This window comes from Micromonospora sp. DT48 (assembly GCF_049844495.1).
GTDB lineage: Bacteria > Actinomycetota > Actinomycetes > Mycobacteriales > Micromonosporaceae > Micromonospora.
On sequence record NZ_JBNCLE010000028.1, the window covers coordinates 1 to 51310 of the forward strand.

Annotated in this window: 38 protein-coding genes and 1 pseudogene; 18 read left to right on the plus strand and 21 right to left on the minus strand. The window is 66.6% G+C overall.

From position 1 onward, the window contains the following. Positions 1 to 406: 406 nt before the first annotated feature. The 3 genes from ACLQ2S_RS24905 (at position 407) to ACLQ2S_RS24915 (ending at position 2587) form a co-directional block, all read left to right on the plus strand. Positions 407 to 1284 (plus strand): IS5 family transposase gene (locus ACLQ2S_RS24905; protein WP_425703332.1). Its coding sequence is split into 2 segments (ribosomal slippage): positions 407 to 796 and positions 799 to 1284, totalling 876 coding nucleotides; the frame shifts between segments, so codons are not numbered across the junction. Positions 1285 to 1420: 136 nt separating this feature from the next. Next, complete coding sequence (locus ACLQ2S_RS24910; RefSeq protein ID WP_425703334.1) at positions 1421 to 2149, plus strand: HNH/endonuclease VII fold putative polymorphic toxin; 729 nt, start codon at positions 1421 to 1423, stop codon at positions 2147 to 2149. Between the two features lie 9 nt (positions 2150 to 2158). Beyond that, a complete protein-coding gene (locus ACLQ2S_RS24915) occupies positions 2159 to 2587 on the plus strand; it encodes an Imm50 family immunity protein (protein WP_425703336.1) in 429 nt (142 codons plus the stop codon). A 1858-nt stretch (positions 2588 to 4445) separates the two neighbouring features. Here the strand turns inward: ACLQ2S_RS24915 and ACLQ2S_RS24920 are convergent. Continuing rightward, the gene (locus ACLQ2S_RS24920; RefSeq protein WP_425703268.1) at positions 4446 to 5642 is read right to left on the minus strand and encodes a helix-turn-helix domain-containing protein; all 1197 of its coding nucleotides are present in this window, start codon (positions 5640 to 5642) and stop codon (positions 4446 to 4448) included. Positions 5643 to 5817: 175 nt separating this feature from the next. On the opposite strand from ACLQ2S_RS24920, the gene ACLQ2S_RS24925 reads away from it, so the two are divergent. Continuing rightward, a complete protein-coding gene (locus ACLQ2S_RS24925) occupies positions 5818 to 6081 on the plus strand; it encodes a flavin reductase (RefSeq protein WP_169598789.1) in 264 nt (87 codons plus the stop codon). A 31-nt stretch (positions 6082 to 6112) separates the two neighbouring features. Here the strand turns inward: ACLQ2S_RS24925 and ACLQ2S_RS24930 are convergent, their stop codons facing one another. The 5 genes and pseudogenes from ACLQ2S_RS24930 to ACLQ2S_RS24950 form a co-directional block, all read right to left on the minus strand. Next, positions 6113 to 7381: a tyrosine-type recombinase/integrase gene (locus tag ACLQ2S_RS24930; RefSeq protein ID WP_425703271.1), complete on the minus strand. Its 1269-nt coding sequence runs from the start codon at positions 7379 to 7381 to the stop codon at positions 6113 to 6115. After that, a complete protein-coding gene (locus tag ACLQ2S_RS24935; RefSeq protein ID WP_016814356.1) occupies positions 7371 to 7562 on the minus strand; it encodes a helix-turn-helix domain-containing protein in 192 nt (63 codons plus the stop codon). Before ACLQ2S_RS24935 ends, ACLQ2S_RS24930 begins: the two co-directional genes overlap by 11 nt. After that, positions 7559 to 8861: pseudogene (locus tag ACLQ2S_RS24940) on the minus strand (replication initiator). The gene ACLQ2S_RS24935 and the pseudogene ACLQ2S_RS24940 overlap by 4 nt, the downstream one beginning before the upstream one ends. After that, positions 8858 to 10321, minus strand: a complete 1464-nt coding sequence (locus ACLQ2S_RS24945; protein WP_425703273.1) for an FtsK/SpoIIIE domain-containing protein — start codon at positions 10319 to 10321, stop codon at positions 8858 to 8860. The pseudogene ACLQ2S_RS24940 and the gene ACLQ2S_RS24945 overlap by 4 nt, the downstream one beginning before the upstream one ends. After that, positions 10318 to 10641, minus strand: a complete 324-nt coding sequence (locus tag ACLQ2S_RS24950; protein ID WP_425703275.1) for a hypothetical protein — start codon at positions 10639 to 10641, stop codon at positions 10318 to 10320. The genes ACLQ2S_RS24945 and ACLQ2S_RS24950 overlap by 4 nt, the downstream gene beginning before the upstream one ends. Positions 10642 to 10796: 155 nt before the next feature. Here ACLQ2S_RS24950 and ACLQ2S_RS24955 point away from each other — a divergent pair, with 155 nt between their 5' ends. Next, positions 10797 to 11405, plus strand: coding sequence for a GntR family transcriptional regulator (locus tag ACLQ2S_RS24955; RefSeq protein WP_425703277.1), 609 nt, complete (start codon positions 10797 to 10799; stop codon positions 11403 to 11405). A 423-nt stretch (positions 11406 to 11828) separates the two neighbouring features. Here ACLQ2S_RS24955 and ACLQ2S_RS24960 read toward each other — a convergent pair whose 3' ends face one another. Both ACLQ2S_RS24960 and ACLQ2S_RS24965 read right to left on the minus strand, forming a co-directional pair. Then, on the minus strand, positions 11829 to 12287 hold the full coding sequence (locus ACLQ2S_RS24960) for a DUF4240 domain-containing protein (protein ID WP_425703279.1): 459 nt from the start codon (positions 12285 to 12287) through the stop codon (positions 11829 to 11831). A gap of 10 nt (positions 12288 to 12297) precedes the next feature. After that, the gene (locus tag ACLQ2S_RS24965; protein WP_425703281.1) at positions 12298 to 17337 is read right to left on the minus strand and encodes a polymorphic toxin-type HINT domain-containing protein; all 5040 of its coding nucleotides are present in this window, start codon (positions 17335 to 17337) and stop codon (positions 12298 to 12300) included. A gap of 979 nt (positions 17338 to 18316) precedes the next feature. Between ACLQ2S_RS24965 and ACLQ2S_RS24970 the strand changes: the two genes are divergently transcribed. Together ACLQ2S_RS24970 and ACLQ2S_RS24975 are read left to right on the plus strand one after the other, a co-directional pair. Then, on the plus strand, positions 18317 to 18682 hold the full coding sequence (locus ACLQ2S_RS24970) for a hypothetical protein (RefSeq protein ID WP_425703283.1): 366 nt from the start codon (positions 18317 to 18319) through the stop codon (positions 18680 to 18682). 772 nt (positions 18683 to 19454) lie between these two features. Next, positions 19455 to 19925 carry a hypothetical protein gene (locus ACLQ2S_RS24975; protein ID WP_425703285.1) on the plus strand — a complete coding sequence of 157 codons (471 nt, stop codon included), beginning with the start codon at positions 19455 to 19457 and terminating at the stop codon, positions 19923 to 19925. Here ACLQ2S_RS24975 and ACLQ2S_RS24980 read toward each other — a convergent pair. Both ACLQ2S_RS24980 and ACLQ2S_RS24985 read right to left on the minus strand, forming a co-directional pair. Then, positions 19922 to 20524, minus strand: coding sequence for a hypothetical protein (locus ACLQ2S_RS24980; protein WP_425703287.1), 603 nt, complete (start codon positions 20522 to 20524; stop codon positions 19922 to 19924). The genes ACLQ2S_RS24975 and ACLQ2S_RS24980 overlap by 4 nt on opposite strands. Before the next feature lie 52 nt (positions 20525 to 20576). Then, positions 20577 to 22121, minus strand: a complete 1545-nt coding sequence (locus tag ACLQ2S_RS24985) for an ISL3 family transposase (protein WP_425703289.1) — start codon at positions 22119 to 22121, stop codon at positions 20577 to 20579. A 236-nt stretch (positions 22122 to 22357) separates the two neighbouring features. Between ACLQ2S_RS24985 and ACLQ2S_RS24990 the strand changes: the two genes are divergently transcribed. Then, complete coding sequence (locus ACLQ2S_RS24990) at positions 22358 to 25132, plus strand: hypothetical protein (RefSeq protein WP_425703291.1); 2775 nt, start codon at positions 22358 to 22360, stop codon at positions 25130 to 25132. A 681-nt stretch (positions 25133 to 25813) separates the two neighbouring features. On the opposite strand, the gene ACLQ2S_RS24995 is transcribed toward ACLQ2S_RS24990, so the two are convergent. Further along, positions 25814 to 26119, minus strand: coding sequence for a hypothetical protein (locus tag ACLQ2S_RS24995; RefSeq protein WP_425703293.1), 306 nt, complete (start codon positions 26117 to 26119; stop codon positions 25814 to 25816). A 706-nt stretch (positions 26120 to 26825) separates the two neighbouring features. Between ACLQ2S_RS24995 and ACLQ2S_RS25000 the strand changes: the two genes are divergently transcribed. Further along, positions 26826 to 27758, plus strand: a complete 933-nt coding sequence (locus ACLQ2S_RS25000; protein WP_425703295.1) for a hypothetical protein — start codon at positions 26826 to 26828, stop codon at positions 27756 to 27758. Beyond that, positions 27755 to 29161: a hypothetical protein gene (locus tag ACLQ2S_RS25005; protein WP_425703297.1), complete on the plus strand. Its 1407-nt coding sequence runs from the start codon at positions 27755 to 27757 to the stop codon at positions 29159 to 29161. The genes ACLQ2S_RS25000 and ACLQ2S_RS25005 overlap by 4 nt, the downstream gene beginning before the upstream one ends. Before the next feature lie 366 nt (positions 29162 to 29527). On the opposite strand, the gene ACLQ2S_RS25010 is transcribed toward ACLQ2S_RS25005, so the two are convergent. The 3 genes from ACLQ2S_RS25010 to ACLQ2S_RS25020 all read right to left on the minus strand — a co-directional run bounded on the left by ACLQ2S_RS25010 (position 29528) and on the right by ACLQ2S_RS25020 (position 34630). Continuing rightward, positions 29528 to 30748 (minus strand): hypothetical protein, encoded by a 1221-nt coding sequence (locus ACLQ2S_RS25010; protein WP_425703299.1) that lies wholly within the window; start codon positions 30746 to 30748, stop codon positions 29528 to 29530. An 814-nt stretch (positions 30749 to 31562) separates the two neighbouring features. Continuing rightward, positions 31563 to 33032, minus strand: a complete 1470-nt coding sequence (locus ACLQ2S_RS25015; RefSeq protein WP_425703301.1) for a DUF4303 domain-containing protein — start codon at positions 33030 to 33032, stop codon at positions 31563 to 31565. A 134-nt stretch (positions 33033 to 33166) separates the two neighbouring features. After that, positions 33167 to 34630 carry a hypothetical protein gene (locus ACLQ2S_RS25020; protein WP_425703303.1) on the minus strand — a complete coding sequence of 488 codons (1464 nt, stop codon included), beginning with the start codon at positions 34628 to 34630 and terminating at the stop codon, positions 33167 to 33169. A gap of 434 nt (positions 34631 to 35064) precedes the next feature. Between ACLQ2S_RS25020 and ACLQ2S_RS25025 the strand changes: the two genes are divergently transcribed. Next, entirely contained in the window at positions 35065 to 35475 is a 411-nt protein-coding gene (locus tag ACLQ2S_RS25025) for a hypothetical protein (protein ID WP_425703305.1), read from the plus strand. Positions 35476 to 35575: 100 nt separating this feature from the next. Next, positions 35576 to 37099, plus strand: a complete 1524-nt coding sequence (locus tag ACLQ2S_RS25030; protein WP_425703306.1) for a hypothetical protein — start codon at positions 35576 to 35578, stop codon at positions 37097 to 37099. A gap of 4 nt (positions 37100 to 37103) precedes the next feature. Here ACLQ2S_RS25030 and ACLQ2S_RS25035 read toward each other — a convergent pair whose 3' ends face one another. Beyond that, positions 37104 to 37427, minus strand: coding sequence for a hypothetical protein (locus tag ACLQ2S_RS25035; RefSeq protein WP_425703308.1), 324 nt, complete (start codon positions 37425 to 37427; stop codon positions 37104 to 37106). Between the two features lie 84 nt (positions 37428 to 37511). Between ACLQ2S_RS25035 and ACLQ2S_RS25040 the strand changes: the two genes are divergently transcribed. After that, positions 37512 to 37898, plus strand: a complete 387-nt coding sequence (locus ACLQ2S_RS25040) for a hypothetical protein (RefSeq protein ID WP_425703310.1) — start codon at positions 37512 to 37514, stop codon at positions 37896 to 37898. A gap of 227 nt (positions 37899 to 38125) precedes the next feature. On the opposite strand, the gene ACLQ2S_RS25045 is transcribed toward ACLQ2S_RS25040, so the two are convergent. Both ACLQ2S_RS25045 and ACLQ2S_RS25050 read right to left on the minus strand, forming a co-directional pair. Further along, a complete protein-coding gene (locus ACLQ2S_RS25045; protein ID WP_425703312.1) occupies positions 38126 to 38326 on the minus strand; it encodes a hypothetical protein in 201 nt (66 codons plus the stop codon). Between the two features lie 159 nt (positions 38327 to 38485). After that, positions 38486 to 39391 (minus strand): hypothetical protein, encoded by a 906-nt coding sequence (locus ACLQ2S_RS25050; RefSeq protein ID WP_425703314.1) that lies wholly within the window; start codon positions 39389 to 39391, stop codon positions 38486 to 38488. A gap of 432 nt (positions 39392 to 39823) precedes the next feature. Between ACLQ2S_RS25050 and ACLQ2S_RS25055 the strand changes: the two genes are divergently transcribed. After that, the gene (locus ACLQ2S_RS25055; RefSeq protein ID WP_425703316.1) at positions 39824 to 40678 is read left to right on the plus strand and encodes a hypothetical protein; all 855 of its coding nucleotides are present in this window, start codon (positions 39824 to 39826) and stop codon (positions 40676 to 40678) included. Positions 40679 to 41110: 432 nt separating this feature from the next. Here ACLQ2S_RS25055 and ACLQ2S_RS25060 read toward each other — a convergent pair whose 3' ends face one another. The 4 genes from ACLQ2S_RS25060 to ACLQ2S_RS25075 all read right to left on the minus strand — a co-directional run bounded on the left by ACLQ2S_RS25060 (position 41111) and on the right by ACLQ2S_RS25075 (position 48298). Then, entirely contained in the window at positions 41111 to 44197 is a 3087-nt protein-coding gene (locus ACLQ2S_RS25060) for a helicase-related protein (protein ID WP_425703318.1), read from the minus strand. Beyond that, positions 44194 to 45948: a hypothetical protein gene (locus ACLQ2S_RS25065; protein ID WP_425703320.1), complete on the minus strand. Its 1755-nt coding sequence runs from the start codon at positions 45946 to 45948 to the stop codon at positions 44194 to 44196. The genes ACLQ2S_RS25060 and ACLQ2S_RS25065 overlap by 4 nt, the downstream gene beginning before the upstream one ends. Further along, positions 45932 to 47206: a DUF6361 family protein gene (locus ACLQ2S_RS25070; protein WP_387281625.1), complete on the minus strand. Its 1275-nt coding sequence runs from the start codon at positions 47204 to 47206 to the stop codon at positions 45932 to 45934. The genes ACLQ2S_RS25065 and ACLQ2S_RS25070 overlap by 17 nt, the downstream gene beginning before the upstream one ends. A 153-nt stretch (positions 47207 to 47359) precedes the next feature. Then, positions 47360 to 48298 (minus strand): PIN domain-containing protein, encoded by a 939-nt coding sequence (locus tag ACLQ2S_RS25075; RefSeq protein WP_425703322.1) that lies wholly within the window; start codon positions 48296 to 48298, stop codon positions 47360 to 47362. A 552-nt stretch (positions 48299 to 48850) separates the two neighbouring features. Between ACLQ2S_RS25075 and ACLQ2S_RS25080 the strand changes: the two genes are divergently transcribed. The 4 genes from ACLQ2S_RS25080 (at position 48851) to ACLQ2S_RS25095 (ending at position 51187) form a co-directional block, all read left to right on the plus strand. Beyond that, positions 48851 to 49414 (plus strand): aspartyl/asparaginyl beta-hydroxylase domain-containing protein, encoded by a 564-nt coding sequence (locus ACLQ2S_RS25080; protein WP_425703324.1) that lies wholly within the window; start codon positions 48851 to 48853, stop codon positions 49412 to 49414. Between the two features lie 617 nt (positions 49415 to 50031). Beyond that, on the plus strand, positions 50032 to 50445 hold the full coding sequence (locus ACLQ2S_RS25085; protein WP_425703326.1) for a hypothetical protein: 414 nt from the start codon (positions 50032 to 50034) through the stop codon (positions 50443 to 50445). Positions 50446 to 50558: 113 nt separating this feature from the next. Beyond that, entirely contained in the window at positions 50559 to 50792 is a 234-nt protein-coding gene (locus ACLQ2S_RS25090; protein ID WP_425703328.1) for a hypothetical protein, read from the plus strand. Then, a complete protein-coding gene (locus ACLQ2S_RS25095; RefSeq protein ID WP_425703330.1) occupies positions 50789 to 51187 on the plus strand; it encodes a GIY-YIG nuclease family protein in 399 nt (132 codons plus the stop codon). The genes ACLQ2S_RS25090 and ACLQ2S_RS25095 overlap by 4 nt, the downstream gene beginning before the upstream one ends. Positions 51188 to 51310 lie beyond the last annotated feature (123 nt).

A 51310-nucleotide genomic window follows, 5' to 3' on the forward strand; every position in this document is an offset into this window, starting at 1 on the left:
TACCGGCCCGTCCGCACACAACACCGCATCAGCCAACTCGAACAACGCATCAGCCCTGGCAGTCAGACACCGATGCAACTCCGTACGGAACATCCCGAGGTCCCCCACCGCGCCTGCGCGCCCGACGTCATGCACACTGATCATCCCGCAGCCCTTGGCCCTGACCTTCTTCCCTCGACAAGAAGAATGATCAACCAAGGGCTGCGGCCATGATCAGCCAGGGTCGATACAAGCCGACCACAGGTTAAAGATCAAGCTAGGGCCTGTGTCGAAGTCGGTGCCAGGGCTTGAGCTGCCGGTTTGAGGATCTTCGCGTGTCGGTGTTCGAGATGTAGCGAGGTCTCCGGTATCTGGTTCAGCGACCAAGCAGAACCCGAACACCGGAGACCTCGTGGACACCCTAGCGGTGGCGAGGCGGCACGACCTGACCGACGCACAGTGGGTGGCGCTGGAGCCGTTGCTGCCTGTGGGGCGTAGGCCAGGTCGGCCGTCGACATGGACGAAACGGCAGCTCATTGATGGGATCCGGTGGCGGACACGGGCCGGCGCCCCGTGGCGGGACGTCCCGGAGTGCTACGGATCCTGGGCCGCGGTGTACGCGCTGTTTCGGCGTTGGCAGCGGGATGGGACCTGGGCGAAGATCCTGACCGCGTTGCAGGCGGTGGCTGACAGAGCCGGACGCGTCGTCTGGGATGTGTCGGTGGACTCGACTGTTGCCCGGGCTCATCAGCACGCCGCCGGGGCGCGTAAAAGGGGGATCTGCAGGCCGAGCCGCCGGGCGGCGTCGTGGTCGAGCCGACCGATCACGCGCTCGGCCGGTCGCGGGGCGGGCTGACCACGAAGGTGCACCTGGCGTGTGAGCAGGGGCAGAAGCCGTTGTCGATCGTGTTGACCGCCGGGCAGCGCGGGGACAGTCCCCAGTTCGTCGCGGTGCTCGACGGCATTCGGGTGCCTCGCCTGGGTGCCGGTCGGCCGCGCACCTGCCCGGACCGGGTCCTCGCTGACAAGGCGTACACGTCGAAGGCCAACCGTGCCTACCTGCGCCGACGCGGGATCGCCGCGACGATCCCTTCGAAGGCCGACCAAGACGCCAACCGGCGTAAGAAGGGGTCGAAGGGCGGCCGGCCACCGGCCTTCGACCCGCAGCTGTACAAGCAGCGTCACGCCGTGGAATGCGGCATCAACCGCCTCAAACGCCACCGCGCCGTGGCTACCCGATTCGACAAACTCGCCGTCCGCTACGAAGCCACCGTGCACATCGCCGCGATCAACGACTGGCTGTGACCGACTTCGACACAGGCCCTAGCCGAGGGAAACATCGAGGCAGCCGTAGCTTCCGGCACGGAAGCAGGAATCGGCGCAGGAGGCATCGCCGCCGGCGCTCGCTTCGGAATCAAGGGCTAACGGCACCACCAAAGCCATCGCCGACGTCAAAGTCGGAGACCTCGTCCTCGCCACCGACCCCGAAACCGGAAACGACGAAGCCAAACCCGTAACCCAAACCCACACCAACCAAGACACCGACCTCACCGACCTCGACGTACGCCTAAGCGACGACTCCAGCACCACCCTCGAAACCACCCAACACCACCCCTTCTGGAGCCAGACCCGGGCGGAATGGATCAACGCGGCCGAACTCCGCTCCGGCGAACAACTCGCGACCACCGACGGGACCGAAGTCACGGTCGAAGCCGTCCGCAACCACCGTGGCGACGAACAAATGCACGACCTGACCGTCGCCGACATCCACACATACTATGTGATCGCTGGCAATACTCCTGTCTTGGTGCACAACTGTGGCGGTAGTGTTCCGAGCCATAAGACCTTGCCAAGTAGGAATGCTGCCTTCCGTGAAGCCAAGCGAGACCTTGGTATACCAATGAGCCAACAGCCCACGGATATCCGCTCTGTGCCGATGACTGACCGTAGTGGCGCGCAGATAATGAACGAACGCGGTCGGCCGGTCATGACTCGGGAGTACATTTTCGAGCGAGGAGGCGGGGACCGAGTCGTCATCCAGGACCATTCCTTCGGGCATCAATTCGGAGAGGGGGGCGTCGGTGACCAAGGCCGACACCTCAACGTGCGGCCGTGGGCCAACACTCGGACTGGTAAGGTGCCTGGCACTGCTCAGCACTACGAGTATTAGTAGGTGAACATGGGTTGGCTCGACCTCGTAACGAATCCTCAAGGACTTAGGGAGATTTTTGGAGCGGAGACTCCGCCCTTGGTGGGGGTCGGTTTGCATGGGGTCGAAATTGACCGTGAGGGGCCAACGCTTCGACTCAGGCTGGACCTTCCGACTTATCCCTCCAATCCTCCCGTTAAGTGGCGTCGCAATGGTTATAACGTTGTTCAAGTCGAGCTACTCCTAGGTGGAGTAAGTGACATATCGATACGCGGTGTTTCTGTCAATATGTTGGTCGATGTCGACATAAAATCCGATGGTAGGTTGGCTCTCAAAATCAGCTCGCCGACATTGAATATGATTGCCATGGCGACCTCGGTCACCGTCTCAAAAATAGACGCATACCTGGATGGTGGGCGCGACTTGTGGCCCGTCAAAGATTCTGGCGGTGGGAATTAATTGCTCGTGATGGCGCGCGTCGCGTAATGCTTAAAGCTGCTGCATTCCGGCAAGCGTGACGGCGTAACCTACGCCCTATGTTACTCCGGGAGATTTGGGCGGAGTGGCTTGAAAAGTGGAAGGTTAACGTCTTCGTGGAGGAGGCTTCGGTCTGCCGAGGAGTGTGTGTTCGTGATTCAGGCGTGGAAGCTTCCTGCGCCTTACCGATGTCTTCCTTTGATTCGGTAAATGGCAATCGTTTTGGTCATGTGGTCGTCGCACAACTCATTAAGGGACGTCTCGTGATTCGGTGGTTAATCCATGGTGGATCATGTTGGGGTGCAGGTCAGGGCTATTGCGTTGTCGGGTACAGATCTTGAATGGCCAGGTTTGTCCACTGTGGTTCGGCGTGTCGGCGTGATCTTCGCTGGTGATCGTTGTAGGCCGGGGTGATGAGGTATCCCGATGGAGGTGGGTTGTCCGCGCGGGGGCGCGCTAACCTACGCCTTCGACCAAGATCCAACTGGCTCAAATCTGCTCTACAGGATCAAGAATGGCCCCGGCCGAAGCCGGGGACCGGGCGCACGCGCTACAGGCTGTCAACGCCGGTTTTCAGGCGGAGCCGACACAGGCCTACGACCCCCCGCGCACGTCCACCGATGCCAAGCCGTCAACAGACAGTCGAGCCTCGATTCCCGCTCAACAGCTCCAGGGAAAGGAATCAGGAGTAAGACGCGACGAAATCTTGCATCTATTTCTAGAACTGCTCACCGCAGGCTCAGGAGAACGAGCAAGGATAGGCTCCAAGGCCTCCGATGACGGAAGTCAGGCTACACGGAGGCGACCGAAGGAATACATTCCCCTGATGGCGCCTCACTCAGCACACCTTACGGAAGTGACCGATGCACGGTTAGGTATGGACGAAGCTGGCCCGGATAGGCTGACTCGGGTATCAAGATCGATTCTTTTCCAATTGCGGTGCTCACGACGGACATGAGGCGCTTAACTCCTTGCACGTCCTGAATTGTTCGAAATTCTCCCACCCCGCACTGAAGGCTCATCATAGCTGGATCATGCAGGGATGCCGTCCAGACTTGATCACCTACACGAATGCGCAACACGTACGGCGAATCCTCACCGTGCATAAACACCGCAGGATCCATAGAAACAGGCGAGGAATCATTCGAATCGAAGATTTGGACGTCAAATCCCGCCTCAGACAGCGCCGTCATCGCACTTATCCAGTCGCTGGCCGTCGTCCCGAGAACCACCAGCTCGACGAGTCCACCCAAGTCAGCCTGGATTCTTCGCAAGACGTCCATCTCATCAGCAGGGAATCTCGTCACGGCCTGCCCTTTCGAATATCCGGAACTTCTCGAAATCCGACGAACTTTCCATCTTGGGTCCAGCGAGCTCCGATATCAGGGAGCCAGATGTCGATTACATCGACTCCTTCGTCGGTAGTGAAGGATTGCCGAGCGGCCTTCGGATTGGTCAGCAGGTCCGCCACGAGGTACTCAGATAAATCTGCTCGGTCACGCCCCGAGCTTTCGGGGAACAATGAAGTGTTCGAGCGATTCATGTGCTTGGCATAGGACCGAGCAGCCGCCGATGAACCCCGCCCATTCGTCGCGCTTTCATACATGCTTTGAGTACTCGAACCACAGTTGTGGACGAGGACCGGTGTGTCACCGACGATCACATAGTACGTGTGGCGTTGTTACGGCGGCTGCGGCGACGTCATGGCGTCGATCTTGGCAGAGAGCTGGGCTTTCGCTCAACGATCCGCCGACCGCTCATCGACTGGTGGCGATTTTGACCGCAGCCGTGACAGCAACGTGGGCGTACGCCGGGCTGAGCGAGCCGTCAGCCGGGGCGTCTACTCGGTAGGTCGTCTGGTGCTGTTGGTGGGTTTCTTCTTCTTTGTGCGGCGGTCGATGAGGCGATCCACGGCGGCGATGCGGCGGTGGAGGCGTGTGGAGCCGGCGTCGATGGCGGTGGTGTCGATGCGGGCGAGCACGGCGCGGGCGGCGTCGAGGTCGCCTGCTCTGGCGTGGCCTTCGGCGAGCCAGGTTTGGTAGAGGGCGACTTCGCGGGCGTGGTCGTGGTTGTAGCCGGCGAGTGCTCGGGTGAGGAGGGGTTCGGCTGCGGCGGGGGTGCCGAGTTCGATGAGGCAGCGGGCGGCCATGACGTCGATCTCGGGCCGGTTGAGCCAGTAGACCCATTCGGGTTCGGCGATGCCGTCGGTGCGTTGGTCGTAGGCGTCGTTGACGGCGTCGAGGGTGCGGCGGGTGGTGTCGGTGTCGCGTAGGCGGGCTGCGGCCCAGGCGAGGCGTTCCAACAGCAGCGCCCGGACGAGTGGACTGGCATGGGGTGCGCCGGTGACGGCGGAGCGGGCGATGAGCAGCGCGTCTTCGCGTTTGCCGATGTTGGTGATCTGGTAGGCGAGGCTGGAGAGAAGTTGCGCGCCCAGTACCCGGTCTCCTGCCGATTCGGCGGCGGTGACGCCGGACAGGTAGAGCCGTTGGGCGTCCTGGTAGCGGCCGGCGTCGCTGGCGACCCAGCCAGCGAGTTGGGCCAGTTCACCGATCACGGTGTACAGCCGCTTGCCGAGTACGTCGGTGTAGGAGGCGGTGCGGGCGAGGTGTTCGGCCTGGTCGAGTTCGGTGCGGATGACGGGAAGCAGGGTACGGCTGCCGACGGTGTCGTCCAGGTGCCGAAGTTCGATCAGCCGGGATTCCAGCGATGCGACGAGCCCGGTGCCGATACGACGACCGGCACGTAGCTGCCGAGGGACAGGTGGGCCGCCGATGAGCCATTCATGGGTAAGCCGGACCGGGTCTGCTGGGGTACCGATCGGCACGCCGAGTACCTGTTCGTAGCGTTCGACGACGTCGGGGGTGGCAGGGCGGCGGCCGGTTTCGACGAGGCCGAGGTAGGGCTTACTGAAGTGCGTGAGCGCGGCCATGCCGGCGAGGCTGTGCCCGGCGGCCTCGCGGGCGGCCCGCAGCTTCGCGCCGCAGTCGGCGGTGTCGGGTGTAGACGGGGGAAGACCCTCGCCTGCTTCCATGGTCATCTCTCTCCCCTGATCCTGGTGGCAGGCCCAGCGGGGACGTGCATCGAGTCCGGACCTGGCTGGTGCTGTTCCGGGAGGGCCGGGACCGGTTACGAAGATCGGCATTCTTCATACCCGGGTGCGTGCCCGGCCCTCCCACCGTAGACCACCGACGTGCCCGGAGGGTTGAGCAGCGATGTCGATGCACCTGCCGGTTCGCCCGGCCTGGACCTGCGCCGGGTGTGGGCAGGCGTGGCCCTGCCTCACCCGCAAACGTCAACTGCTGGCCGAGTTCGCCGGGGCGCGGGTGTCGCTGATGCTCTACCTGTCCCGGTTCTTCGTCGAAGCGTGCGTGGACATGCCCGCCACCACGTCAGGATCGTTGTACCGGCGGTTCTTCACCTGGCCCTACGAGCCGACCGACGGCAGCCGGCATGAGAGCGCCCCGCCGGGACGGTGATCCCAGCGGGGCGCTCTGTCGGTGGTCGGGTTCAGTCGCCGGAGGTGGTGTCGTCGTCGGGCTGGTCGGGTTGCAGCGCCTGGTCCATGGATTCGATGGCGTGGCGTTGCAGGCGGAGCCGGACGTGGGAGTAGATGTCGGCGGTGGTGTGGATCTGTGCGTGGCCGAGCAGGTCCTTGATCGTCACCAGGTCCACGCCCTGTTCGAGTAGCAGCGTGGCACAGGTGTGCCGGAGATCGTGGAAGCGGATGTAGCGGACGTCGGCGAGTTCGCAGATGGCCTGGTGGTGGCGGTGGACCGCGGCCGGGTCCATCGGCCCGCCGGTGCTGGTGGTGAACACGAGCCCTGTTTCGGTCCACCCGTCGGCGGCCTCACGTCGGTCGATGTCCTGCCGGGTGTGGTAGCGCTTGAGTGCGGTGACGCAGTCGCGGGGAAGGACGATGCGTCGTGCGGAGCGGTGGGTCTTGACTGGTTGAAAGGTGGGGCCGCCTCGGGTGCGGGCGAGGGTGCGTCGCACGTACAGGTGACCGGTGTCGAGGTCGATGTCGTCCCAGCGCAGGCCGAGCAGTTCACCTCGCCGTAGCCCGGTGCGTAGGGCGAGTTCGAACAGTGGCCCGTGGCGGTGGTAGGCGGCGGCGAGGAGGTAGCGGCGGGCCTCGCCGGCGGTGAAGGGTTGGAAGTCGCTGCGCGGGGTGGGCAGCCGTACCGAGCTGGCGACGTTACGGCCGAGGAGGTCTTCGCGTACGCCGTCTGCGAGGGCGGCCGAGAGGACTGCCCGGATGTAGCGGACTGTCGCCGGGCGGATGTGCTTGCGGCAGCAGTTGCCGATCGCGCAGCAGCGCGGCCGGCGTGCCTTGACCAGATGGTTCGGGTCCCGTTTGGCGTCCCAGCCCTGCGCGCAGCACTGGCACACGCTCGGAAGGCGGTCGAGAAACGTCCGCACGTCCCGGACCGTCAGCGTGCCGAGTTTCCGGGCGCCGAGGCCGGGGATCAGGAACCGGCGGACCAGGGATTCATACGTGACGTACGTGGTCGCGCGGAGCCGGTGCCGGGCGACGCCGGTCAGCCACGCGGTCAGGTAATCGCCGACGGTGAGATTCGGGTCGGCGGCCACGACCAGGCCCCGGTTCGAGTCGGCCAGCTTCTCGGCGAGCTTGTCGGCCGCCTGGCGGCGGGTGGCGCCGTAGACGTAGATGCGCTTGCGGGTGCCGTCGGCGGTGAGGACGTAGCCGGCGCCGCACCAGCGGCCGTCGGCGCGCTGGTAGATGGTGCCTTCGCCGTTGGCCTTTCTACCGGCCATGATCGGTCTCCTTGGTCAGTGAGTCGAGGTAGCCGGCCAGGGACCGGGCGGGGATGCGGCGGCAGCGGCCGATGCGGACGGAGTGCAGCCGGCGGGAGCGGATGAGGTCGTAGACGGTGTGCCGGCCGACTTGTAGCCGGGCCATCACGTCGGTGACGGTCAACAGGTCGGGGCTGCTCATTGGCACTCCCCGAGTTGGCCGGTGTAGCGCCAGTCCCCGACGGTGAGCAGGTCGGTGGTCGGGTCGACACCGACAGCCTCGGCGTGGCGGGTCAGCCGCCACCGGCGCCGCTCACCGCGCAGCGCGGCGAAGGTGGTCGAGTAGGCCAGTGACTTGCTGGTGACGTGGCCCCGGTAGCCGAGCTGGTGCGCCCACCGGCGCAGCCGCAGCCCTCGCAGGTCGGGCAGTCCGCCGAGCCGCCAGCAGGTCTCCACCAACATGCGGCCGTGCGCGGGTAGCCGGTCGAGGCTGACGCCGGGACGGCGGCCGGTGCCCGAGCAGACCCGGCACCAGCGCCGCGCGTCGTCGCCGGGGCGCAGGCCGTCGCCTCGGCACGCGCGGCAGAACAGCGGTGGCACGTCGACGCCGACGGCCTCGGCGGTCTTCGTGGCGTACTTCGCCACGTACCGGGCCACCACCACATCCCCTGCGGGAAGCGGCTGGATGTCGACCTGCCGCCCCCACCGCAACACACGCCCGCCAACGACCGCTGGCGTGGCGACGGCGACGACGGGGACCGCCCGGCGGATCGCGGTTTCCAGCACGTGGAGTGTTGCCCAGGTCGGCGGCGGGGTGGGCAGGCCGTCCGGTCCGTCGAGCCTGACGATCGCGTGGAAGTGGACCACGCCCCGGGCCTGGAACTCGGCGACCTTCGCGAAGGCCATCCGCACCTGCCTGGCAGCCTCACGCCGGGACAATCCCGCCACAGCCGCGAGGGTGCGGCGTGTCTCGGTGGTGAACCGCGCCCACAGCAGCCCGGCGTGGGCGTTGAACAGCACCTGCCCCGGATAGTCATAGACGTCCGGTTCGAGGGGGGGTACCGATCAGCGGATCGCCCGGCAGATGCCACCGAACGCAGCCAGCCCCGGCGCGGTGGCAAGGACGAAGGACGCCGCCCCGGGCGGGGCCGAGGTGCACCGGCCCGAACGACGGCGCGGTCACCGTCACGAACACCCGCGGCCGGGCCACGGTGGTGGGCTCGTCGCGCAGCCCGGCGGCGATCAGGTGGAAGGCGTCGAGCTTGTACAACGTCGAACACGCCGGACACCTGGCGGCACGCCGGTTACGGCACCGCACCGTGATCGTCTGCCGGTCGCCGGTGTCGGCGAGGACACGGCCGGTACCGGCCTCGACCAGCAGACCACGCCCGGTCAACCGGATCGGATGCCGGCACACACCAACCCGTCCCTCCACCTCGTGAGCGGCGGCGATGCGGAGCAGAGCGTCGAAGTCGACACCGTGAGGGGTGGATGGCATCATCGGCGCAGCTCCTCTCCACCTATGGGAGGGCTGCTTGCGGGGAGAGCGGCGGAGTGTTCTTGGCGGAATGAGCCGCCGCCCTCCCTGTCCTGGCCACCCGGACGGTCCGCCCTGGCAGCATCGGCGAGCAGCCGCAGCGGGTCACGCACCAGTCCGGCGGTATCCGCCGCGATTCGGTCAGCGGCGGCGTCACTGACGTACGGAGTGCGGACCAGCGTGAACCCGGGCCGGCCCTCAGCCACCATCGACGCGACCCCGATGTAGGCGGGGTCCTGCAACCGACGCGGATGCTCATCCGGGAAGCCGGTAATGTCCGAACCGAGCACCGCCGTGGCCGCCTCGCTGGTGCGCTGTGCGAAACTGACCGCTACCTGGCAGTTGTCCCGGATCTTCGTCGGAATCGCATCCCCGGTCGCCTTCTGCGTCGCCAGGACCACCTGGACACCGACGTTGCGGCCCTTACGCACCAACTCCTCCACCAGCCGTGCCGTCTGCCGTGCCAGCGCATCGCGCTTCTTCGACTCGACGTCGGTGCCCTTGGACTCGTTGAAGAACGTGTGCGCCTCGTCGATCACCACCACGACCAGCGGCCACGAGGCGGACGGGCCGAGATGCCACACGTTCTTCACCCCGAGCACCGCCCGGATACACCGCTGACGACATGTCATCAGCTCATGCACCCGCACCAGATGATCACGGACCTGCTCCGGGTCGTCCTTTGCCGACAGCCACGCCCGGCGGAACAGGCCGTCGTAGTCCGGGCCGCCCTTGCCGTCGATCAACACGAACTGCACCGCCGGACTCGGCGCGAGTTGACAGAACCGGGCGTTCAACAGCGAGGTCTTGCCGAAGCCGGCCAGCCCCGCGACCACCACCCCCGACACCCCGGACGAGCGGATAGTGACCGGCTGACTATCAGCGTCGACACCCGCCGACCATGTCCGCACGTGGTCGGCGGTGGTGGTCTGCCCGTCCCAGGCGGTCGGTTGGGTGAGCGGGTCGACCAGCAGCGCCCGCAGCCGGACCAGACCGGGACGGACCTGCGCTACCCGTACCTGCGGGACGCGCCATGAGTCGGCGAGATGCCCGGCGGCGTTCTGGAACTCGACCAGGCCGAGCCGACCGACCGTGGAGGCGTCTACCTCGACACCCCACCGCCGCGCCCGCACCCGGACCGACGGCACCAGGTCTCGCCGCACCACCACCGTCTGCGGCCGAGACGACCACCACGGCGGACGGACGCGTTCGGCCTGCACCAGGCCCACCCGCACGGCGGTACGCCGCCACGAGTACCGGATCCGCCAGGCGACACGCAGCGCCGGCCGGATCTCCGCGTCTGTCAGCAGATACCGCAGCAGATGCGCGGCCAACCAGGCGACCACCACGACGGCCGCCGCGCCCAGCAGCACGGCGGGAACCATGGTGAGCAGCCTCAGATGAGGCAAATCGATCGTCGTCATCCAGGCTTCACCGCCGTCAACGCCGACGCGCGGAAGATCTGCCACGGCCGGCCGTTCTTCTCCCCCGCCACCATCGTCAGCCCAGTCGCCTTCACCCACTGGCCGACCGCGAGGTCCTTCGGCACCGACGGCTGCGGCACCGACACCCGCAACACCTGCGGGGTCCCACCGTCGGCCGTCAACGCCAGGGGCACCTCCACCAACGGCGCACCCGTGGCGCGGTCCGTGGCGGCAACCCTGTTCTCCTTGTCCTTGAACTGCGGTGTCGCCCCAGCGAGCACCAGCAGCCCCTTACCACCGTCAATCGGCAGTACCAACACGAGCGTTCTCCTTCGTTCGCCCACCACACCCCAACGGCGCGGTTACTAGGCTTCCTAAGCTTCACGTGACAATCGTGATCTAGTCAAGAGGTTTGACCCAGGAATCTTGGGTAGCCCGTGTAGCTCAATCAGGACAACACGACTACGATCAGCACATGCCGCACGACGCCGACGACCGACGCGCCCTGTTCCAACGGGTCGTCGACGACATCGTCGACCAGATCCGCACCGGCAAACTCACCCCCGGCGACGTGCTCCCCACCGCCCGACGCATGGCAGACACCTACAGCGTCGCCTCCATGACCGCCCAACGCGCCCTACGCGAGCTGCAACACCGCGGCCTCACCTACGCCGTCGTCGGCAAAGGCACCTTCGTCCACCCCCAGGCACCCCAACGCATCGGCACCGACGCCGCCGGCCGGCCCATCGCCGCGACCACCCAGACCTCGGTCATCAGCGACAACCCGGCACTCAACCGGCGCCTCGCCCTCTACCTGCTCGAACGCGACCGCATCAGCGGCAAGATCGTCGACGCCTTCATGAACAAGGACACCGCCGCAGCCTGGCAAGCCACCGAAGAACTCGCCACCCTCCAACAAGCACACACCGACCTCGCCGACGACCTCGCCGCCTACGAAGCCAACCTCGGACGAGCCGCCGCAAGCGAAGCGCCCGAGCCCGCCGAGCCGCCGGCACCGAAGAAGGCACGCCGCAACGCCAAGGCAGAGCCCAGCAGCCCGCCACCGACGGAGCCACTGGGCTAAGAATTGCTTTACCTAATCAAGACGGCCCGGCTCAGGCCGTGCCGCGCGCACGCGCTACAGCCGTTCCGGCCCCGCGCGCACACGCCGCAACCGCACCGACGATCGCGGCATCAGTTAACATGCCAGCCTCCACCAGGCCGCGACGATCGCTTCACACCTCGATCTCCGCTCCAGAGTCCGGCGATCGCCGCCACGCCGCTACGCGTCGTGCCACCGAGCACACCACGCACCGAGTCAGTGCAAGTTCCGGCGACCGAGCCGTCGCGCTCTGCAGCAAGCCGGCAAGACATCGAAATATAGGCATGCATACCAAGTTCTTGACAGCAGTCGTGACAGCAACAGGGGCGACCTTCAGCGCATTCCGACGCACAACGTGGTGGCGCCGACACCGAAAGGAGTCGACGCCACCGCGACAAGGATCAGCTATTTGTCGGGCCAGCCCTGCGGATTTGACATCCAGTCGAGAGCAAACTCGCTCCTGGGCTTTAGCTTGCGCCCGGTGCGCAACTCATACTTTTCCCGCCCTACATACAGAAGACTCTCGGCCGATTGCAGCTCCGGCTTCACGTATCTGTCGAAACCGGAGCCGGTTCGAAGGACTGCACCGAACTCGACCTCCCCAGCGAGAATACAGGCGCACCGCGCGTATAGGAAGTGATCGCTCGTTTGCGCGAGCGCGGTCCCGTCGGGCAAGACAACCGGAAGCGAAGCAAAGTCCCGCCGGTCGAGACGGAATAGATACTCACGCAAGCGATCATCGAACAAGGTGAGGCCCATCGGCGAAACCCCATCTAGCTGCACAGACACGAAGTCGAGAGCCTCAGCGATGTCGGCCGGACCTCGCACCTCGCGCGCGCCTATCGCCTTCCAAAAATCAATCATGGCTGAACCCTCACCAAAGCTTCAACTGTTCATATTGCCGCTGTTCATATATTTTCTTGCCCGGCGACGCCTTTTCGTTCGACAGGGGAACCCCTTGCTTACGGAGTTCCACCATACGAAGGTGTTCCGCTACAAAGAGATCATCATCCGTCCCGCACACGTGAGTGCAAGTGGCGTCGCTTCTACTCCTTAGCCGGCCGCTATCGATGTGATCCTGAAGGCGTCGATCGAAATTGTTTGTCTTGCCGACGTACGTCTTACCAGGGTTCAACTGATCTTGGAACTCATAGACGCCCTGATTCTTTCCACAGTTATGGACGAGGACCGGCGTGTTGCCGGCTATCACATAGTACGTGTGGATGTCGGCGACGGTAAGGTCGTGCATTTGTTCGTCGCCGCGATGGTTGCGGACGGCATTGACTGTGACTTCGGTCCCGTCGGCGGTCGCGAGTTGTTCGCCGGGGCGGAGTTCGGCAGCGTTGATCCATTCCGTCCGGGTTTGGCTCCAGAAGGGGTGGTGTTGGGTGGTTTCGAGGGTGGTGGTGGAGTCGTCGGCTAGGCGTACGTCGAGGTCGGTGAGGTCGGTGTCTTGGTTGGTGTGGGTTTGGGTTACGGGTTTGGCTTCGTCGTTTCCGGTTTCGGGGTCGGTGGCGAGGACGAGGTCTCCGACTTTGACGTCGGCGATGGCTTTGGTGGTGCCGTTAGCGAGGAGGACGCCGGTGGTTGGTGCGAAGCTGTGGGTGCACGCGCCTTTGCCCTTGATTCCGAAGCGAGCGCCGGCGGCGATGCCTCCTGCGCCGATTCCTGCTTCCGTGCCGGATGTTACGGCTGCTTCGATGTTTCCCTCGGCGAGGTTCGACCATGCGTTCCACCAGCCGAGGTAGATGTCCTTGACCGCAACGGCCGGGCTGATGAGGGCTGAGATGTAGTTTTCGGCGAACGTTTTGCCTGTGTCCCACAGGGCGTCGGTGAGGGACATGTCGCCGTTGTAGACGGCGTTCGCGTTGTTGTAGGTCGTTACCCAGCTGTTCTTGATGGTGTTGAAGGTGTCGACGATGGGGCTGACGATCGCGTTCTTTGCACCCGTCCAAAGGCCACTGACGACCTGCTTCGTGGTGGACTTCTTCTTCGGCGGAGTGGGGTTGGTGTTGGGGGTGGTGGTGCTTTTGCTGCTGTACTTCGGGGTGTAGTTGACGATCTTGGTGCCGGTGTGGCTCTTGTAGGCCCTGACATGGCCGTCGCCGTCTCCGAGGGCGTAGAGCCCTGAGGGGTCGCTGAAGGTGGTCGGACTGTTGCGGCCGTAGGCGTAGCCGTGCCATTGCTCGGGGTCGGCGAGGTCCATGACCGGGTCTACGGAGATGAATCTGCCGAGGGTGGGGTCGTATTCACGGGCGCCGAGGTGGGTCAGTCCGGTGTCGTCTTGGGTGCCGCCGACGAAGGCTTTGCTACCCAGCCAGACCGATGGGGTCGTGCCGCGTTGTTCGCCGTAGGGCATGGTGCGGCGGCGTTGGCTGGCCAGGGTGGTGGCGTCGATCTGGACCTGGCCGGTGCCTTGGTGGTTGCTGATGGTCCACTTCAGCCCGGATGCGTCACGGACGGCGATGCCGGCGTAGTAGCGGGTGCCGAGGGGTCCGCCGCTGGTGGGAGTGACGACGAGTTCGGTGCTGCCGAGGTAGAGGGTGGTCTTGTCGTCTGCGCGGGAGATGAGTCGGTTGCCGTCGGCGTCGTAGACGTACTCGGTGGAGGTCGTGTCTTCGGTGAGGGTATCGAGTCGGCCTTCGGGGTCCCAGGTCAGCGCCTGGGTGGCGCCGGTGGGGGTGGTGCGTTGGGTCATGTTGCCGGCGTCGTCGTAGGCGAACCCGCGGGTTCCGGTGCCGGCGAGGGGGCCGGTGGCGGTGACCGAGGCGATCTGGTGGGCGGTGACTCCGTGGAGGGCGCCGGTGTTGTAGGTCCACACCGTGTTGCCGGTGGTGGTGTTGTGGTCGGTTTGGGTGAGCCGGTTACCGAGGGCGTCGAAGGTCCAGGAGCGGTGGTAGGGGTCAGCGCCGGCGCGTTGGGGGGTGGCGCAGGTGGTGGCTGTTTGGGTCCAGGCTTGGGTCAGCCGACGTAGGTGGTCGTAGGTGAAGCATTCGACCTGGTCGGTGGTGCCGTTGGTTTTTCCGGCGATGGAGGTGATGTTGCCGGTCTGGTCGTAGGTGTAGCCGCTGGTGAACTTGCTGGTGAAGGTTCCGGGGGTGGTGGGGCTTTCGGTGGCGACGTCGTGGGCGTCGAGCCGTCCGGTGCCGGTGTCGATGGTGGTGGTCTGCCGGACCTGGTTGCCGGGGGCGCCGTGCAGGCTCTGGTGTGCGGGTCCGTGGTTGTAGTAGGTCGCGTCCGCGAGGTATTTGGTGTCGGGTGCTCCGGCGATCTGGCCGGTCGTGGAGCGCGCGTATCCGTTGGTGTCGTAGGTGGAGGTGATGGTCTCGGCGGGGAGACCACCGATGCCGGGCAAGGTCTGCCGGGTGATCTTGCCGGCGAGGTTGTAGGCGACACCGGTGGTGTAGGTGCCGGCAAGGGCGCCTTCGACGGCGGGAATCGTGACGATGGTGCCGGTCGGTTCGTAGCGGTCGGTGTAGCCGGTCACCGCGGTGGTGTAGGCGTTGCCGTCGCGCCACCTCGTGGACGAGGTAAGGCGCCCCTTGGCGATGCTGTCATACACGTAGCTGACCAGTCGCGTGCCGGTGCCGACGTCGCCGGCCCACCGACCCTTGGTGCGGGACTGCGCGTCGTACTCGGTCGAGATCTTCTGCCCGCGTCCGTCGATGGTGTAGGCGACTCGGCCGGCAGTGTCGTAGTGGGTGGTGGCGGTGCCGGAGTCCGGGTCGACCTTCTGCGTGAGACGGCCGGCGAGGTCGTAGGTGTTGGTCCAGGTGTTGCCGTCGGGGTCGACGACCGTGGTGAGTTGGTCCAGGAGGTCGTAGGTGTATGTGGTGCTCTGGTACGTGCTCGGGTTGGTGGCCGAGGTGTACTGGTCCAGCCGCGTCGTGTTGCCCCGCGTGTCGATGTGACTGACCGTCCTGGTCCCGCCCGCCGGGGGCACGACCATGGTGCGGTCGCCGTAATAGGTGGTAGCGGTCTGCCGCCACGCCGTACCGAGCTTCTTGTCCACCACTGCGGTGGCCCGATTCAGATGGTCGTAGGTCGTCTCGCGAACGGCAGGAACGGTGGCCAGGCTCGGGTTGACCAACCCGGAACCAGCCGCGGAGCTGTTGTGGAAGGGGTCGGTGGTGGCGGCGACGTTGCCACGGGCATCGTAGGTGGTGGCGGTGACAACCCGTCCACCGTTCGGACCCGGCTGCTGGACTTCCCGTACTCGGCCGAGACCATCAACGTACTGGTAGGAGTTCAGGTAGACCGGGCTGCCATCGTGGGATTGCAGCGTTTCGGTCCTGGTCCGCGCGGCGGAGGTGGGTTGGCCGATCCCGCTGGAGGTGAGCTGGTAGCCGAACCGCAGCGACGGCACCCCGGACGACTTCGCCTGCCCCGGCGCGTACACCTCGACCAGTCGGCCGAGCGGGTCGTAGACCAGGTCGGTGACCTTGCCGTTCGGGTCGGTGATCCGCGACGGTTCACCCGTGTGCCGGTCGATCAGAGTGGTGCTGGAGTGGTTGAAGCCACCGCCGACGGTGCTGGTGATGCCGTTGTCGGGCCAGTTGACACCCGGGCTGTAGCTGGTGGTAATGGTCAATCCGGCCGAGTCGGTCGTGCTCAGGATCCGACCGGTGTTGTCGTAGGTGCTACGGCCACTGGACACGTAACTGGTCGGACTGCGGTACGTGCGCACCTCGGCGACGTTGCCGTCGAACGGGGTCTGGGAGCCTTCGACCGTGTAGGTGTCGTAGAAGGTGACTGCGCGCGACAGCAACGTTCCCGAGCCGCAGGTATCGCCGGACCAGGTCTCCACCCGCTCCGGGAAGTTAATCATGTAGAAGGAGTTGGGTTCGTTGCGTTGGGCGTAGGTGTAGGAGGTGCAGGTGTTGTCCGCGACCCCGACCTCGTTGTACTGGTGGAACCGGATCGGCAGCCCGTACGTCGACTCGTAGATGGTCCTCTCTTCGCTGGTCCGCCAGCTGCCGTCGTCGAGCTTGACCCGGTTGCTTTCCAAGCCGACGCGGACCTGGCGGGGGTTGGCGTAGCCGGGACCGTTGAAGCTGCCCTGGATGATGTGGTCGTAGCGGGTGCTGGCGACCTCGGTGTAGGAGGCGTTGGCCGGATTCGCGTTGTAGGTGGTCATCCGGTACTGGCGGGTCTGCAGGGTCCGACCGGCGCGGGCAGAGTGGTCGTCGTAGGTGTTACCGGCGTAGTCGGAGACGGTGGTTTCCTTGATGCCGCCGCCGCTGCCGGGGTCGTAGATGTCGTGGTACAGGCCGCGGAAGAACGTCGACATCCACACCGTGTACTTCGACGGATCCGTGCCCGAGCCCTGCACGACGCGGACACGGTTGTAGCCGGCGAAGACGCTCCACGACTCCTCGGCGTCGGGCACGAGCGGGTTGTTGGCGTTCTTCCACGCTGGCGTGCCGACGGAGTAGTCGTACTGGGTGACCTGGTCCGGTGACCCACCCACCTGATCCTTCTCCACCACCTTTTTGACGAGGTACTTGTGGAAGATCCCGAACCCTGGGTCGGCGCCGGGTGGTGAGTGGAAGATCGGGTAGCAGTCCTCGGTGTTGACGTCCCAGTTGCCCTGCTTGCCGTTGTGCCAGCTGTTGAAGCCCGACTGATTCGACCCGCCCTGCGGGCACGGTTTCTGCGTGCCGTAGGTGACTTCGGTGCGGCCACCGAGGCCGTTGCGGACGACCAGTAGCCGCGGCATCCGCATCGCGGACACACCGACGCCGGTCTCGTCGTAGTCGACCCGGCCGTCCCGGTAGTTCGGCTGCGTCCCGTCGACGTAGTCGAAGTTCACCGGCGGCATGTCGATCTTGTTCGTGTCCGCGCCGATCAGCCCAATCGGACGGATGTAGTCCAGGATGAACACCCGCTCGGTCATGCCCGGCGGGTTGACCACCTTGTAGCGCAGCTGGACGCGATTGATGTTGTTCCACGCCGCGGTACCGGCGTTCCACTGGTACGACGTCACCCGGTCCAGGATCTTGCTGCTGAAGAACGACTGGGTGTAGTTCCCACACGACGACGACCCGCACGACAGATCCCCGGGCACGTCGGGGTAGGAGGTCGGGTTCGACGACAGCGACGGACACGACGCCGGAGTGTTGTTCAGCGGGTCGTCCTCGGCGGTGCGCTCCACACACCGGTTCGCCCAACTGAACAACACCCGACCAACCGGGACTGCCCCGGCCTCGGTGGCGTTCTTCGCGTACTCGATCGACGACAGATAGCCGCCGCGGTCGTACTCCAGCACCGAACCGGTCAACGCCCGCTTGTAGTGGTTCGTCTCCCGCGTCCAGTGCAGATACGTCTCGTTCTCGTTGGCATCCCGAACCCGGTCCAGGTTCCACCGCCACGGATCCCGACACGAGTTCGGATACACGCTGTGGCACGGCTCCCCCGCCTCATCACCGAGGAACGACATCTTCCACACCGAGTCCCGCACATACCCGAACCGGTACTCCGTGCCGTCCTGCGTCCACACCTTCCAGTAGCCGTCGTCCTCAGCACCACCGGAGAGGAACTCCACCCGCCACCCGAGATCGTCAACCGGCTTCCACACCCCCGCCGTGGTCTTCACGATCTGCGTCGACTGCCCCTGCAACGAGATCGTGATATGCGACGCCGCCACATCATTCGTGGCCGCTTCGCCGTCCTCACCGTCCGGGGACTCCCAACACATCTCCGTCTTGTGTGTCCGGCACGGCTTGTACATCCGCTCCACGTAGCCCGGCGAGAACGACCACCCCAACCCGGCCGGACCCGACTGGTTGTTCGTGCCGTGCGTCATCCCATCCACCGCCGACGAGCTGTACGACAACCCCAACCCCAACGTCTGCCCATACGGCAACGGCGGCTCCGGCAACGGATACGAATAGGTGAACGACCCCGCGCTCTCCCCCACCTGCCACGACCCCGACGGCTTCAAATCCGTCGCCGTGTACGAGCCGGTCGACCCACCCGACGCCGACGACGCCAGGGCGTACACGCCTACCGACTCGACAGATGCCTGCGCGGTAAAGCCCTCGAACGCACCCGTGCGACTGCCGGCAGCGGTCGAGTCACCGGCAACGTCCACCACCGCCGTCAACCTCTTCGCGTGCGGATCATTCACCGCCGACACCCACACCGGATCAGCCGAACACTCCGGCACTTCCGGCGTCGTCGCCGCACACCCCGGCAACCGCACCAACGTCAACCGGTCAGCAAACGAACCTCCGTACGCCTGCGCGAAATCCGAATAGTCGACCACGACCTGCACCGCACCGGCCGCCGCGGAACCGTCCGCCCGGGAAAGCGAGTACAACGGGCCCGCATTACCCAACGCCACCGACGCCGACCGGTCGAACGACCGCACCCGCACCGACCCCACCTCACCACCGGTCAGGCCCCGCGCCGCCACACCCTCACCAGCAGGTGCCTCGACGGCAGGTTCAACCGTCACCCCGAACGCCGTCCGATCCCCGGCGTCACCCCGAAGGTTGATGACCGCCTCACCACCTGCCGGGAACTCCCCCGCAGGCAGCGGCTCCGTCACCGCAATCTCGCCATCCGGATCTGGATCCTGCTCTGTCTGCCGGACTGCAACACTCGCCACCGACGGAGAGTCAGCCGGCTTCGATACCGGTGCCGCTTCCGCTGGCTGCTCGAGTTGCAACACCGGCAACAAACCCACCAGCACCGCCACCGCCAGAAGGCCCGCCCCGGTCCTTCCCCGCGCACCTGACCGATCGCACGCAGGGCCCCCACGGCGGCCAGCAAGCATCGCAACCACTCCCGTCGATCTCGAAGTGCTCGCCACGCTAGACACCCTCGACGGTCCACACAAGAACGAAACCCACACCCTGCAGACCGTCAGTTGATGACGATCACGCACCGTATCGGTCCGGGTAACCAAACACGGTCCAGTCGGCACCCCTTACCGCCGCAAGCCACACAATCCCCATCACCGCGGAGTTCGACAAAAAGATCGCTCGCTACAGACAGGCTCTCGACGACGGAGCCAGCCCGGCGGTCGTGGCGGGCTGGATCGCCGAAGCTGAACAGCAGCGCGACAAGGCGCTGGCAAGCCGCCCCGCTGCACGCGAGTCCGACGCCATCGACTCGATGACCGCCGAGGACATCGCCTCGCTGATCGCCGAGCTGGGCAACATCGCTGCGGCGCTGGAGGAGGCAGAACCCGAAGACAAGCTCGACCTGTACCGAAGCCTACGGCTGAGGCTGACATACTCCGCAGAAACACGAACGGTGTTCGCCCGAATTGATCTTGGCGAACACCGTTGGGATTTGGTTCGTGTCCGAGGGGGGATTCGATCACAAATTTACGGCACCTATGCTCAGCATAGGTGCTCATGCCGTAAATCCTATAGCAGCCGCGCGTCTGGGTATCGTCGTGTTGACCGCAGTGTCCGCCGCTGGCTGCCGCACCGGGTGTCAACGGCCATCGGATTTGGCTCTGACGCAGACTTGATGATCGACGGACGCTAATGAGCGTCGGCTGTGGCGGCGTTGTCCTGTCGTAGTTCCTGCACGAGCGCGTCGATGTGGTCTTGCGGGAGTTCGAGGGCCTGGCGCGCCTGGTAGCGGCCGCGGGCCAGTAGCTCGGTGTCGAAGTCGTCGCGCAGGTCGTCCAGGTTGAGATCGGTGAGATGCCCGAGGTGGGTGACCAGGCCGGCGGTGAACCAGCGGGCGGCCTGCTGCGCGTGGCCGTGTTCGGCGAGGGCTTCGCCGATGACGATGAAGACGTCCGGGTCCTCGGGGTGGAGCCGGCGCGCTTCGGTGATCATGGCCATGGCTTCGTCGTGGCGCTGCCGGTCGAGCAGGAACGAGGCGTAGGCGGCCTGCGGGGCGCCGGGTTCGGCGTCTTCGATGGGCAGTGCCTGGCGGAACATCTGTTCGGCCAGGTCGTGGTCGCCGAGGATGGCGTAGTACTCTCCGGCCTGGCACAGGCTGGCGGCCTGTTCGGCGCAGTCGTGGCCGGCATGGGCGACCGACAGGGCGTCGGCGTGGGCGCGGCGTTCGGCGTCGGTGAACGGGACGAAGTCCTCGTCGCCGGGCCGGGGGTCGTTGCGGTGTCTGCGCGCCATGCCACCACCCTAACGACGGCTCCCGCCCGCAGGCGGTCACACCGCGGTGGGATCAGTTGGCGTGCAGCACCCGCTTGCGCAGCAGGTCGAAACCAGCGCGGCCATACATCTGCCTCTTGATCATCTTGATGCGGTTCACGTGGCCTTCCACCGGCCCTGAGCTCCACGGCAGCGTCAGTCCCGCGGTGACCGCGTCGAGGTCGCGCTGCAGGCCGGGCAGGTCGTCGGCAAGCACGCTGGTGATCCACTGCCCGAGGTGGTGGCCGGTGAGGTTCTTCATCATCTTGGCGAACTCGCGGACGTGCCCGGCGAGGGCGGCCAGGGCCGGGCTGCGCTCGAGTAGACGCTGCAGCTGGTCACGGTGTTCGGGGGCGAGGTTGTCCGGGTCGGTGACGATCCATCCGGCCGCCTGCCTGGCCTTGATCACCGCCGGCATCGACGCCGGCATGGGCAGGCCCGCCCGGTAGGGCTGCAGGAACCGGCGCACCGTCTTGACACTGCCCCGGAAGCCCTGCGCGGCGATCTGGCGGAACAACGCTTCGGCGTCGGTGCAGCCCTCGTTCCAGCGCCGACACAGGTACGGCTTGAACTCGTCGAGCACGCTCTGGCGGGCGGTCCGGGTCAGCAACTCCTCCACGCAGGTCGCGTCGGCGAACCGGCGGACGGTGTGCGGGTCCAGCTTCAACCGGCGACTGATCGCCGCCCGCGAGACGCCGTCGGCCAGCAGACCCTGGACCTGGGCGTAGCGATTACGGGTCCGGATCGCCAGCCCCGACTCCCGAGGCGGCGGCACCTGGGCTGGCTGCTCCATCGGCGCCGCCGCAACCAGCGGCAGTTCCTGCAGGCTGTCACGGTGACGCGCCACGCACTTGTCCACCGCCAGGCACAGGTTCCGCCACAAGTGCCAACGATCACTGACCTGCACCGCGTCCGGCGCGCCGGCCGTCGCACCACCGGCATACGCAGTGCTGCCATCCCGGCAGATGATCCCGACCCCGGGATGGGCGGCCAGCCACGTGCCCAGCGTTTCCGCGGTGCGGTCGGGCAGCACCTCGACCGGCCTGCCCGTCTGGATGTCGACCAGCACCGTGGCATACACGTAGCCGCGGCGCAGCGCGAAATCATCCACGCCCAGCACCCGCGGCGTCACCACAGAGGGCTCCGGGATCCGCCGGACCGCCCGCAGCAGCGTCGACGGACTGCACCCGATCCCCAAGGCGCGGCCCAACCTTGCACCAGCACGACCACCCAGCGCCAGCGCCACCGACGTGAGCCCGTCACCGGCCAGCCGAGTCCTTCGCGCATGCCGGTCGGCGAACCCGAGACTCTCGCAGAACACCTTCCGGCTGCACGACAGGTTGTCGCAGAAGAACCTGCGCACCTTCACCACCAGCTGCGCCGGCCGCATCGCCACCGCAGCGTCCGACAAGCGGCGCACATACCTGCTATGCACCCTCCCCGACACCGTCTGGCACTTCGGGCAGCTTGCCAACTCGGCCGTCGAGGCAGCCTGGACCAGCAGCCCTTCGCCCTCAGCCTGAACTCGATCTACAGCCACCCGTGAGAGGTGAGGAAAGAGAGCACATACGGCGTCCACAAGCGACCGACACTATGATCCACGCCGCTCGATCATCAAGTCTGCGACAGAGCCTCGGATTTCCTCGTAGGCGGCCAGTAGATCTCCCCGCTGGCGGCCACGGTTTCGGCTCTGATCCATCCGTTGTGAAGCCCCGCCAGCCGGTCATGCTGCCACCGCATCGGTCGCTGACGAAGCGCCGACTCGGTGCGTGCCCGGGGGACGGGAGCGGGCCGTGGACCGGGAGAATGGGGGCCGTGACCAAGCGTTCCGCCGCATCGGATAAGCCGATCGAGCACCGTGTGCCCACGCCTGGCACCGTGCGGCGGCTCTACGGCACTGCGCTCGCGTGCGCGAAGCCTGGGTGCCGTGCCGAGCTGTACACAGTGAACGCGGACACCGGCCAACACGTTCTCAACAGCCACGTGGCCCATATCCACGCGCGCAGCGAAGGCGGCCCTCGCTGGGACCCAGCCATGAGCGAAGCCGACAACCGCGACGTCGGCAACCTCCTCCTGCTGTGCTTTCCCCACGCGTGGGAGATCGATCAGGTCCCGGACGAGTACCCCGCCGAGATGCTTCGGGCCTGGAAGCGGGATCAGCTGGCCGACTTCCAACGCGCGCACCGTAGCTGGCAGATCAGCGACGAAGAGGCCCGCGAGGCGGTCGCACCCTTCGACCTCGGCGCCATCGTCGAGAAGATCAGCGCAGTCGTGCCGTTCAACCCGCGTATGCGCGGCCGGATCGAGACATGGCAACTGGCTATTCGGCGAGGCCACGCCATGCGAGTGTCCCGGTTGACACCGCTCGTGCCGGCGGAGCGGCGTTCGGCGGTACTTGCGTGGATGGCGGCGAGCCAGGAACCGCTCGTTGAGGTCCCCGTGGGGCAGGTCCGCGTTCTGGTGGGCCGGCTTGGGGCCGGCAAGTCGGAACAGGCACTGCGCTGGTGGGGGCAGGCTGTCCAGGTGGCGGCCAACGACCCGGACACCGAGATTCCGCTGTTTCTTCCGGCTCGGCACATCACTGCCAGCTTGGAATTGGTGATCGCCAACGAGCTTGGCGGCGACCCCTCCGGCCGCTGCCAGGTGGTCATCGATGACCTGGACAGTGTCCCGTTGCGGGAAGCCGCCCGTCTCCTCGCCGAGGCCCGCCAACTTGTCCACACGTGGCCTCGGGTCAGCGTGCTGGCGACCGCGCGACCGGGAATCCCCGTGCCCGACGAGGAGAAGATCCCCATCGAGCGGTGGCCGGCCCAGCGTGGCGCCGAGCTGGCAGAGTTGGCTCTCGGTGACGACATCCCCTGGCACCTGTGGAACACCGAAACGGCTGACCTGCTCACCAGTCCACTGACCGCTCTTGGCCTGGCGGCCCGAGTACACGCTGGCCGCGACGCCAAAGTGTCCCGGGCTCAACTCCTGGCTGGTCTCGCGACGATGGTCATCGAGCCGCAGAGCCACGAGGTTGCTGATGACACGTGGCAGGACCTGGCTCGGCTGGCCATTCGGATCCTCGGACAGTCGCAGCCAGTTACCGGTGATTCATTCGGGTCGTTGCCCCTCGTGCGCCGCCTCACCGCAACCGGCCTCGTCGTCCGCGACCACACGGAGCTGACGTTCGCGTTGCCCGTGTTCGAGCAGTACTTCGGGGCCGAAGCCCTCCGGCTGGGCCTGGCTGACCTGGAGACGATCGCAGCAGCCAGTTCGTTCCCCCGGTGGCGGTACGCGCTCGCATTCGCCGTGTCCACCGCCATCAACCAGGATCAAGAACGCCTCTTCGCCGGCCTTGCGACGGTCAATCCGGCGGCAGCGTTCTGGATCCTCGATGAGATCGCCGACGCCAGTGCGGACCGCACCCATGAGGGTCCATCTCGTGAGGCGATCGCGGCGCTCATCAGCCGCCGCGACCCCACCGGCGAGGTCGCCGCCGAGCCCGACCTTGCCATCCGCGCAGGGCAATGGCTGCGCGGCGCGGAACAAGCCCTGCTAAGCGGACTCGGACCCCTGGCCGAGTCATTGGCACAACACCGCGACGGTCGCCTCGTCCAGTGGGGCACCTGGTTGCAGAACGGCTATCTGACGCTCGCCCGCTCGCGCGACCAGCTGCCGCCGCCAGAGGTCATCAAACTTCCCCAAGCATGGCCCAGCCTCGGCCGATGGCACCGCATCGAGGGGATTCGTTTTCCGACCTCTGACCTTGGTCGCTGGCTGCGCGCCCAGGCCACGCTGCAGCAACAGCTCCAGAACGCGATCAGGAGACGGACCCTGCCCGTTCCCCGCACATCAACGCTGGCACGCGAACGGCTGTACCTACTCGCCGACTTCGTCTACAACTACAGCGCCGCACGCCGACGCCGCACCATCGACCTCGCCGAACTGCGTGACACCGTCACCAAGTGGATGGAGCGGGTGAACCGGTCGGCGCGGTCGACATGGCAAGGCACAGGCCGCTCCATTGACTCGGACGACATCCGATGGCTCGCCGCCCAACTGGACATGGAGGACGGCGATACGCTCCTGCCACCCTGGCCCGAAGGCGATCAACCCGGGACAGGCAGGTGGCGCTGGCAGACGTACTCACCGAAGCTGACCTTGACCCTGGCAACGGACATCGTGCGACAAGCCCTGATCGGCTACCGGCAGCTCGCCGAAACCTCCTTCCCTGCCTTCGGTGACGCCTTGGGGCTCTACAGCATGCTGCCCGTACGCGTCGAAGGACTCATCCAGCGCCCCGTCAACGACGAGAACGCGCACACGATCGAGATAATCGTCAGCCTGGACCCCGACCCCGCTGCCCAGCGATCGGACGTGCCGTCAGTCGACCTGCGACTCGTACCCGACAACGGTCAAGCGTTCTGGACCTTCAGCCAGGAGCGCCGCAGCGCCGCTCGGACGACGTTCGGCCAGAGCCCGCTCCAGATCGTAGACCTGCCTCTGGGCCACACGTGTCCGGCGGCCAGCCTGGCGTACCGGTGGCTGGTCCAGGATCTTGTCGGAGTCGGCTGGCTCAACGATCACCACAGACTCCTCGATTGAAGCCGGTCACCTCTCGCGGCGGCCAATGCCGTCACAGGGCTCAGCGCGTCCCGTCAGATACCTGTGCCCCCTCTGCCGGCGACTGGACTCGTGGTCATTCGATGGTCCGGTCGAGACCGGTCATGGATTTGACGACGGGGCCGCGTCGGCCGCGCGGGAAGTCCGCCGTCGACTCCGACGTGCCGATGCCATTGGAGGTCACCCCGTCGACATCCGATCACGCGGCAGGCGGTTTCGGTGTGCAGCCGCAGCAGCAAGGCGTCGAGGACGACGTCGTTGCCGCTGGCACGCGCCACCAGGCTGATGTCCTGCAGTTCCTCTGGCGTGAGGGCCCTGCGCGGGTTGGGCAGCCGGCGCGGCTTGGCCACCCGGTGCGCCGGGCTGTCCACGGCGGTGAGGTAGCCGTCGAGACGGCGCGGGCGGCCGCGATGACCTGGCGCATGAGGGCTTCGATGTCGCTGGCGGTCACCTCGTCCAGCCGCAGATGGCCCAGGACGACGGCCATGCGGTTCCATTAGGTGCCGTAGGTGCGGCGGGTGCCCGGACTGGCCGCGGCCGCGACGCGCGGAAAGGTATTCGGCGACCGTCGGCATACGCGGTGCCGGGTCAGGGTGGACGGCGAGGTCGGCCGGGGTGAGGCCTAGATGGGCGAGCATCTGCCTGGCAGTGATGCGTGACGGATCAGCCGGCATGAGAAGCGCCTCCGAGGAGGGTGGCGTGCAGGTCCGAGAGGAGCCGCGTGATGGTGTTCGAGGGGTGCACGACGAGCAGATCGCGCGCGGGGATCGCGGCCAGCAGCACCACCTGGTGCGGGTGGATGCCGCACATCTGCCGGGCCGCGACGGGCAGCGGTAGTGCCCCGCGGGCGCCGACGGCGTACGTGCCGTCAGGTCTTGCGGTGATCAGGAGCAGGCCGTCGGCGACGTCGATGTGGTGGCGGTGACCGGACGGCCAGCCCAGCGCCCGCAGCAACGCCCGGGCGGCCACAGCCGTCGGCGTCCGGGCGGGCCACGTCGAAGACGATGTCGTCGACCGGTTCCCGCGCAGGTGGGGCGGCTGCGGGTAGCTGCGGCATTGGAGCCGGTGGCGGTGCCGGGCGAGGAAGTGGGGTGGGGATGACCGCGCCGATGAGCTGCTCGTCGAGGCGTCGGCGGGGCGGTTGCCGGGCGGCCGTCATGGCGACCGCCGCAGCCGTTCGCGCGGCCTCAGCGCGTGGTCATCGGGAGCCACCAGGGTGGTGAGCTCCCGTGATCCCGCACGAAGACTGGTATCCGAGGCCAAACACGAAAGATATCCACACAGTGATCGCGTCCAGACCGATCAAACTCTGCTTGCCAGCCTGATCGTCATCGTCGGAAACTGACGTTGCGCGCTACGCGAGGATGACCGGCTGTACCGTTTCGACTGGCCTACCTCGGTGTGACCAACGCTTTCGCGCTGCCGCGGCTCCTGTCGATGAGCGACCGGGACAAGGACGCCGAGATCCTGGCGCTACGGCACCAGATCACGGACCCTTATGCCCCTTTTCTCCTTTTTCAGCCCTTTACAGTCGCAAGCGCAGTGGCACCTATTTCATTTGTAGGGCCGGAATAGCGGCATGGACAATGGCGATCACGATCCGTCAAAGCGTCGCTATGACCGCGTGCCGTGACGCCTTTGGCCGGACCCGACCAGATGCTTCCAGGAGAAGGTCATGGCGACAGCACTGCCGGCGATGCTCAGCTGTTTCGGCAAACTGTTGCGCGCACGCGAGTTGTTTGGGCAGGTCACGGAGTCGGCTTCCGAGTTTCGGAAGCACGATCACTACGAGATCGTCCGCTTCGACAACGCCCGTTCGGCCACTGACGAGCTCGTCCGAGTCCAATGGAGGATCAACATCCTGAACCCTGTGCCCGAGGACTGGGCGTACCTGACTGGCGACGCGGTCAACAACATGCGCTCGGCACTGGATCACGCACTGGCCGTGGTCGCCCGTCAGCGCCTGGGTTTCTCCGACACCGACGTGCAGAAGCACCGACTGCAGTTCCCGATCTGCGACACGAGCGACAGCTTCGCCGCCGTTGCCAAAAATCTGGTCAAGATCCTGCCGCAGGACCTCGTCGACCAGCTCGAAAAGCTCCAGCCGTACCACGGCGACCCCGACGACAGCGTGCACAACCTTGCCATGGTCCGGGATCTGTCGAACCTTGATAAGCACCGGCGGCTGACCGTGGTGGCACACGGCGTCTACCGGTCCAGGGTGACAATCGAGCCGCCCATGGACGTGGTGAGCCTCAAGGAGAACACCGGAGCGCTGGCCGACGGGATGGTGCTGGCCACCGTGAAGTTCCGCCGGCCGGTGAATCCGCCCGAGCTCACACTGACCCCCGAGATCCGCTACGTCGAGTCGCTGTTCATCCCGGGGTCGAACACGTTCGTGCCGCTGGCTGTCGCGCTGGAGCTCATGTTCGAGGAGGCGTTCATCGCCGTCGAGTCGTTGACCCGCGATCTGATGGGAGCAAAAGACATCATGTTCGCCAAGGTGTACCTCGACGATCGCGAGGCACGCACCCGCGGCCTGCTGGCGACGCTGGCGACCGCCGCCGAGATCGAGAGCCTGTCGCAGACCGAAGGGGCCGCCTCGTGACCATCTCCGGCGTGGATCAGCCCACTGATACTCCACAGCCTGCCGCGCCGCAAAAGGGCCGCCGGCCCGCACGCAACACGCTCGACAGTCTGGAGTCGGAGCAGGTCGACGTGGTCCTGATGCACCCACGGCATCAGTGGGCTTTTAATACGGTCACCGATTTGATCTACCAGCTTCGCGCCAGCCGGTCGGATACAGACCTGTACCAACTGCAGCGGGATCTGCTGGCCGTTGTGCTGGACACCGAGCAGCGGCGCGCGGCCGTCAGCCGGATACGCAAACGTGTCCGCAAGAACGCCCGTGACGTGCCCGCGACGGCACCGGAGCTGGAGTCCGGGCTCGATCCGCACGATCCGGTGTCATGGGAGCTGGAGTACGTCGCCCATGAGCGGGTGTGCCGCCAGCTGCGTTCGGTCGGCGACGCGCTGGCCTGGCGGGCGTTCGGCTACGAACGAAGTCACATCCTGGCCCTATCTCGCGGTGAGTCCGCCGGTCCGATGGCCGGCAAGGACGGTCTCGCTGCCGAACTCGCCTTCGTCGACAACTGCTGGCGCGAGGGCCGGTTCGCGCTCCTACACGATCTGACCAACGTGCTGCGGCTGGGCGATGTGAGCGTATTCCACGACGAGGTGGTCGCGTTCCACGAGATCAAGACCAACCAGCGGTATCAAAACTCTGCCCAGCAGGGGCGGCTGTCGGCGGTGGTGGACTCGCTCACCCGGGGCACGCCGTTTCTGCGGGGCGGTCAGACCTTGGTCCGGATGGCCATGCCGTACCGCACTCATCTCGATGCGCTGCGCGCGGCGTTGAACCTCGCTCACGAGCGTGGCATGCAAGGGGTCAAGGTCCCCGGCGGCCGAGCCGTGATGGCGGCGAGCCTGTACACCGCACCGAACCTGTCGACGCAGGAAGAGTTCGGCGAGGAATTCAGTCAGCGCTTCCGCAGCTACTGGCGTAAGGCCGGTATCAGGTCAGAGGACCACAAGCTTGTGCTGTCGAGCCTCGACCGCGCCGGTCGTGTCCCCACGGCACCCCCGTGGGCCATCTACCCGGTAGCTCCGGAAATCGCAGCTGGGCTGATCACGGACTCAATATTCTTCTACGTGGCGATGTCACCCGACGCCGTGATCTCCGCCCTGGCAGACCACGGCGTCACCGCCGAGTGGCGCCAGCAGCTCGACGGCAGCGAGACCGACAGCCAGCCGCTGCTATCGGTCATGCTGCCGGTGGGCAACGGCCGCGCGCAGACCACCTCGATGAACCTCATCGAACTCAACCGGCTGCTGCTGGAGCTGATCGACCTCGGCACCTGGAGCGAGCACCTGGCGGCTCTGCTGCGCAGCCAGCAGGACGGGATTACGCCGTGGCCCCACTTCCCCGATGAGTGGAAGGTGTGGGCATGAAGAGGCGACTGAGCCAGCCGCACGCGCCGCCCTTCGTCCCTATGGTCTTTTTCAATATTGAACTTTGAGCAGAGTTCTGCGTCAGCCCAGGCTGAACACGTCAGGCCCGGCCCGAAAAACCGGCGCTGTTACTGGAAGAGCAGCCTGGGAATGGAACGATCCCGACGACCCCAGCCCACAGCAGCTAGTTTCGCCATCCACTGTTGGCCTGCATCGCCCTGGTGATCTTTCGCCGCACGAAGGCCGTCGGCCGTTCTTCGCCTATCGACCAGGACCTCGTCCTGGCCACTGCGCATGCCGAGGCGGCTGTCCGTGTCCAACGGCTCCGGCGCCGCAGCTGTGCTTACAGACGAGATCGTGGCGCTGTCATATGGCCGTCGGCGGTATCGGTATCTCCTGGCTACGACCCATCGGATCTTCAGTACGCGAGGCACTGGGGACTGCAGCTGGCTGAGTCGACAGCCAGGCGACGACCTGGGACGGATGCGTGAGTACGAACGCGCGGGTCGCGTAGAAGTCGGCGAACGACCACACATCACCATCGTCATGCCGTCGACGGGCCCGAACAGCACTACTGAACCCACGGGCCACTATCGCGTTGACTCCTAGGAGATAGCGCTCGGCCAGCGCCGACTCGACTGCCTTCCACAGCTCCCCGAACTCTGCTCCCGACCGGTTCACGCCGACCGTCTTCCCGCGCCGAGCTTCGACCCGAGCCTGCAACTGCTCCAGCACTGACATGTGACGATCGGTCGGCGTCGGTGGCCTGGACCGCAGCTCGTCAAGGTCGCTCTGGAACGCGCTGAGCTGTCGGCTCATGTGCGCGTCATGATCGGGCACGAGCCCGTGGGCGTCGAGGTCGACCACCTGAACCGCGGTGATCGCATCCGGGATCACCGCCAGTGACAACGATCCGGGCGACTCGTAAACATTGAGATAGCGGACAGCCTGGAAGCCTTGCTCGCGAAGCTCGGCGCTGGAAAGCTGGGCCGCAGGCTGCAGGTTTTCGTCCCGGTAGCCGGCTTCAACCCGCTGCGGGTCGAGGTCGAGCGCCACCCGGTACAGGAAGAACTTCGAGTCGGCGTCGCTCTGGTTTCTCATGCGGCGCAGCATGTTCTCGATGGCGGCCTCGTACGTGCCCACATGTAACGCGAGATTCGACAGCCGGGCGACCCCCTCTTCGCGCATAGAGGGTATGCCGCGGGTCAGCGCTTGGCGTTGCTGCTGGGCATAGGTCGGCGATGGCCAGTCCGGCGAGGTGCTCGTGTGGTACCACGCGAACCGATTGAGCTGCCCGTTGTCCAGCGCGGGGTCGGCGGGGTCACGCAACGCAATGACGGCACGGCCGAAGTGGATGCGGTTGCCGCAGGGCGAGCACGGCATGTGTGCCTCGTCGACCTCGGCCGCGTAGTCGTCCGCGCTCAGGTCCGAGGCGCCGCCGCACTCGCACCGCATGCGGTAGCCATAGGCGAAGTCGGCAGGCCGGTCGGTGAGAGCCGGCATGGATGCGGTGGTCACATGCTGAATTCTTCCTCGTACATCGTCTGCACGAATTGCGGGTGTGATGCCGTCGATGGTGGCGTCCACCGGGCCGGCGTCAGCTGAACGAAGACGCCAGGTGCTCGAACCGGCCTGGTCCCGGAAAGTGGAAGTCGCGAGTTGCGCGAACGCCAGAGAAATCTCGCAGGCCGGGGTATGGGATCTTGAGTCGCCACTGCTCCGAGGAACAGCCGGGCACCAGGGTCTTGGTTCCCAGACCGGACGGCACTCGGACGAGGATCTTGCCCTTCATGAGGCGGAACTGACCACCTGCTGGACCTCATCCGCCACGACTGTGGACTACACCATCACCATCCCGCGCTGGGCAGCCCCGACCCGGATAAGGTCGCCACCTACCTGCGCACCAACAACATGATCATCGTTTGCGACCACCACGCATGGACCCTCGAAGCCGAGACCGCGATCTACACGCTCAACCCTCAGGGAAGCGGCCTCGCCGCCACAGCAAAAATCCCCGCCCAACGGGACGGGGATCACGCAAAACACGAAGAACCATCACGCTTCGTGTGGAAATAACGTGTCCGAACACAAATTTGCAGCACCCATGCTCAGCATGGGTGCTCATGCCGTGATTTTAGCAGTGTGGCATCAGAGAGAAGGGCGCGTCGATGGCAACCCCCGACGCGGCGCTGAATCTCGGCAAGGGTGGGTCATCGAGGGTGGCGAGTGACCATACGGTTTGCCCGCCAGAAATCCTCATCGAACTGCCCAGCCCACCGGACCCCGACGACCTCAACCCGCTGATCTGGCGCGACGCGGCGCGGAGGTCCGCCACCAGCACCACCGCCGAGCCGCCGTCGTTACAGACGTCCACGCCATCCCCACCAAAGCACGAAGGCGGTCACGCCGGTCGGCCATCCTGTTCCCGCAGCCAGTAAGCGGCGACCTCGCGGACCTCAGCGGCTGGGTCGTTGAGCGCCTCGCGCACCACGTTCGCGTACCGGTGGGAGTCCTTGCGCCACCACAGCAGGGACAGGATTGCCAGCCTCCGCACGGTGGCGTCCGGGTCCTGGCTGACGGTCTGTCCGAGAAGCGGCAGGACCCGTCGGGCGACGGTGGCACCGAGACGTCGTTCGCCGAGTACGCACACCGCGTGCCAGCGGATGACGACGTGCGGCGAGGCCAGCCCGCGGATCGCTTCGTCCACCTCGTCGACGGTGATGTCGCAGTACCCCCGCCCCGGCTTGAGCTCTTCGGCCAGCGCCGGAGCGTACGCCGGCCAGCGCTCGATGACGTCCTGCAGGGGCCGGTAGTCCAACCGCGGTGCGGCGATCGCCTGGTTGCGGAAGCTGGTATACGGTGCGGCGACGGCGCCGACCACGACCTCCCGCGGAAGACGGTCGATCTGGTCCAGCACGAGGTCCAGCCGGCCCAGGCGCGCCAGCGCACAAGCAACCCACGACTGGTCCGGCCCCTCGCACCGGGTCAACGCCGCGTGCAGCGCGCGCACGGTGTCGTCGTCGGGTTGGCCGATGTCGGCCAGCAGTTTGGCGGCCTTCCACGCCCGCTCCTTCTGAGCCAGCATGGGGATCAGGGCGGGAAACGCGGCCGGCCCGAGATCACGCAGCGCGACCTCGGCCTCCTCGCCACTCACCGGCCCGTCAACCGCCTCCAGCCGAGCGACGTAGTACGCGGCGCGTTCAGCCACCGGCAGCGCGCCGATCCGCGCCAGCTCGACCGCCCGCTGGTCGTACCCGGGAAAGTACCGGCTCACCTCGCCCTTGGTGAGGACGCGTTTGATCAGCACCTCGTGATACTCGTCGTCGAGCAGCAACACCACGAAGTCCCGATCAGTGACCCCGCTCGTACGAAGGACTTCCCGGGACCGCTTACACACGCGGACGAGCATTGAAAGGTACCTGCGGAACGTCGCCTCCCACTGCCGCATTGTCCCTCGGCACGCCTCCGCGGTCAGCTGCCGCTCCCAATCCCGGGCCAGGTCCTCCGCAAGCCACTCGTCGTCGTAGTACTCCCAGTCGGCGGCGCTCCACCGAACATCCGCCTGGTCCTCGACGGGAAGCTGCGCCAACGCCTCGATACTGTTCATCCCGAGGTTGGGTAGCGTGATCTGACCATCGGTCTCGCGGTAGACACCGTCCAGCACCGCGGCATAGAACCGTTCGCCGGGATGTTCGGCGACGGCCGAACGAACGGCCTGCACCAACGCGTCCACCAGCGCACACTCGAAACCAGCCCAGTCCAACCCCACCGCCACCCCGCCATCCTGCCCCCACGCGACCTCTCCCCCGCCGGCGGCCAACCCCGCCCCTTCCATCCGCCGGAGACCCGCCTCATTGATGACGTCGTACATCGGATGGAACCCGCGCCGTCAGTGGCGATAGCGGTTGCTCGGGGTATCCAACCGGGCGAACCCGATACCGGTGGAGCCCTGATCTGATCTTGCATCGCCCCGAGACGCGGGGCAGCAGGCCCGCATGGAGTCAGTCAGAAGTCACGCCACTCGTCGAACCACTGGTCGGCCAGATGCGCTGGCACTCCAGCCCGGGCGGCGAGTTCCATAAACGCGTCGAAGGCTTCCTCTCGACGCAGCGTGTCGATGACCTCGTACTTCTGGTCGATGCTGTTGAGCGCCTCAACCAGCTTGCGCAAGGCCGCTTCAGCTTCGTCAGCACGCCCACCGTGGTCCTGCGGAAGCTTGTCAATGGTGCGGACCGCGCTGGCGTATGCCTTGCAGGCGGCGGCTCCGCCTCGGGCGTCGTCGTCGACCCAGTCCCGGAACGGGTTGTTCAGGTTGGCGGCCAGCCACGTATCGGGCCTCGCGCCTTCGATGACCAGGCGCACCCAGGTGCCGCGGTACCGGGCCTTCAAGGCGGGCGAGATAGATCGGGGTAGACCGCTGATGCTCAGCTGCGTCAGCGAGGCCAGGTCTGGCAGTGTGTCCGCGTCCAGGCCGTAGCCATCGACGAGCTCGATGACAGCTAGATGGGTCAAACTGGCCAGAGCAGCGGCGTCGACCAAGCGTCCTGGGGGCTTGCGCCAGAAGATTCGGAGGCTCTCCAGTTCCTTCAGTTCCTCCAGGGCAGCAGCGGACATGGTGCCGCTGCCGTTCAGGGCGACTTCTCGAACACCGTGCAGGCCGGTAGGAACCGTCGTTTCCGCGTCGGCGCCGGTCAGGGTGAGATGAAGCCATCGGCCGTTGTCCGCCGCGTACACGGTCTGGCCTCGGTCCACTGCGGCCAGCTCAAGGCCGTGCAGGCCACGGGGCAGCCGCACCTCGCGAACATCCGTGCCAGCCAGCGACAGGTGGTGCAGACCAGTGTCGGTCAGATCCACGCCCGGCGGGGCGTCCCGCCACGTCAGCGACGAGACAATCGGGTGGTCTGCCAACGCGCGGGCGAGACCCCGGTCCGGGCCGGCCCACGTCAGCGCCGTGCAGCGCGGCAGCTGATCGAGAGCGGACCATTGCACCGGCCCGGACGAAGGCACCCGCATCGAACCCTCACCGCTCAGGTCCAGCCGAGGCGTGGCCGCGCCGAGCGTCACCGCCCCGGCGCCGAAGTCGACGTCGACCTGACCCCGGGTGGTGGCCGCGCGGTAGGCGGCCTTCACAGCCGCAGGTAACTCCCGATCCCAGCGGCGCTGCCTGACCACATCGTCGGCAAGTGACTGCCAACCCGAGTACGTGTTCGACAACACCGGCACACCCTCCGAAACGGGCAGGCTTCCGATCCATGTGAACCCCGGCGGCACCGCATGCCAGCTGCCAATCGACAAGTGAGCAAGGCGCCCGTCGTGGGCATGATGGTCAAGCGTCAGCGGCTCAACGCCGCGCAGCTCGTCCAGGCTCGGCCGATCTACCGAGTGCCATCGCAGCGCGTACGCCGAGGTCACACGGCCTTCGACACCGGTGACCTGGCATGCCCCAAATCCACCGTCTGACAACCGCATCACGGCGACGCCGCCGGGTCGGACCGCTCGATCAACCACCCGGCGAAGCTACCCGACCGGGACGACCAATGCGCTCTCCCGACCTGTGCGCCGCGGAGCCGGTGGTGATGATCTCGGAGTACGAGCGACTCGGCCCGCCGCCCGCACGCCGACCCGCCCGCCATAGCGATTCGTGGCTCCCTGGACAGCTGTGACGACCGTTATTCTCGGCGGCCCGGTCGGGCTAGCCCGCCTGGCCCGTCGGTGCCTCTTGTGAGGGTCGAACGGCCGAAACATGGTGGCGCTACCCGACGTCGTCCAGCATCCTGGTCGCCGTGCTCGTCGTGCAACGTGTCCGGGTCCGCTGGGGTGCCCACGCCCGCGGGGCGACGCACGCGGTGCGACGTCGGTCGGTCGCGGAGGCATATGAACTTCCGCCGCTACCGGCGGGCGAGATGCTCGTCGTGCACGATGTTTTGGCTGACGAGGCCGACGGCTACCGGCCTGCGTCGTCCGTCGGTTCGGGGGTTCAGGCGGTGCAGGCGGTCGTGCTGCATGTCGATCTCACCGCAGACGGCGCGGTGATTGAGCGTCTCCCCGGCTGGGCCGCGTACCCGGCTTGGCGCACGTACTACCGGATGTTCACCCTCCAACCTGGTCAGTACGGCCGCTACCGGGCCAATTTCCGGTTCACCGGTTGCGCCTGCGCCCCCCGCTGGTACTACGAGACCTGGACAGTGCACGTCGCCCTCACGTCACCTCGGCCGGACCTGTTCCTCAGCGCCGTCGCTGATCGTGACGTTGATCAGCGTGTGCATCTGTACGGCGGTCCTGCCCGCCGAACAGCAAGACAACGGCCAGCATGATGCGGTCACATCTGATCAGTTGGCCGAACCACGCAGGTTCTCGCCGGCAGGCGCTCCCATGACAAGCCACCCAACGGGGGACAGAACCGATCAAGCAGGCATGCTCGCCGAGGAGGAGAGACTGCGGGAGTTGCGCTCCGGCCTGGCCCGTAACCCTGCCCTGCCCGCCTCCGTTGTCGAACAGCTGACTGCACTGGGCGACGCCTCGGTCTGGCTTGAGCTGGCCGATCGTGACGATCTCAGCGGAGAGCAGATCCGCCTCCTGGCTCGCCGGGGCGACGCCCAGGTCGTGATCCGTCTGCTGTCGCGCGGGCTGTTGCCGCCGGACGAGGTTGACCACCTCGACCCGCCGGTAGTGATCGCCATGGCGGACATCGCGCCGGTCCCCGAGGACTGGGCACGGCGGCTCGCCGCCAGCCCAGACCCGGCCGTCCGTGGAGGTCTCGCCGCGACCACGCATGTGCCAGCCGACATTGTTGCCGCCCTCGCCGACGACCCGGACGTGGAGGTGGTTGCCGAGGCCGCCAGGTCACCGAAGATCAGCGACACCTTGGCGGAGCGGCTTGCAACCCATCCACATCTGAGCGTACGCCGGGCACTGGCCTGCAACGAACACGCACCGAGTCACCTCCTCGTCGCGCTGGCCGAGCGCCGCGCGCCAGCTGCGGAACTGTGCCCGGCATGTGACGGCTCCGGCCACTGGCTGGCAGAGCATTGGAGCTGCGACGGCAGGCACCAGGACGCACTGCACGACCTGGACTACGCGCTCACGCTCAATCCACGCACGCCCGCCGAGACTGTCAGCCGTTTTACCGCGCACCCGTCGATACACGTGCGCTGGCGGCTTGCCGTCCGAACCGACCTGCCGCAGGGCGCCTACCGAGCCCTCGCGCAGGATCCGACTCCCGGCGTCCGTGGCGACGTAGCCGCGAACCCGGCCATCGACGAAGCGCTCATGAGAGCCATGGCCGGCGACACCACCTATGACGTACGCCGGCGCCTCGCTCACAACCCGGCCGTGCCTCTCGATGTCCTCGCCGAGCTGGCCGAATCGGCGAAGATCGGCCCCACCCTGCTGCCGCGCATCGCGGCAGCCACACCGGCCGAGATCAGCGAACTCGCTGCTTCGAGCGTTCCGGCCGTGCGGATGCTCCTCGCCGCGCGGCACGACCTTCCCCGCCAGATCATCGATCAGCTCGCCGGCGACCACGACGCCAAAGTGCTCAGCTCCCTCGCGGCGAACCCGGCCTTGAGCGAAGCCCAGCTACGGACGATGGTCGCGGCGCACGGTCCGCGGGTCGCCGCGAGAGCCGCCGGCAACCCGTCCTGTCCGCCTGACCTGCTGATACAGCTTGCCCAGCAGACACCACTGGTGCAGAAGGCGCTCCGCCGCATCGCCGAGCACCCGAACGCTCCAGCCGAGGCCCTCCTTGCCTGCCTGACCGACGAGCAGGCACGCCGGATCGCCGCGAGCCACCCCGCACTGCCCGCACAGACGATCATCCAGTTGCTGACCGACTCCGACACCAGCGTTGCCGCTGCTGCGGCAGCCAATCCGTCACTCCCCAAAGCAGTAATGCACGACCTCGCGGCGTCAGATGACGGTTCCACCGGTACCGGGTGAGGGTCTACGCGTCGGTGTAGGTGTGCTGCTGTAAGCGCCAGGGCTCGCCCGGGTTGGGCCGCCAGGCCTCGGTGCCCGGTGGCATCGCGGCCAGTTCGGCGATCGTGCCGTCCGCCGCGACCAGATGCTCCATGCAGACCAGGACGGCGTTGCCGTTCGGATCGTTCACGTCGTCGGAAACCAGCCAGTCACCCTCAGCATCATGGACTACTGATCTGGCCGGCTCCGTGCCTTCGAGCACGGTGCGCTGGACTATCACCCCGAGGTGCTGCGGGAACCGGTTGCCGGGGTACGGCCAGGCCACGCCACGGACGACTTCATGCGTCATCCGGCCAGGATGCCAGACCGTACCTCCCGCACTCGCCCGTCAGGGATCTTGGAGCCTGGTCCGGGCGCGTGGAAGACTCTGGGTGTGTCGTCCGGCGTTCCCCGAACCGTCAAGGCGATCGATGCCGCCGAACTCATCCGGCTGGACGCCGAGGCGATTGCGTACGGGTTCAACCGCAACCACGACGCCGGCTGGCTCGCCGAACACGCCGCCCTTGAGGCCATGCACTACCTACGCCCCGTGCTCGTGCATCGGGCCGGGCGGCGGCCTGAGTTTTCCCCGCACTGGCGATGCATGCTGCTGCTGACGATGCGGGACGGCCAGGAAGTCTTCTCGCTGCTGGATGTCTGGCCCGCCTCGTTCGATCGCCTACCCGAGACCCTGGATTCGGCCACCAAGCGCGCGGTTGCCCACCGACTGGACTATGAAGGGCTGCCGACCTGCGCGCAATGGGCAAACCTCAACACCTGACATGTCCGTACCCAGGCACACGAGCAGATCTGCCGGCCCGGGGATCGGTCACGGACCATTGTGAGGCGGGGAGCGCACTCATACGCCGGGCGGTTACGCGCCATCCTGTCGGCGCTCGCGGAATTCGGTTCTGGCGATGATCTTGTGACTGGCTTGCTGTCATGCGGCGAGGAGGACCCGCTTGCGGAGCAGGTCGAAGCTGGCCCACCCATACATCTGCCTCTTGATCATCTTGATGCGGTTGGCGTTGCCCCGACCGGTCCGGAGCTCCAGGGCAGGGTGAGCCCGGCAGTGACGGCGTCGAGGTCGCGGCGCAGGCCGGTGATCAGGGAGTGCAGGGCGGGCAGGTTGTCGGCGCTCACTCGCCGCATCCATTCGAGCAGCCGCTCGGCGTGGTGCTCGTGCATCAGGTCGGCGAAGTCGCGCACGTGGCTGGCGGTGGCCTGTAGTTCGTGGCAACAGGCCAGCGCTGCGCTGCGGCGAGCCTGCCCTCACTGCTGATGCGTCACATACCGAGTGTCGGGAGCCCTCTTGTGCTTCCGCTACTCGGCATTGCGGGCGGCCACAGCATCGGTTCCCGTGCTGGCTCAGTGGGCAGCTGGTCGCCGTGTCGGTCTTTCTGCTCGGATGAGGGCGGCGAGGCGGCAGCCGGCTTCGGCAGCGTCGATGGGATTTCCGGCGAGGCGGCTGAGGAACAGGTCGAGTGGGTAGCGGGCCATCACGCGGTAGCGGGCGAGGTACATGACGATTGCTGTGACCGGGTGGCCGGATGCGGGTGCGAGCAGGGCGTAGGTCAGCACCTGGTCGATGAGGGCGTGGAGGTGGTTGGTGTCGTCAAGGTGGCCTGTCTTGAGTTCGATGATGGTGGTGCCGGCGAGGAAGTCAGCGACACGCAGTCCGTCGAGCAACTCCAAAGGGGTGGTCACCGGTCCGTAGCTGCGCAGCGCGGTCTGGAAGCCGCTGGTGTAGCTGGCCCAGAAGGCGGCGAAGGCAGGGCGAGCAGCGCGCACTCCGGTCGCGCACGCGGTGAGGGTCTCCTGGTGGCGCAGCGCGGCCCGTATCGCTGCGCGGGCGGCGTCGGGCGCCGCGAGACGAAGCGCATGCACTGCCGTGTCGAGCACGGTGAGCAGGCTGCCCACCGTGAAGAGTCGAGCGCCTGGGATGTGCTCTGCGGTCTTGTGCCACGGCCCGTCTGAGGCGTCGGTGGGGGGTGCGTATCCAGCGGTGGCGAGCAGCCGCTGCTGTCCGGGCTCCGGCAGGTTTGCGATTAGTTGCGGGTACGGCGGCCTGTCGCACAGGTCGAGAGCGAGTACCCGTTCCACCGTATGGCCGAATCGTCCGGGGTTGGGCGCGCAGACCGCAATGGGGGTAGGTGCGCGGTCAATGCGCCGCTGCAGGTCGGCGATCAGCCAGCCCCGGTTCGGAAACTGGTGGGCAAGCCATCGCGTCGACGTCGGCGGCTCAGCGCCCGGGCGGAATAGATACGAGGACATCAGGGCGTTCCTCTGCGGGTAGGGGCATGCCGAGCCGTCGCCGCACACGATCGTGACGAGGCGGCAGCGGCCAGGCAACGCCCAAGGTGGAGGGCCGAGAGACAGCCAGCAGCCTGTCGACGACCGCAACGGAAGGATGTGCAAGAGCGCGCCGCAGGCGGGGTCTCAGCCCGTCGGCACCACTGGCCGACTCCTCGGGCTCCGCAACAATATGCAAAGCAGCAAGATTCGCTAGCCGGACCAAGCCAGCTGCACCACCGACCGTACGCGGCGACCTGACGAAGGACAAGCCGCCCGGTGAAGCGGTCCGTGGATCATTGCCGGCATTGGCATCAGCCGCTCGGTGACGTAACGTATTCACGCAGTTCCATTGAGTCAGCGACCGTTCGAGCATCCCCATCGGGTAGACCGGATGAGCGAGGTGGCCGCGGCATGGACAACGGCAAGCACAACCCTCGTTGCGAGACAGCGCAGCAACATCGCTGCCGCTGCAACGAGTGCGGCGGCTCCCAACACGGCGTGCAGGGCTGGCTGGACCAGGCCAGCCACGACCACCAGTTCCGCCAGAGGAAACGGGAGCACTTCGAGAGCAGACTGATCTGGACGAAGCACCGCCCGCCGCGCCTGGAGCACAGCCGCGGCAACCAGGAGATCAGCACGGACCTTGCCCGCGTCGACATCGCCGACTGGCTCGCTGTCCCGCCGCCTGTCGGGCCCGAGCACGGCGAGCCATACCCGTCGCCCGTCCAACAGGTGACAGCACTGGCCGAGGTGATGACGCGTGGGGCCTGGCCGGAGATCGCCACGGAGCTAAACCGCGCCGCTGCGGACGCCACCAGCGTCAAGCGCGAGCTCACCAACCATGGCTGGTGCGATCTCTTCATCGGGTTGGTTCGGGCGATCGAGGCGACCCGACATGGTTTCAACAGCATCCCGGACAAGGTCAAGAGCATGATCCTGGGGTCGGCCTTGCAGGCCAACCGGCCACACGTCACCGAGGCTGTCGTCGGCTTGATCGTTGACGAGGTGTGGCAAGGGTTCCAGGCCGCAGCGTTCGGGTCCGTTCCGCTGCTCGACCTCATCTCAAACGAAGAAGCTCTCCGCGCACTACGGATCCTCGCGGTGTTCATCTGCCCCGCACCAGCGCAACACGCAGCGGTACGTCAACACGCCCTGAAGCCGCTCGGAGAAGACGTCACCAAGATCCTCACCGACCAGACCAAAACCAGGCTTGCCGAGCTGTTCGCCGACTGGCGACCCGACGGCGATGGCCAGCAACCCAAGTAGCTCGGGCTAGGTCGCTTTGCGCGTGGCTGCACTCGCGCTGGTGGCCAACTTTACGTCGTCGTGGCACCCCCGGCGACTCACAACCCGGCCACGGACCGAGCTGGCACCTCGCCGAAGCCGACCCGCGCCGTCCTCGCCCCTGCAGTCAGCGGGCCGTGATCTCCAGGACTCGTCAGCCCAAGTGGCCCGCGGTCCTGCGGTGTGATTACGAATGACATGATCCGGAGCAGGCGGGCGCTGAGCCACGTCGCGAGCGGTACCGCGCCCTCTCGTGCGGCTGAAGCGAGCGGCTGACGCTTCAGGCCACGTATACCTGTGGCCCGACACGGAACTACGGCGACCGGCCTACCGATCGCGGATTGCAGTACCACTGGCTTGCGAGGCAGCTCGGTACAAACTTCCGCGCCGCGCCGGTCATCTCACCCCGATCCTTCATGCGGAGTGCGTTGGAGGTCGAAGATCAATGGTGTCCCGCTCCGCTCGCTGGTCGGCGAGGCCGGCACTGGTGAGCAACGCGAGCATGTCCTCCTGCCGCGGCTGGCCAAAGGTAAGCCGGTACAGCGCCAAGTCCCGCTTCAACTGCTCGTAGCGGGCGAGGTCCTGGCTCAGTGGCAGCGGCAGCACATGGCGCTCGATGCGCGCCCGTCCCGGATACACCCAGTACGGCGCCATGTCACCGAGCTGCGACTGCCGCCGCGCCGCGTCGTACGCCGCCTTCCACACGTCTCGGTCGGCTGACCGCAGCGCTTCGGCGCGATGGGCAGCGGCGACGTTGCGACGTACGGCGTGGCCGCCGAAGCGATGCACCCGGCCCTCCCGCTGTTCGAAGTCCACAGGGTTGGCGGGGACGTTCCAGTGCACGACCGCCGAGCAGTACGTGTGGAAGTCGATGCCCTCCTGGCCGGCGCTTGTAGTGGAGACGACGAAAGGCCAGAACGGGCTGTTGAACGCGTGCCGCACGCCGGTCATGCGCTTCGTGTTGGTCTCGTCGTCGCCCCGGCCGCCGTACCGCAGCGCGAACCGACCGGTCATCGAAATCCGGTTGCCGGGGTTGAGCGGGTCCAGAGCCGAGTACGGCGCCGAGTGCACCGTCACCGCCCGGTTCACGTCACGAGCGATCGCCACCAGGGCTTTGTCGTCCAGCGGTGTCTCCGCTGCCGAGCTGCGTAGCGTGTGTACGTACTCGTCGAGGACGGCCTGGAGCCCGCCGGCGGCGCAGTAGCGCAGGACGGCCCGCCAGTACGGATCGCTCAGGCCAAGCTGGTCCAGCAGGAGCATGGTTTCGGGGCGGTTGAACAGGCTCCGCAGGCCGGCGGCGACGACGGTCGCGGCCAGCCACAGCCCCTGAGGCGTGACGCTGCTTCCGTGGTCCACGAGCCGGCCGAGCGCCCGCCAGGCGATGTTGCCGGGGCCATGCAGCCCGATAGCGACGAGATCGTCAACGACAGCGTCCGGGCTGGCGCTGATCGGCTCGTCGGCGGCGGCGGCCACGGCGAGCGCCTCCTGGAAATGCCGGACGAGGCCGCTGTGAAGGTCCTTCTCCGCGTCATGTCCCGGGTCGGCTCCCGTCGTGGCCGCCTCGACGGCCCGGTCGAGGGAAACACCAGGGTTGGCACCCGGCCAGCCGAGCACGGCACGCCAGGGCTGCGGCTCTCCGGCGTGTCCCGCGGCGCGGAAGGTGTTTGGTGCCTCGGCGAGCAGCCGCTGGCGGCATTCTGACTCGATCGCTGCCAGGTCCGGAGGCCCATTCGGGTCGCGACGGGCGGCGGTCAACGGATCACAGGCCGCCGCGAGCACGGGGTGTGGCCAGAACAGCGCCATGGTGCTCATGGACGCCACCCGTCCGTCGCTCATCCGGTAGTCCAACCTGCTGCGGGGCACCTCGATGTGTCCGTTTCGGATTCGGCGCTCCGCCTCGTAGCTAAGCAGCGCCGAAACCGCAGTTGGCGTGGCGTTCCAGGACGAGAAGACCAGTCGCTTGGTGATCTGCTGGCGGGCCGCGTCAGCGAAGGGCGGTCCGAGCGTGTAGTGCGGCATGGACGGTGGCAGCCAGAGCAGTCGCCACCAGCCGCGATCGACGGTCTGCGCGGCGAGGGAGCGCAACTTGCCGTTGCCCAGGTCGATCGGCGCGTACTTTTGGACGGCTGCGGCGTCGAGCAGGTGCGCCCGGTCGAGCAGCTGCCGGACTTCTGCGCCGAGCCCGCGCTGCATGGCCTCCCGCAGACGGTCGCCAAGCTGGTATCCCTCGACGAAGTTGAGAAAGTATGGTGCCGATTTCCAGTAGTCGAGCAGGACTGGGGCGTCGAGTGCCGCGCCGAGCCGGTTCATGGCGACGAACGAGCGGATCTCCGTGGAATCGACGCCTGCGGCGGGGGTGACGTGCTCGGCCAGCATCGCGTGGCGGCCGAGGGCCGGGCGTTCAGTGCGGCACATGACCCGTAGCAGCAGGCGCCGGATTTCTTCGCCCACGGCGCCGGTCGGGGCGCCGGCGAGGACGGCCTCGCGGTAGGCGCGCAGCGCCGCGTGCACGGCATCGTGCCACTCGGGGTCTGGGCGGAGGAAGTTGAGCACCCGCTTGAGGTCGGCGTGGTGGTCGTCGGTGGCGGCTTCCTCGGCGTAGGTGAACGGCTTGTATGGGGTGGCGGACAGCAGCAGGACGCGCGCGTCCTGATAATTGAACAGGTGGTGGGCTAGCTCGGCGGCCTCGCCACCCAGCTCGGGATCGAGCAGGTTCCGGAAGCGTTGGAACTCGTCGAGGATCACCAGATCGGGCTCGAGCGCGTGGGCGCCGGCCTCAGCGAGCACCCCACGTAGCCGGCCGACGAGAGTCTTGCATCGGCCGTGTTCGGAGTCGGTCAGCGCCGATCGCCGCCCGATGTCGGCGATCAGCTCGTCGAACTGGTCGAGAAGTCCCCTGGCGCGAGCGCGGTCCAGGAACCGGTCTCGTACGCGCGGGTCTATGCCGTGGGTGAGAGTACGGGGAAAGTAGGCGCAGCGGCTCTGAAACCGTTCGAACGACCGGGTCGTGCATTGCATGATCCGCAGGGCGGCCTTGCGCTGCCAGCCATCCCAAGCCTCGTTGCGCAGCAGGTGATGAAGCATGGCGCGCTCCGCTGCCGTGCCGGTCTGCCAGCCAGGGGCGAAGGAGGTGCCAGGTGTGAAGGATACGAGGTTGACCGGCTTCCCGTCGCCGGCCTGCGGCGTGAATCGGGGCAGCTCGCGGCCGAGGAGGGTGAGCCGGCTGGACATCGGATGCGTGGCATGGTGCGGTCCGGCCAGCCGTGCCAGGTTTTGTGCGGCGACGTCTTGGTTGGAGCAAATATAGATGATGTCAATGCGCGTCACCGCGTCATCGCGCTGCAGCCGTTCAATCATTGCGGCCACGAAACCGCCTGCGACCACGCTCTTGCCCAGGCCGGTCTCGTCGGCGACCAGGAACCGCCGGGTCGGCTCGGTGCCGAAGTAGCGGTTGAGTAGGTACGCGACGGTGTCCCGCTGGAAGTCCTTGAGCCCTTTCATGCGCCTACCCCGGGTGCGTGAAGTTCACGGCGGACCTGGTCGACGTGCTGCCACAGCTCCAGGAAGCCCTCCGGCAGGACTGCCCTACCCCGCTCAGTGACTGCCAGCTGCCGTACTAGGCCGGCAAGCTCGTCGAGCTGGGCGGGTCGGTCCGCCAGCGCGGCGAGCAGAAGCTCCAAGACGCCGGCAGCGCCACGGCGCCATAGTCCGGTGCCTTGTCCCGCCCCCACAGGACCGGCCACCTCGGCGGACGATCCGAGGCCAAGCAGCAGCATCAGGAACTGCAGGAACTTGTCCGGTGTGTTGATCTGCTCGGCGAGTACCCGGTCAAGGCGGTCAGCCGGGTCGCCGGTCAGGCTGGCGATCGTCACCGCTCGTCTGGTCGTGCCGTCCGCGGCCACTGCGGCGAGAACGAGAAAGCGGGTGATCTCCGTGGTGGCCAAGCCACCGAAGTGGGCGTCGCCCGGCAGGTCCGCCACCAGGTCCGGTCTGGTGAGCAGGGCGACCGTCAGCCGCCCACCGGGCGGCGGCGACGGCGCCCCGGCGGCGCGTACGTGCAGCTCGTGCGGCTCGTCGTTGGTGCCGACGGTGGCGTGGAACGGGACGGCGGCGATGCCGCGTAGATAGGCCTCGAGTTCCCAGCCGGTGTCGTCGTCGGGCTCGGCGACGTCGCGCCGCTCGTACTCCTCAAGGATCGCCCGCAGGTCTGCGCCCTCGCCAGCCAACGCGTTGATGCCCAGCCGCTCCCGCGATCCGACCAGTTCGACCAGCAGCTCGACATTGCCCGTGAACGCCGCGCCGGTGGCGTTGGCCGAGCCGACGATCACTCGGGCGCGCCGCCCGTACTCGACAACATATGTTTTGGCGTGCAGCCCCGCGAGCCGGGCCGGCCCGGTCTCGTCATCCAGGTCGAACGCCGCGAGGTCATTGAGCACCAGCACGGTGCATCCGTCCAGCGTCCCCTCGGGCAACCGGTCCAGCTCCTCCTGCCTACCGATGACGGTCAACTCACCATTGCCCGGGGCGCAGACATCGAGACCGTCAGCGCCCACGAAGGGCGACATCACCAGGTGCCGAGTACCGGCGAAGTCCAGCGGCCGAGTTCCTGGCACGCCGAGCGCATGGAAGTACAACTCATCTCGAAAGAAGCCCTCAGGGAGTTCCCAGTCGGCACGCCGAAGATGCTCCAGCAGCTCCTCGATCGCTGCGCGCCGCGGTTCAGGCACCGGCTGCGTGGCCAGGTCGATCGCGTGCCGAAGCAGCTTGACCACCGGCGTGTTCCGCCTGTCCGGCCGCGAGCCGATCACGCCGTCCAGGGTCAAGCAGACATCCCAGCTGCGGTCGTTGGTCAGGTTCCGGCTCAACACGACGAGCCGCAGCAACTGATCGCCGTCGCAGACGTATCGGACCAGCCACATCTTGGGATGGAAGAGACGTCCGGGCCGAGGACTCCGCACCGGGTGAACAGCCGGTTCGAGCAGGAGCAGCAGACTGGAGTTGCCCGGCGGCGCTGCGATCTGCCCGGCCTGGCAGAACACGTCGATCCGGTCGGCGCAGCGGCGCACGCCCTCCATCACCGAGATCGGGTCGTCCCGGTCTCGCAGGGCGTGCGCGGCGAACGCCAGCGGGGCGGTGAGCAGGCTGTCCAGCTCAAGGGTGAACGTGGTGGCGACGGCGCGGTCCAGCCGGAATCCCGGCGGCGGACGGAGCACGTCGGTCAGCAGCGCGCGTCCGTCAGGCGGCAACAGCACCCGTCACCTCCATGCCGTCGTGGATGTCGGTCAGCATGCGTCGCACCTGCGGCCAGCGGTATACCAGCTGCCGGCTGCCTGACGCGCCCGTCCAGCCCCGGAGCAGCTTGCTGTTGACCAGCCGCGACTGGGTCTTCTTCACCGTCTTCTCTCGGCGGGCGACCAGGTCCCGCAACTCGACGTCATCGGCTGCGCCCTCGGCCCGACCGGCGAGGACGAGGTCGATCCAGGCCTCGATAAACGCCCGAGCCCGCAGATTGTTGCTGATGCGCGGGTTGATTTCGATGAGGCGGCTCCACATGTCCGCTCGGTCCCACGGCGCGACCGTCGCCATCCGCTCAGCCCAGCGGGCGAGAGCCTCCCGGTAGTCCGGCGGCTCGATCCGGTCATGGCCCGCCTCGCCGTATTCTTCGGCGAGGATCAGGTTGTAGAGCAGCGCCGCTCCGTGCATACAGGTCGAGAACGCCCGGGCATACTCCAAATCAGTCCGCACCCGCTCCGACGCTGAGCCGACCGCCGAGGCTCGCCAGGGCGCCGCCGCGTCGTCCTCCGGCCGGTTGCCCGGCTGAAGCAGGTGAGCGAGCAGGGTGCCGGCGGTGCTGGTCAGGATACGCTCCCGCAGCCAGTCCGCCTCCTGCTGCGTCAGATCCAAGCCCGAACCCACGACCTCAGGGAAGCCGGCTGGCGATCGAGGCATGGTGGCTGGCCATCGGCCAGTCCGCAGCTCGGTCAGCTCCGCCGCCTCCGGATCGCCAGGTAGAACAGCCAGCTCGAGGCCAGCGTCGATGTCGTACGTGCGCAGCGCAGACGCATAGATTGTGGATGGCAGCGTTTTGACGCCGGTCGATGCACGTCGACCGATAAGGCCGTCGGTTGCACCTGCAGCCCGCAGCGCCGAGATGACAACACGCTCCACCCGGTCCAGCTCCACTGCCTGATCGCGGTCTGGCCGGCGGCTCGCGTGCTGAACGCACCATGGGACAATCAGCAGATACCGAGCACGCGTGTGCAACGTCGACGTCCCGGGGAACAGCAGGTCACCGAACGCGTCGCGGACCTGCCCGATGCCCAATTCGTCGCGGCTCTCCTGCTCGCTGAACATGTTCAGCAGCTCACGCATCCGCTGCTGCTCCACCCGGGAGCTGTCCAGCCACGATAACTGCGACGCCACCGTCCACCTCCCGTACTCGGCCAGCAGGCATCCTGCCTGAACTGGTTGTGCGCTCCCAGACCGCCTCGACGTCCGCGACGAATCCATCTTCTGCGACCGTGAACCACCACCGGTAGGGCGTGTGGTCTTGGGGTGTGTTCGACGAACATCATGACGTCCGACTCCGACAACTCGTTGCCGGCCCGAAGGTAAGAAGGGCCTCACCAGAAGACCAGAACTACCGGCCCCTTCGCCAGCGGATCATTGCCTGGTCTTTTCAGTGGCCGCAGCCGACGCCCGGCGGCGTGCCCGTGTCGACTGGCCCTCGGCCGGCGGCGTCTCGATTTCCCTCGCCGGCTTTGTAACCTGCAGCCCGGCCCGGCGCGCGTTAAGGCCCATCCCGGTATCCATGGTCACCAGCCGGACCGGTTTGCCTGCGAGGGTCTGCACCGCGACAGCGCGATCGATGATCTCCGCGTCCGGGTCGGAAAGCGGACGATGGGCGGGATCGTCGTAGAACATCCGCAGCTGCACCGCTCCGCGCGGCATCTCCCCACGCTCGGCCACCTCTTCCCCGTCGTTGTCCTTGAGGCGGATCATCACCGTGCCGTACGGGTCAGGCAACAGCTTGTCGACAACGGCCAGCGTCACTGCGGCCCGATAGCGGGACTTCTGGTTCCCTGACTCTTTGAGCCGGTCGAACTCCCGGATCACCACTTCGGGAAGCACGAGCAGGACATCCTCGATCCCAACGCCAAGTTTTTCTGCCCACGGGATGCTCGCGATGACCGCCGCCGGGTCGTCGTCTTGAGCCCATGCGGGGTGGGACAGGAACACGCTGCTGTCCACAACCGCCAAGACCTTGCCCTCCGTCGCCGTCCAGGTGCCGATCTGCTCCTGGAGCGTCTCGAAAGCCGAGGTGAGCGCGGCCTGGCGTTCGGAAATCTCGACTTCGAGCAGCTGGAAGCCCTGCGGCGTACCCATCAGCACCGGATCGACAAGCCGGTAGAAGGCTGGCGTAAACAGGAGCTGGTCCAAGTCGGAACGGGCGATTTGGCCACGCAGCATCCGGCCGAGGTTCAGTACCCACCGCACGTAGCCATCCTGTTTGCCACGGTTGTTGCTGATCTCGATAGAGGCAGACCGGAGCAATTCAAGGACGCAACCGCGGTCAACGCCAGGGGTCAGGGTGACGAGCATGCCGAAATCCTGGCAGGGCCGACCTGTCACCGACATCCGTTTACGGCCGCACTCCGCCGACACCATACGGAAACCGTCGTAGCGCGCCGGCCCCCTCGTCATCTACCGCCGGGGCAGCACGGCCGCAGGTGAACGACCACGGAAGTACCTACCAGAATCAGTGTCTTGCCAAGGCCTACCGAGGTCAGGAAGCTGACCTACTGTGTATCGTGGGCGCCTGTCGATCCGGCCTCGCGTCAGGTGATAGATGGCAGATCGCAAGGGAGTTCGGCCAGAGGAGCGGCCCACGTAGGTCAGCGCCTGCTCCCGAAGCTGCTACACCCCGTGCACGAGATGGTCAGCCATGAAGACCTACAGTAGAGCCGCCGCGGCTGCTGGCCTAGATGAGGACGCTCTGGCCGGGCTCTACCGCGCGGGCCTCAGATAAGGTTCCGCTCCAGGCGTTGAACCGGCCGGTGGCCGAGCGGATGGCCGGAGTAGCCGGGCTTGCCGTCATCAGATCGACGCGATAGAAGGGATCACCTACCTGTCAGGCTCAGCTGCGGAGGCCGCGTGTTCGTCGATCAGAACCAGTTTCCGTTCTTGGCGGACCTACGCCGCAACTGGCGCGACATCCGCGACGAGTGCCTCGCCTTGGCCGAGGACTCCTTCGAGCCGTGGGTGCAGCGCCACATGTACGGCGAAGGCTGGAGCGTGTACGGGCTGGTCGCGTTCGGCACCCGCATCGAAGCCGCCCTGTCCGCCTGCCCACGCACCGCCGACGCGCTGCAACACATACCCGGCCTGACCACCGCCGGGTTCTCCCGCATGACCCCAGGCACCAGGATCAAGCCCCACGAAGGCTGGGTGACCACCGTCTACCGCGCCCACCTCGGCTTGGTCATACCCGAAGGCGACTGCGCACTGAGGGTAGGCAACCAGGCCCGGCGCTGGCACGAGGGCAGCATCTTCGTGTTCGACGACACAGTCGAGCACGAAGCATGGAACCGCACCGGCGAATCGCGCACCGTCCTGCTGTTCGACTTCCTGCGCCCGGGCCAATCCATGGACCAGCTCGACGACCTCCCGCCCGAGGTCGCGGCGCACCTACAACGCCGGACAAAGCCTCTCAAGTAGCAGCACGAAAGCCCACCAGTCGGCAAGCCGTTGAGCCGTGTGCCAGGCAGCCGCCACGTAGGGGCGTCACGCCGCAGACTTGCCGCTCGAGTACCAGCGCATCGGGGCGCTAGCGCCCAAACAATGCTCCATATCGCCGTCGTCGACCATCGGGGCAGTTCAGCAGGCTGACGCGGCCTGCATCGGATCACTATTCGTGCCACGCTGGTCGCAGCGACCGGGTTCGGATCGGATCGGATGCCGCCGCTGAAGACCCACCGCGGTCTCATGGGCTGAGCCCTCTAACATCGAGCTTCCACAATCGGATGTTTCCGCATCGTCGGGTCTTACACCCTCGGTTAGCACTGTCGGACACACGACAACCAGATCGCCGAGGCCGGGACCCGGTCCGAGAGGCCACCCCCGACGCCTCTCCGTCCGCTCCGCAGGGTCCACTCTGCGTCAGGAAGATGACCGAGGGCACAGGCGTGAGTCGTCAACGCAAAATTTTCACCTCGGTCTGTCAGTAGCACTTCTCATCTCTGACAGGCTCGAGCGCGATGCGGACGCTGGCCTGCTGCTCCTGCAGCGGTGGCGCGTCAGAGATGCCCGCCCAGGGGAGCCTCTACGATCCGATCATGGATAAACACCCCGAGCTCGTCCTCCTCGACCAGCGCATCTGGTACGTCCCGGACGGGGTCTTCCACCTGCGTTGCGTGGCGCGTACGTCGAAAAAGCGGCGATGCCAGAATCCGCTGGAGTACGGCCAAACTGCCAGGTGGTCGCAGCTCCGTTCCACCCACGGACTCATCTCCGTCTACGACCTGAGCATCCTGGACGATGATGCGACGCGCCGCTGGATGGACCAGCACTGCGACCTGCATGACACGCCGACCACGGTTGATGAGGTCTCGCCGGAGTGGGAGCCGTTCGACCCAGTCCGGCATGCAGCAATGATCACCACCCTTGAGGAGTGGGTGGCCCAGCGGGAACGGGCCATTCGTGAAGGCGTGACCGACCGCTGGGACTACTGGGAGATGCCGTACCTGTGAGCGAGATGCTCCCGCGAGCACGCTGAGAGGTGCCACGTCCGTTGTTGTCAGCAGTTCTGCCACGGTTGACGGCCAGATCCCGATGTGGCGGGCGAGGAGTAGAACAGTTGGTCATGACCACTTCCGTCCCGTTGATCGTCACGCCGTCGAGCGCGCCGGTGCTCGTCCTTGGGGCCACCGCGTGGTCTGCGGCCCGCCCGGCAAGCTTCACCGGAGAACAAGCTCGCTCCTGGCTGATCCGCCACAGCACCACGAAGCAGCAGGCCGACGACAAGTTCCTCCAGGTCCTCAACGCCCGCCGCGCCGCCGCCCCGGTCGGCACCTGTACCAGGCGGGAGAAGCCGTGAGCAGGGTTCGCCGGCTGACCGGCGGTGACTACCGGGGTTGCCCCAAGGACGCCATGATCGAAGCCGGTATGCCCCCCGACGAACCGCACCACGGCCCTGGGGTCTACTTCATCGTCGCGATCCCCGACCGATTCAGCGTCGCGATCCCCGACCGGGTCAAGATCGGCCACAGCGACGATGTCCGCCGCCGCCTCGCTCAACTCCAGACCGGCAACCCCGCCCACCTGCATCTAGCGCATGCCATTTACGAACCCGACACCGACCGGCGCCGTGCCATCGAAGCCCAGCTGCACCGCCGCTTCCGTGACCTGCACGTAAACGGCGAATGGTTCCACTGGACTAACGAGCTGAACGAGTACGTCAACACCCTGTGTAACGAGGAGTGCTACCTGTAACCGACCAGCTTGAACGCGAGGTAGTCCGGCTCCTGGTGACCGCCTCAGAGGACGTCTGATTCACGTATTTTGCGTGTGTTGTGGTTTAGTCGTCTCGCCAGGTTGGGGTGGTTTCGGTGGTGA

Excerpts from the sequence above, each read along its gene's own strand:
- ACLQ2S_RS24915 (WP_425703336.1), top strand. The coding sequence starts at position 2,159 with ATGGGTTGGCTCGACCTCGTAACGAATCCTCAAGGACTTAGGGAGATT.
- ACLQ2S_RS24920 (WP_425703268.1), bottom strand. The coding sequence starts at position 5,642 with ATGACCATGGAAGCAGGCGAGGGTCTTCCCCCGTCTACACCCGACACC.
- ACLQ2S_RS24925 (WP_169598789.1), top strand. The coding sequence starts at position 5,818 with ATGTCGATGCACCTGCCGGTTCGCCCGGCCTGGACCTGCGCCGGGTGT.
- ACLQ2S_RS24930 (WP_425703271.1), bottom strand. The coding sequence starts at position 7,381 with ATGGCCGGTAGAAAGGCCAACGGCGAAGGCACCATCTACCAGCGCGCC.
- ACLQ2S_RS24935 (WP_016814356.1), bottom strand. The coding sequence starts at position 7,562 with ATGAGCAGCCCCGACCTGTTGACCGTCACCGACGTGATGGCCCGGCTA.
- ACLQ2S_RS24945 (WP_425703273.1), bottom strand. The coding sequence starts at position 10,321 with ATGACGACGATCGATTTGCCTCATCTGAGGCTGCTCACCATGGTTCCC.
- ACLQ2S_RS24955 (WP_425703277.1), top strand. The coding sequence starts at position 10,797 with ATGCCGCACGACGCCGACGACCGACGCGCCCTGTTCCAACGGGTCGTC.
- ACLQ2S_RS24960 (WP_425703279.1), bottom strand. The coding sequence starts at position 12,287 with ATGATTGATTTTTGGAAGGCGATAGGCGCGCGCGAGGTGCGAGGTCCG.
- ACLQ2S_RS24980 (WP_425703287.1), bottom strand. The coding sequence starts at position 20,524 with ATGGCGCGCAGACACCGCAACGACCCCCGGCCCGGCGACGAGGACTTC.
- ACLQ2S_RS25000 (WP_425703295.1), top strand. The coding sequence starts at position 26,826 with ATGGCGACAGCACTGCCGGCGATGCTCAGCTGTTTCGGCAAACTGTTG.
- ACLQ2S_RS25015 (WP_425703301.1), bottom strand. The coding sequence starts at position 33,032 with ATGTACGACGTCATCAATGAGGCGGGTCTCCGGCGGATGGAAGGGGCG.
- ACLQ2S_RS25020 (WP_425703303.1), bottom strand. The coding sequence starts at position 34,630 with ATGCGGTTGTCAGACGGTGGATTTGGGGCATGCCAGGTCACCGGTGTC.
- ACLQ2S_RS25025 (WP_425703305.1), top strand. The coding sequence starts at position 35,065 with ATGCTCGTCGTGCACGATGTTTTGGCTGACGAGGCCGACGGCTACCGG.
- ACLQ2S_RS25030 (WP_425703306.1), top strand. The coding sequence starts at position 35,576 with ATGCTCGCCGAGGAGGAGAGACTGCGGGAGTTGCGCTCCGGCCTGGCC.
- ACLQ2S_RS25035 (WP_425703308.1), bottom strand. The coding sequence starts at position 37,427 with ATGACGCATGAAGTCGTCCGTGGCGTGGCCTGGCCGTACCCCGGCAAC.
- ACLQ2S_RS25050 (WP_425703314.1), bottom strand. The coding sequence starts at position 39,391 with ATGTCCTCGTATCTATTCCGCCCGGGCGCTGAGCCGCCGACGTCGACG.
- ACLQ2S_RS25055 (WP_425703316.1), top strand. The coding sequence starts at position 39,824 with ATGGACAACGGCAAGCACAACCCTCGTTGCGAGACAGCGCAGCAACAT.
- ACLQ2S_RS25060 (WP_425703318.1), bottom strand. The coding sequence starts at position 44,197 with ATGAAAGGGCTCAAGGACTTCCAGCGGGACACCGTCGCGTACCTACTC.
- ACLQ2S_RS25070 (WP_387281625.1), bottom strand. The coding sequence starts at position 47,206 with ATGGATTCGTCGCGGACGTCGAGGCGGTCTGGGAGCGCACAACCAGTT.
- ACLQ2S_RS25075 (WP_425703322.1), bottom strand. The coding sequence starts at position 48,298 with ATGCTCGTCACCCTGACCCCTGGCGTTGACCGCGGTTGCGTCCTTGAA.
- ACLQ2S_RS25085 (WP_425703326.1), top strand. The coding sequence starts at position 50,032 with ATGGATAAACACCCCGAGCTCGTCCTCCTCGACCAGCGCATCTGGTAC.
- ACLQ2S_RS25090 (WP_425703328.1), top strand. The coding sequence starts at position 50,559 with ATGACCACTTCCGTCCCGTTGATCGTCACGCCGTCGAGCGCGCCGGTG.